General features: G+C 49.7%; 50 protein-coding genes and 2 pseudogenes (1 of these 52 running past the window's edge). 37 read left to right on the top strand and 15 right to left on the bottom strand.

The features are described 5' to 3' along the window. The first annotated feature begins 402 nt into the window (after nucleotides 1-402). The 3 genes from L3J94_06225 to L3J94_06235 all read left to right on the top strand — a co-directional run bounded on the left by L3J94_06225 (nucleotide 403) and on the right by L3J94_06235 (nucleotide 5,755). Nucleotides 403-981 (top strand): PEP-CTERM sorting domain-containing protein, encoded by a 579-nt coding sequence (locus tag L3J94_06225; GenBank protein MCF6218347.1) that lies wholly within the window; start codon nucleotides 403-405, stop codon nucleotides 979-981. Between the two features lie 163 nt (nucleotides 982-1,144). After that, entirely contained in the window at nucleotides 1,145-2,320 is a 1,176-nt protein-coding gene (locus L3J94_06230) for an EAL domain-containing response regulator (GenBank protein ID MCF6218348.1), read from the top strand. Nucleotides 2,321-2,359: 39 nt separating this feature from the next. Beyond that, the gene (locus L3J94_06235; protein ID MCF6218349.1) at nucleotides 2,360-5,755 is read left to right on the top strand and encodes a PAS domain S-box protein; all 3,396 of its coding nucleotides are present in this window, start codon (nucleotides 2,360-2,362) and stop codon (nucleotides 5,753-5,755) included. A gap of 15 nt (nucleotides 5,756-5,770) precedes the next feature. Here L3J94_06235 and L3J94_06240 read toward each other — a convergent pair whose 3' ends face one another. Together L3J94_06240 and L3J94_06245 are read right to left on the bottom strand one after the other, a co-directional pair. Next, entirely contained in the window at nucleotides 5,771-6,904 is a 1,134-nt protein-coding gene (locus L3J94_06240) for a HupE/UreJ family protein (protein ID MCF6218350.1), read from the bottom strand. Nucleotides 6,905-7,022: 118 nt separating this feature from the next. Continuing rightward, nucleotides 7,023-7,415, bottom strand: coding sequence for a hypothetical protein (locus L3J94_06245; GenBank protein ID MCF6218351.1), 393 nt, complete (start codon nucleotides 7,413-7,415; stop codon nucleotides 7,023-7,025). 176 nt (nucleotides 7,416-7,591) lie between these two features. On the opposite strand from L3J94_06245, the gene L3J94_06250 reads away from it, so the two are divergent. The 4 genes from L3J94_06250 to glgP all read left to right on the top strand — a co-directional run bounded on the left by L3J94_06250 (nucleotide 7,592) and on the right by glgP (nucleotide 12,960). Beyond that, the gene (locus L3J94_06250; protein ID MCF6218352.1) at nucleotides 7,592-8,335 is read left to right on the top strand and encodes a Crp/Fnr family transcriptional regulator; all 744 of its coding nucleotides are present in this window, start codon (nucleotides 7,592-7,594) and stop codon (nucleotides 8,333-8,335) included. A 158-nt stretch (nucleotides 8,336-8,493) separates the two neighbouring features. Next, nucleotides 8,494-9,006, top strand: a complete 513-nt coding sequence (locus L3J94_06255; protein ID MCF6218353.1) for a DUF1269 domain-containing protein — start codon at nucleotides 8,494-8,496, stop codon at nucleotides 9,004-9,006. 98 nt (nucleotides 9,007-9,104) lie between these two features. Continuing rightward, nucleotides 9,105-10,412: an APC family permease gene (locus L3J94_06260; GenBank protein ID MCF6218354.1), complete on the top strand. Its 1,308-nt coding sequence runs from the start codon at nucleotides 9,105-9,107 to the stop codon at nucleotides 10,410-10,412. A 10-nt stretch (nucleotides 10,413-10,422) separates the two neighbouring features. Beyond that, complete coding sequence (gene glgP, locus L3J94_06265) at nucleotides 10,423-12,960, top strand: alpha-glucan family phosphorylase (protein ID MCF6218355.1); 2,538 nt, start codon at nucleotides 10,423-10,425, stop codon at nucleotides 12,958-12,960. Here glgP and L3J94_06270 read toward each other — a convergent pair. The 4 genes and pseudogenes from L3J94_06270 to L3J94_06285 form a co-directional block, all read right to left on the bottom strand. Continuing rightward, a pseudogene (locus L3J94_06270) lies at nucleotides 12,944-13,720 on the bottom strand (methyl-accepting chemotaxis protein). The gene glgP and the pseudogene L3J94_06270 overlap by 17 nt on opposite strands. A gap of 54 nt (nucleotides 13,721-13,774) precedes the next feature. Continuing rightward, nucleotides 13,775-14,281 (bottom strand): annotated as a pseudogene (locus L3J94_06275) (PAS domain-containing protein). Between the two features lie 220 nt (nucleotides 14,282-14,501). Then, complete coding sequence (locus L3J94_06280; protein ID MCF6218356.1) at nucleotides 14,502-16,448, bottom strand: transglycosylase SLT domain-containing protein; 1,947 nt, start codon at nucleotides 16,446-16,448, stop codon at nucleotides 14,502-14,504. Nucleotides 16,449-16,481: 33 nt separating this feature from the next. Then, nucleotides 16,482-16,937: a sigma D regulator gene (locus tag L3J94_06285; GenBank protein MCF6218357.1), complete on the bottom strand. Its 456-nt coding sequence runs from the start codon at nucleotides 16,935-16,937 to the stop codon at nucleotides 16,482-16,484. Between the two features lie 171 nt (nucleotides 16,938-17,108). On the opposite strand from L3J94_06285, the gene L3J94_06290 reads away from it, so the two are divergent. The 4 genes from L3J94_06290 (at nucleotide 17,109) to L3J94_06305 (ending at nucleotide 21,593) form a co-directional block, all read left to right on the top strand. Continuing rightward, a complete protein-coding gene (locus L3J94_06290) occupies nucleotides 17,109-17,636 on the top strand; it encodes a chemotaxis protein CheX (protein ID MCF6218358.1) in 528 nt (175 codons plus the stop codon). Nucleotides 17,637-17,766: 130 nt separating this feature from the next. Next, the gene (locus L3J94_06295) at nucleotides 17,767-18,729 is read left to right on the top strand and encodes a hypothetical protein (protein MCF6218359.1); all 963 of its coding nucleotides are present in this window, start codon (nucleotides 17,767-17,769) and stop codon (nucleotides 18,727-18,729) included. Between the two features lie 403 nt (nucleotides 18,730-19,132). Next, on the top strand, nucleotides 19,133-20,101 hold the full coding sequence (locus L3J94_06300) for a cytochrome c3 family protein (protein ID MCF6218360.1): 969 nt from the start codon (nucleotides 19,133-19,135) through the stop codon (nucleotides 20,099-20,101). Nucleotides 20,102-20,309: 208 nt separating this feature from the next. Then, nucleotides 20,310-21,593, top strand: a complete 1,284-nt coding sequence (locus tag L3J94_06305; protein MCF6218361.1) for a YncE family protein — start codon at nucleotides 20,310-20,312, stop codon at nucleotides 21,591-21,593. A gap of 384 nt (nucleotides 21,594-21,977) precedes the next feature. Here the strand turns inward: L3J94_06305 and L3J94_06310 are convergent, their stop codons facing one another. From L3J94_06310 to lexA, 3 genes are all read right to left on the bottom strand, one after another. Further along, entirely contained in the window at nucleotides 21,978-22,391 is a 414-nt protein-coding gene (locus tag L3J94_06310; protein ID MCF6218362.1) for an RNA-binding S4 domain-containing protein, read from the bottom strand. 326 nt (nucleotides 22,392-22,717) lie between these two features. Further along, nucleotides 22,718-23,203 (bottom strand): hypothetical protein, encoded by a 486-nt coding sequence (locus tag L3J94_06315; GenBank protein MCF6218363.1) that lies wholly within the window; start codon nucleotides 23,201-23,203, stop codon nucleotides 22,718-22,720. 1 nt (nucleotide 23,204) lies between these two features. Further along, nucleotides 23,205-23,816, bottom strand: a complete 612-nt coding sequence (lexA, locus tag L3J94_06320) for a transcriptional repressor LexA (GenBank protein MCF6218364.1) — start codon at nucleotides 23,814-23,816, stop codon at nucleotides 23,205-23,207. Between the two features lie 161 nt (nucleotides 23,817-23,977). Here lexA and pseB point away from each other — a divergent pair, with 161 nt between their 5' ends. The 14 genes from pseB (at nucleotide 23,978) to L3J94_06390 (ending at nucleotide 39,703) form a co-directional block, all read left to right on the top strand. Further along, nucleotides 23,978-24,976, top strand: coding sequence for a UDP-N-acetylglucosamine 4,6-dehydratase (inverting) (pseB, locus tag L3J94_06325; protein ID MCF6218365.1), 999 nt, complete (start codon nucleotides 23,978-23,980; stop codon nucleotides 24,974-24,976). Further along, the gene (gene pseC / locus L3J94_06330; protein MCF6218366.1) at nucleotides 24,973-26,124 is read left to right on the top strand and encodes a UDP-4-amino-4,6-dideoxy-N-acetyl-beta-L-altrosamine transaminase; all 1,152 of its coding nucleotides are present in this window, start codon (nucleotides 24,973-24,975) and stop codon (nucleotides 26,122-26,124) included. Before pseB ends, pseC begins: the two co-directional genes overlap by 4 nt. After that, nucleotides 26,124-27,134 (top strand): glycoside hydrolase, encoded by a 1,011-nt coding sequence (locus L3J94_06335; protein MCF6218367.1) that lies wholly within the window; start codon nucleotides 26,124-26,126, stop codon nucleotides 27,132-27,134. Before pseC ends, L3J94_06335 begins: the two co-directional genes overlap by 1 nt. Continuing rightward, nucleotides 27,131-28,639 carry a B12-binding domain-containing radical SAM protein gene (locus L3J94_06340; GenBank protein ID MCF6218368.1) on the top strand — a complete coding sequence of 503 codons (1,509 nt, stop codon included), beginning with the start codon at nucleotides 27,131-27,133 and terminating at the stop codon, nucleotides 28,637-28,639. The genes L3J94_06335 and L3J94_06340 overlap by 4 nt, the downstream gene beginning before the upstream one ends. A gap of 15 nt (nucleotides 28,640-28,654) precedes the next feature. After that, nucleotides 28,655-29,653, top strand: a complete 999-nt coding sequence (locus L3J94_06345; protein MCF6218369.1) for a kinase — start codon at nucleotides 28,655-28,657, stop codon at nucleotides 29,651-29,653. A gap of 2 nt (nucleotides 29,654-29,655) precedes the next feature. Beyond that, the gene (locus tag L3J94_06350; GenBank protein ID MCF6218370.1) at nucleotides 29,656-30,606 is read left to right on the top strand and encodes a GDP-L-fucose synthase; all 951 of its coding nucleotides are present in this window, start codon (nucleotides 29,656-29,658) and stop codon (nucleotides 30,604-30,606) included. 33 nt (nucleotides 30,607-30,639) lie between these two features. Next, complete coding sequence (locus L3J94_06355; protein ID MCF6218371.1) at nucleotides 30,640-31,671, top strand: thiamine pyrophosphate-dependent dehydrogenase E1 component subunit alpha; 1,032 nt, start codon at nucleotides 30,640-30,642, stop codon at nucleotides 31,669-31,671. A gap of 14 nt (nucleotides 31,672-31,685) precedes the next feature. Further along, nucleotides 31,686-32,723: an alpha-ketoacid dehydrogenase subunit beta gene (locus L3J94_06360; GenBank protein ID MCF6218372.1), complete on the top strand. Its 1,038-nt coding sequence runs from the start codon at nucleotides 31,686-31,688 to the stop codon at nucleotides 32,721-32,723. 19 nt (nucleotides 32,724-32,742) lie between these two features. After that, entirely contained in the window at nucleotides 32,743-33,909 is a 1,167-nt protein-coding gene (locus L3J94_06365; GenBank protein MCF6218373.1) for a DegT/DnrJ/EryC1/StrS family aminotransferase, read from the top strand. Continuing rightward, nucleotides 33,899-34,624, top strand: coding sequence for an NTP transferase domain-containing protein (locus L3J94_06370; GenBank protein ID MCF6218374.1), 726 nt, complete (start codon nucleotides 33,899-33,901; stop codon nucleotides 34,622-34,624). Before L3J94_06365 ends, L3J94_06370 begins: the two co-directional genes overlap by 11 nt. A gap of 12 nt (nucleotides 34,625-34,636) precedes the next feature. Beyond that, entirely contained in the window at nucleotides 34,637-35,575 is a 939-nt protein-coding gene (locus tag L3J94_06375) for an NAD(P)-dependent oxidoreductase (protein MCF6218375.1), read from the top strand. 166 nt (nucleotides 35,576-35,741) lie between these two features. Continuing rightward, nucleotides 35,742-37,121 (top strand): sulfotransferase domain-containing protein, encoded by a 1,380-nt coding sequence (locus L3J94_06380; GenBank protein ID MCF6218376.1) that lies wholly within the window; start codon nucleotides 35,742-35,744, stop codon nucleotides 37,119-37,121. Nucleotides 37,122-37,150: 29 nt separating this feature from the next. Then, on the top strand, nucleotides 37,151-38,431 hold the full coding sequence (locus tag L3J94_06385; protein MCF6218377.1) for a hypothetical protein: 1,281 nt from the start codon (nucleotides 37,151-37,153) through the stop codon (nucleotides 38,429-38,431). A 3-nt stretch (nucleotides 38,432-38,434) separates the two neighbouring features. Further along, complete coding sequence (locus tag L3J94_06390; protein ID MCF6218378.1) at nucleotides 38,435-39,703, top strand: hypothetical protein; 1,269 nt, start codon at nucleotides 38,435-38,437, stop codon at nucleotides 39,701-39,703. A gap of 11 nt (nucleotides 39,704-39,714) precedes the next feature. On the opposite strand, the gene L3J94_06395 is transcribed toward L3J94_06390, so the two are convergent. Together L3J94_06395 and L3J94_06400 are read right to left on the bottom strand one after the other, a co-directional pair. Further along, nucleotides 39,715-40,665, bottom strand: a complete 951-nt coding sequence (locus L3J94_06395; GenBank protein ID MCF6218379.1) for a VanZ family protein — start codon at nucleotides 40,663-40,665, stop codon at nucleotides 39,715-39,717. Nucleotides 40,666-40,846: 181 nt separating this feature from the next. Continuing rightward, nucleotides 40,847-42,319 carry a catalase gene (locus L3J94_06400; GenBank protein ID MCF6218380.1) on the bottom strand — a complete coding sequence of 491 codons (1,473 nt, stop codon included), beginning with the start codon at nucleotides 42,317-42,319 and terminating at the stop codon, nucleotides 40,847-40,849. A 198-nt stretch (nucleotides 42,320-42,517) separates the two neighbouring features. Between L3J94_06400 and L3J94_06405 the strand changes: the two genes are divergently transcribed. From L3J94_06405 to L3J94_06430, 6 genes are all read left to right on the top strand, one after another. Further along, nucleotides 42,518-43,447 carry a hypothetical protein gene (locus L3J94_06405; protein MCF6218381.1) on the top strand — a complete coding sequence of 310 codons (930 nt, stop codon included), beginning with the start codon at nucleotides 42,518-42,520 and terminating at the stop codon, nucleotides 43,445-43,447. After that, a complete protein-coding gene (locus tag L3J94_06410) occupies nucleotides 43,447-44,301 on the top strand; it encodes an N-acetylneuraminate synthase family protein (protein MCF6218382.1) in 855 nt (284 codons plus the stop codon). Before L3J94_06405 ends, L3J94_06410 begins: the two co-directional genes overlap by 1 nt. Nucleotides 44,302-44,304: 3 nt before the next feature. After that, nucleotides 44,305-45,069, top strand: a complete 765-nt coding sequence (locus L3J94_06415) for an SDR family oxidoreductase (protein MCF6218383.1) — start codon at nucleotides 44,305-44,307, stop codon at nucleotides 45,067-45,069. Between the two features lie 123 nt (nucleotides 45,070-45,192). Further along, nucleotides 45,193-47,493, top strand: coding sequence for a DUF1631 domain-containing protein (locus tag L3J94_06420; GenBank protein MCF6218384.1), 2,301 nt, complete (start codon nucleotides 45,193-45,195; stop codon nucleotides 47,491-47,493). 16 nt (nucleotides 47,494-47,509) lie between these two features. Further along, entirely contained in the window at nucleotides 47,510-47,905 is a 396-nt protein-coding gene (locus tag L3J94_06425; GenBank protein MCF6218385.1) for a response regulator, read from the top strand. Continuing rightward, nucleotides 47,889-48,239, top strand: coding sequence for an Hpt domain-containing protein (locus L3J94_06430; protein MCF6218386.1), 351 nt, complete (start codon nucleotides 47,889-47,891; stop codon nucleotides 48,237-48,239). The genes L3J94_06425 and L3J94_06430 overlap by 17 nt, the downstream gene beginning before the upstream one ends. 91 nt (nucleotides 48,240-48,330) lie before the next feature. On the opposite strand, the gene dksA is transcribed toward L3J94_06430, so the two are convergent. Continuing rightward, nucleotides 48,331-48,789 (bottom strand): RNA polymerase-binding protein DksA, encoded by a 459-nt coding sequence (dksA, locus tag L3J94_06435; GenBank protein ID MCF6218387.1) that lies wholly within the window; start codon nucleotides 48,787-48,789, stop codon nucleotides 48,331-48,333. A 198-nt stretch (nucleotides 48,790-48,987) separates the two neighbouring features. Between dksA and L3J94_06440 the strand changes: the two genes are divergently transcribed. Both L3J94_06440 and L3J94_06445 read left to right on the top strand, forming a co-directional pair. Further along, on the top strand, nucleotides 48,988-49,758 hold the full coding sequence (locus L3J94_06440) for an HAD family hydrolase (protein MCF6218388.1): 771 nt from the start codon (nucleotides 48,988-48,990) through the stop codon (nucleotides 49,756-49,758). A 219-nt stretch (nucleotides 49,759-49,977) separates the two neighbouring features. After that, nucleotides 49,978-51,537 carry a methyl-accepting chemotaxis protein gene (locus L3J94_06445; GenBank protein ID MCF6218389.1) on the top strand — a complete coding sequence of 520 codons (1,560 nt, stop codon included), beginning with the start codon at nucleotides 49,978-49,980 and terminating at the stop codon, nucleotides 51,535-51,537. Nucleotides 51,538-51,544: 7 nt separating this feature from the next. Here L3J94_06445 and L3J94_06450 read toward each other — a convergent pair whose 3' ends face one another. Genes L3J94_06450 through L3J94_06460 form a run of 3 tightly spaced genes read right to left on the bottom strand, consistent with a single transcriptional unit; the run spans nucleotide 51,545 to nucleotide 53,984 of the window. Continuing rightward, nucleotides 51,545-52,894 carry a UPF0149 family protein gene (locus L3J94_06450; protein MCF6218390.1) on the bottom strand — a complete coding sequence of 450 codons (1,350 nt, stop codon included), beginning with the start codon at nucleotides 52,892-52,894 and terminating at the stop codon, nucleotides 51,545-51,547. 2 nt (nucleotides 52,895-52,896) lie between these two features. Then, nucleotides 52,897-53,556 (bottom strand): DsbA family protein, encoded by a 660-nt coding sequence (locus L3J94_06455; GenBank protein ID MCF6218391.1) that lies wholly within the window; start codon nucleotides 53,554-53,556, stop codon nucleotides 52,897-52,899. Then, the gene (locus L3J94_06460) at nucleotides 53,553-53,984 is read right to left on the bottom strand and encodes a disulfide bond formation protein B (GenBank protein ID MCF6218392.1); all 432 of its coding nucleotides are present in this window, start codon (nucleotides 53,982-53,984) and stop codon (nucleotides 53,553-53,555) included. Before L3J94_06460 ends, L3J94_06455 begins: the two co-directional genes overlap by 4 nt. A 481-nt stretch (nucleotides 53,985-54,465) precedes the next feature. Here L3J94_06460 and L3J94_06465 point away from each other — a divergent pair, with 481 nt between their 5' ends. From L3J94_06465 to L3J94_06480, 4 genes are all read left to right on the top strand, one after another. After that, nucleotides 54,466-54,672: a cold-shock protein gene (locus L3J94_06465; GenBank protein ID MCF6218393.1), complete on the top strand. Its 207-nt coding sequence runs from the start codon at nucleotides 54,466-54,468 to the stop codon at nucleotides 54,670-54,672. Nucleotides 54,673-54,801: 129 nt separating this feature from the next. Continuing rightward, nucleotides 54,802-56,184: an ATP-dependent RNA helicase DbpA gene (gene dbpA, locus L3J94_06470; GenBank protein ID MCF6218394.1), complete on the top strand. Its 1,383-nt coding sequence runs from the start codon at nucleotides 54,802-54,804 to the stop codon at nucleotides 56,182-56,184. Between the two features lie 101 nt (nucleotides 56,185-56,285). Beyond that, on the top strand, nucleotides 56,286-57,191 hold the full coding sequence (locus L3J94_06475; GenBank protein MCF6218395.1) for a LysR family transcriptional regulator: 906 nt from the start codon (nucleotides 56,286-56,288) through the stop codon (nucleotides 57,189-57,191). Nucleotides 57,192-57,200: 9 nt separating this feature from the next. Beyond that, the coding region annotated (locus L3J94_06480) for an AI-2E family transporter (GenBank protein MCF6218396.1) crosses the window boundary (this coding region is incomplete at its 3' end): on the top strand, nucleotides 57,201-57,671 show 471 of its 1,031 nt. The annotated region continues 560 nt past the right edge of the window.

Genomic DNA, 57,671 nt, shown 5'->3' on the forward strand with positions numbered 1-57,671 from the left:
TCTCAGGGGCTAGTGGCACTACGTGATGGATGGATCAAGCTTCACTATGCTAAGTGAAACGCCCTGTGCGGAGCCGCATGCAGGGTGTTGTGGGGGCTGAGGGTTAGAGACCCTTGGCTACCCGATTTATGTTGCTCTTTATTAAGCCTTGTTTTCTCCTGGTTGCGAGTGGTTATTTTGGCGGGCTCTTTGTTAGTGATATTGTTTTTTACTTCTGTTTTTTAGATTGGAGTCAGGGGGATAACGATGTCGGTTCTTTTTACATCTTTTTTGTATTATAAATATAATGGTTTTTTTCTTGTTATTAATCATGCTCTTATTTGTATGGCATGCTGTTTGCTTGTGGTAATGGTAGTGAAGTCATTGTGGCTTTTGAAACCTTTTTAGTAGTGGGATGTGAAGATGAAGCGATTTTTGTTGTTAATAGCGGTACTGGTTGTTGGAATGGTCGGCAGTGTCAATGCGGCACCGATCCAATACAACTTCCAAAACAGTGGCAGCGGCAGTTCTCCATCAATGGACTTTACGGTGGACGGTTTGACCGTGACCATTACCGCAACCTACAACGGCTTCAGTAACAGTGCTGATGTTAGCCGGGATGTCCATGGCCTTGGGGTACGAAATGGCCACCTTGACAGCTCCGATATTGATGGTCGCTGGCGTGATGATTACTTGACGCTTTCATTTGACCGGGCAGTTAGTCTGATCGGTTTCAATTTTGCACACGATACACTTAATGATGAGTTTGATCTCTATGTGGATGGTATCAGTGTGGCCCACAACCTTGAAACCACGGGTGGTTGGGAGACCTTCTCTTTAGGTACTTATGTGAGTGACTCTTTTACGATTCGCGCTAGTGAGTGGAATGATAACTTTGTGCTGAGCGGTATGCGCGTTCAAGCGGTTCCTGAGCCGGCGCTTGTTTTTCTGATGGGGTTCGGCCTGCTTGGAATGGGCGTTATGGCCCGCCGCCGTGTTTAAGCTGACTTGATTGTGTAACCTGCATCTCAATATATTATTAGAGCTGTATTCTTGAGACCCTGCCTTGTGCGGGGTTTTTTGTTTTTAGCGTATTGGCTCTGGGGACTGGGCGTTACTGAATATTTTTCTAGTTAGATTCTCTACATTGGGTTAGTGTTGGGTTGTGAAACCTAAACTCTACATTCTTGATGATGATTCGCAGTATGCCAATCTACTGCTTGAGCTTGCTAAACGTTCCGGCTGGTCAGCGGTGTCTGAGCAGAGTGCCAGCCGTTTTTTGGATTACGATTTGAGCGCAGGTGGTATTTTGGTATTGGATCTTAATATGCCAGAAATGGATGGTATTGAGGTCATTAGGGCTCTGGCGAAAGAGAAAAAACGACTAGTGCTGATCTTGATCAGTGGTTTTGATGCACGAGTGTTGCACTCTGCCCGGCAATTGGCAGAAGCTCACGATATAAAAGTACTCGCCAGTTTGACTAAGCCTGTGGTTAGAAAGGAGTTTATTAAAGCACTGGAAAGTGTTGCGGGAGGGGAGCGAGCAGAAATCAGCCCCGTTTCTCATAATGAGCCCGTCACTGCACAAGAGCTGACAGAGGCTATTTTGCAGCGTCAACTGGTTCTACATTTTCAGCCACAGGTCACGATTGAGACAGAGGCTCTGTTGGGTGTTGAGGCGCTGGTTCGATGGCAGCACCCTGATCGAGGGCTTATTTTTCCTGGAGATTTCATTCCGCTGGCTGAAAAAGAGGGGTTAATTGACCGCTTGACCGAGGTGGTGATTATATTGGCAGTAGAGCAGAGTCGGCGCTGGCAGTCTGAGGGGCTTGATGTGGTTATTTCGGTCAATGTTTCAGCTGAAAATATTAAGAGTTTGAGCTTGCCAGAACAGCTGAAAGAGCTGACCGATAAACATGCCATTGAACCCGGTAAAATCGAGCTGGAAATTACAGAGAGTGCATTTATGGGTGAATTGACCTCATCTTTGGATGTTCTTAACCGGCTGAGAATGAAAGGCTTCTCTCTATCTATCGATGATTTTGGCACCGGCTATTCGTCACTAACACAACTCTACCAAGCCCCCTTCACCGAGTTGAAAATAGATCAGCGATTCATTATGCGAATGATCGAAGATAAAGAGGCGATGGTGATTGTAAAAATATGCATCATGCTGGGGCATATGCTCGGCATGAGGCTGGTTGCTGAAGGTGTTGAGACGAGAGAGATATGGGATGAGTTGAAAAAACTGGGCTGTGATGTGGCCCAAGGCTATTTTATTGCCAAGCCGATGCCTGCCGAAGCGTTGATTACGTGGAGTCGTTGTCGAAGTAAAATCTGAGTGAATAGAGTCCAACGTCACTGATACGGAATAAACTTAATGAGTGCTTCACGCCGTTTAATTGATGCCAATACATTGATCCTGCCGCTGTTGTTGAGCCTGTTTCTGATTATCATAAGCCAATATAACTTTCTTCTATTTCATACTCTGATTGAATTTTTTGCCATTACCGTCGCTGTTTTGATGATGGTGGTTGCATGGCAGGTCTACTCATTTACCCGTAACCACTTTCTGATGTACTTAGGGTGTGGTTACCTCTCTGTTGCAGCGTTGGATATGATTCATACGCTGGCCTATCAAGGGCTGCCGATATTTTCGCTGTCTGGGGCAAATTTATCTACCCAGCTGTGGATTGGTACACGCTATTTAGAGTCTCTGTTGTTGTTAACGGCTCCCTGGTTTCTAACCCACTCTCTTAATCGAGGTGCGGCTCTTTCGCTATTTCTTGTCATCTCTGTTGCTCTCGTCGTATCGGTTTTTTCGGGTAATTTCCCAGCTGCATTTATTGAAGGCGAGGGCTTGACACCGTTTAAAATTTTGAGTGAATACGCGATTATTTTAATACTCGCGATAGCCATTTTTTATCTTTTCTCGCAGCGAAAAATGATCGACCCTCGGGTGTTTGTTTTGATGGTTGCATCCATGCTGCTAACAATGGCAGCTGAGCTGGCTTTCACCTTTTATATCACTGTTTATGGAATATCCAATATAGTGGGGCATATTTTTAAGCTGTTTTCATTTTGGCTGATCTTTATTGCGGTGGTTCGCACCACACTACGCGAGCCTTTTAGTGCGATGTCTAAGGCTGAAACTTACTATGATGCCATTCCTGATGCTGCTGTTATTGTCGATAGAGAGGGCACGATACGGCACCTCAACAAGTCAGCCTGTTTGCTGGCAGATAGATCAGTGGCTGATCTGATCGGCCAGCGATCCCATGCGGTTTTTCACAACAAAAATATAGACCAGTCGGCTTGTCCTATCTGCCAGGCGATTGCCAATGGGGCCGAACTATCTGCTTGTGAGCTGGAGGTGAGTGATCAACTCTGGGTTGAAGTTTCAACCTCTTCGGTTCAGGGTGAGAGCGCTTTTATAGAGATTATTCGTGATATTACCGAGAAAAAATCAGCCATTACCGCGCTGGAAAAGAGCGAAGCACGTTTAACAATTACACTCGATAGTATTGGTGATGCGGTGATCACCACCGATGAGTTGGGTGATGTCACACGCATGAATCCGGTCGCAGAAAAATTGACTGGCTGGTGTTTTGACGAAGCACAAGGGAGGCCACTAAAAGAGATATTTCCAATTGTGGATGCCGCTACGCGAGAACCCATAGAAAATCCGATTGATAAGGTGATCTCCCATGGCGAGACAGTCTATCTCAGTAACAACACCACCCTTATCGCCAAGTGTGGCTATGAGTACCAAATTGCCGATTCAGCCGCACCCATTCGAGGCGGAGATGAAAAAATTCTCGGCATGGTGTTGGTATTTAATGATGTGACAGAGCAGTATCAATTGCGAAAATCAGTGGCTGAAAGTGAAGCCCAAGTTCGCCTGTTACTTAACTCTACCGCAGAAGCCATTTATGGCGTTAACCATAAGGGTGAGTGTACTTTTGTTAACCGATCCTGTCTCGATATGCTGGGTTATCAACAAGATACCGAGCTTCTTGGCCGTAACATACATGACTGTATCCACCACCACTATCCAGATGGTTCGGAATATCCTGCGGATGAGTGCCATATCTATCGCGCTTGCCGCGAACAAAAAAAGGTACATATTGATGATGAGGTCCTGTGGCGCAAAGACGGTAGCCAATTTTATGTAGAGTATTGGTCGCACCCGATATTCTCTGGGGATAAATGTGTTGGTGCAGTGGTTACCTTTCTGGATATCACCTCAAGAAAATGCATTGAGAGGCAGCTGGATGAGAGTGAGAGCAACCTGATAAGAGGGCAAGAGATCGCGAAAATAGGTAACTGGAAGCTGGATCTGAAGACAAATGCAGTGGAGGTCTCTCGAGAGTTACGCAAGATATTTGAGTTAGAGCGTGGTGAAATTGTATTGGATCACTTGGTTAATGCACTTCACCCCGATGATCTTGAACACTTCCTTACCCATATTTCCAATGCCATTGGTTATGGTTTGGACTGGAGTATCGAGTGCCGTCTGCTGCTGCGCCATGGGCCGGTGAAATGGGTGCACCTGATGGGGGAGTCGGTTTTAAATGAGAGCGGTGATGTTTCGGCCATTGTGGGTATTGCGCAAGATATTACGGCTCGCAAACAACTTGATGAAACAATTCGCAGAACGCAGAAAATGGATGCGCTTGGCAAGCTGACCGGTGGGGTCGCTCATGACTACAACAATATGCTGGGTATTATTTTAGGCTATGCCGAGCTGCTAGAGGAGATGCTGGATGAGCAGCCCGATCTTGCTCAATATGTGCGTGAGATCCATCGGGCAGGCAAACGTGGCGAGAAACTCACCAAGAAGTTACTGGCCTTTTCACGGCAAAGCGCCTCAAACTCCAAGCGAGTTGATATCAATTCACTGCTAAAGGAGCAGGCACACTTACTGCAAAAAACCTTGACCTCGCGGATTCTATTAACGTTTGATCTGGCCGACGAGCTGTGGACGATCAAGGTGGATGAAAGTGACTTTGAAGATGCCATTTTGAATATCGCCATTAATGCGATGCACGCAATGCCTAAGGGGGGGCAGTTGACCTTTAAAACAGCGAACAAGTCACTGGCTGAGTGTGAGGCGCGAGTGCTTGAGCTGGGGCAGGGAGACTATGTGGTGCTCGATATTATCGATACCGGACGCGGTATGGATGAAGAGACTAAAGAGAAGATATTTGAACCGTTTTATTCAACCAAGGGAGATAAAGGCACTGGGCTGGGTTTAAGCCAGGTATACGGCTTTGTCGAACGCAGTGATGGCGCGATCAGTGTCTACTCAGAACTGGAGAAAGGGAGCTGTTTCACGCTCTATTTTCCTCGTGACAGTGCTGAGGGTTTTTCAGGGCAAGAGGCCAGCGTTACAGAAAAAGAGAGCCTTGAAGGGAGGGGAGTGATTCTGGTGGTGGATGATGAGCCGAGTCTGCTCAAACTGGAGTCAGAGATATTAGGCCGCGAGGGGTACCGGGTGATCACTGCGGCAGGCGCCCAGCAGGCACTGGATGTACTGGAACGTGAGCACATCGATCTGTTACTTTCAGATGTGATTATGCCCAGCATGGATGGCTATCAGTTGGCCGAAATTGTGCGGAAAAAATATCCCGCCATTAAAATTCAGCTGGTAAGTGGTTTTAGTGATGACCGTCATATGCAAGGGGGAGACCTTGCGCTCTATGAAAATATTATCTCCAAACCAATGCAAGCGAAAGAGCTGCTGGAGAGGGTGAAGCGGTTGCTTTCACCCTGATCCAGACTGTCTACATCATAAGCCGCTATCCATCATATCCATCTCTGCTTCAAATTGATCCAGTGATTTGTCTAAACCAAGGCGTTGATACTCACCTTTGGTCTTTAGGGTCAGGGTGACCGGGGAGCTACTGTGGTTTTTCCAATACCAGCCGTGAGTGCCTGTGAACGGTGTGGTTAATGAACGGCTTGATTGGCTTTCGGTACCCTTTGTATAACTTTTGAAAAACCCGCTGTTATCATTTTCAGGCTCTCCGTGAAAATCGAAAAAGAGTGCTGTGCCATCGGTTTCCCATTGGTATTCAAGTGTTGCGCCCTTCTTTAGCTGGAGCTTGTACTCTTTGTCACTTCTGGCGGGAAGAGTGAGGGTGATGGTGTCTCTCCATTCTGGCTGGGTTGTTGTTAGTGCTGTTATTTCACTGTTGTGGGCCGGCTGCTCGACAATAAACTCCTCCGGGTGGCTGGTGTGGGCGTAGCCGTGCATCTGCATCAAAAAAAGATAGCCTCCGGCTAGAATCAAAAGTGCGTTTGTAATTCGGCTAAAGGTTGCAAAGGCGCGGCTTTTTCGAAAAACGGAAATAACCAGTAGCATCAGTGTGAGTGCTGCAATTTGCCCTATTTCGATGCCGAGGTTGAAGGAGATAATATTCATTAACAGCTGGTCTTCGCTCAGTGGCAGCTGTTGCAGGCGAGTTGATAAACCTAATCCATGAATTAGACCAAAGCCGGTAATCATCATCAGCATATTGGGTGGGTTGATGTTGAGCTGTTTTTTGAATCCGCCCAGATTAACAAAGGCGATGTAACAGACACTCAGGGCGATGATGGCATCGATCAGGAAGTAGTTGATCTGAATGGCGTTGAAGGTGGCGAAAATCAGGGTAACGCTGTGGCCAAGTGTGAATGCTGTGATGTATTTAACAATATCCTTAAAGCGGGTTAGAAAAAAAATAATGCCGAAAACAAACAGTAAATGGTCATAGCCTGACAGCATGTGGGTGGCACCAATCCAGATGTAGTGCAAGTTGCCCCCCTCAATGATGAGCTGTTTTTCCGCATCGGACATGCCGTGACTATAGCCGAGCTGGGGCAAGAGAATAAGCAAAAGTATGCTGGTTATAAAAAAAGTAATTTTTGTTTTTAATAACATGATCTGTTTCCTGGTTACACAAAGTATTTGTGCACTCGCTAGCCTGATCGTCTCATAGCCAAAGTGGCATATAAAATCGAGGTAGTGTGCTTTAGTGAACGCTTTTAAAGGGGTTAGGCTAGGCGACTGTTGGGGGTGCGCGTAAAGGTGGGGAGAGGGTGTAACGGCTATAAAGGGCACGTTTTGCCTCGTGGTAGTGTGGATGGATCTGTTGCGAGGAGGGAGAGAGTATCAAGCTGAAAAAGAGCACAAAGAGAGCGATTGCCGGGGTCGTGTGATGGGTTTTTTTCAGTGACTCATCAGGGTTGATCTCAATGTTGGATAGGAGACTACTATGATGGTCGCTGTGGGAGGTGTCGTGAATAAGATGTGCTTTGCTCAAGTGGAGGTGATCGGCTAGCTCATCCATGGTATGGCTGTGATGGGTATCATGGCCATGCCCCAGGCTGTGAATATGCAGCTGGCTGCTCTGTACGCACAGCAGTGCCAGTGAGAGCAGCAGTACCCACACTATTAATATCCATCTGTCTGTTTGACGAAAAGCACTCATATTCGTCGTAGTCTATATCGTCATCCCGGATATTTCATCCGTTTTTCACAATGTCACCTAATTCCCAGTACTCGCTTTGCGACGTTTTTTGAACTATTGTTTCTGCCTGACTCAAAAGGGTCATTGGAGGAGAAAACATGACGCCCGAATCACCTTTTTACGCCGATAGCCTGAAGTGCCTTCAGGAGTCAACACTGTTTGGCGAACTTGATCGAGATACGTTGGTGGATATCTTGAGTCGTTGTCGTCGTGAGACCTGGAAGCAGCGGCGTTTATTGCCGCTGGAGGAGACGTGGCAGCGTTTTCATATACTCCTCTCGGGCAGGGTGCGGCTTAGCCGCAGTAATCCACATAGCGGTCGCATGATTACCCTGTTTTTGCATGGTCCCGGAGAAGGTTTTTGTCTTTTCAGCTTGTTGGATGGACAGCCCCACGACCTGATGCTCGAAACCCTGGATGATGTTGCGCTGTTGAGCATGCCCATGGAGGAGACTCGGGAGTGGATCACCGCCCACTCTGCATTTAACCGTACACTCCTACCCTATATCGGACAGCAGATGAGTGCTCTGGCAAACCTGGCAGAGGACCTGGCTTTGCATGATACCGAGACCCGTTTGGCGCGGTTGATATTGCGCCATTTGGATAATGCAGAGCTTGAGCACGCCGAGCCGCGCCTGATAAACGACCTCTCTAACGAATCGCTGGCCGAGATGATTGGCAGTGTGCGTGTGGTTGTGAACCGGCAGTTGCAACACTGGAAGCAGGAGGGGATCATCGATGCCCACCGCGGCTATCTGGCAGTGGAAAAGCTCAATGCACTGGCACAGCGAGCAGAGCAGCAGTTGGCACTGCCTACGGCTAAAGCACCCACCTTGCAGTAGAGCCAAGCGCCTACCTTTTGGCGATATCTTAAGGGTGCCTTTGAACCCTCTTTCTCTCACTTCCTTCGCCCTGTGTAACCCTGGTAGCAGAATTCACGCGCTTGGTGGTGCATGATCATCACAGTTATGTGTGGGGTCAGAGCAGGGAGGTTGAGAGGGTGGATCAAAATAGCTGCGTGGCGTTATACCTATCCCAGCCGCAGGCGGAGGCGGCGGTGCGGATGTTGCAACAGGCTGCATTCGATATTAAGAAGGTCTCTCTTATTGGCAAAGGAGATGATCACGAGGAGTATCCTATTGGTTTCTACAGTACCGGTAAACGGGTCAAGTTGTGGGCGAAAAAGGGTGCTTTCTGGGGAGGTGTCTGGGGGTTGTTATTTGGCGCGGGTCTGTTTTGGATACCCGGTGTAGGACCCGTGCTGATGGCGGGGCCTTTGGTTGCCGTACTGGTGGCGACACTGGAGAGTGCTGTAGTGGTGGGTGGCCTCAGTGCCTTGGGGGCCGCGCTCTATAGCATTGGTATTCCGAAGGAGAGTATTATCCGTTACGAAACAGCACTTAATATAGAGCAGTACCTGGTGGTTGTTCACGGTAACCTGCAAGAGGTGGAGCGGGCTTATGATGTATTGTCGGCCAGTGAGTCGACCGATGTAGCGATTCACCTCAGTTAAGGGTCTTTTTCTGGTTTGCACGGCTCTCGGTAGGAATTCATACCGTACAAAATAATAGCGCCGTATGCATCCCCATGCGGGAGAGGAGTGTTAACTTAATGGCAGTAACCCAGAAGATAGCCGCCAAGCTTGACCTTAAACAGATGATCGCTATGGGTGTAGGTGGAATGGTGGGTGGGGGTATCTTTGCGGTGTTGGGCCTTGCCATTGCCCAGGCGGGGCACGCGGCACCCATCGCCTTTGCACTGGGTGGCGTGATCGCGCTACTGACCGGCTACTCCTATGCCCGGTTGGGGTTGATGTATCGATCCGATGGCGGCAGCTTTACCTATCTGGAAAAGGCATTTAAAGCACGTTACGTGGCGGGTATCGGTGGCTGGCTGCTGCTGGCGGGCTACATTGGCACGCTGGCGCTTTATGCGTTTACCTTTGGTGTTTACGGTGCGGCGATGCTGGGTAGTGATGGCGACTCCGCTGTGCACCATCTGCTGCAATCGTTTGTGCTGTTGCTGTTTCTCAGTATCAATCTTTATGGTGTGCGTGAGGCGGGTAACGCTGAGCTGGTGATTGTTACGGCCAAGGTGTTAATTCTGCTTCTGTTTGCGGTGATTGGTCTGTTTTATGTTGAGGGAGACCGGCTGTTGCCGGTGTTTAACCAAGGTGAACTTGGCGTGCTGATGGCAGCCGCACTGGTATTTGTTGCCTATGAAGGCTTTGAGTTGATTCCCAATGCGGTCAATGAGATGGAGGATCCAGAGCGCAACCTGACCCGGGCAATTATGTGGTCCATTAGCATCGCCATGTTCATTTATATCACGGTATCACTGGTTGCGGTGGGGAATCTGCTACCCGAAGAGGTGGCGCGTTATGAAGAGTATGCACTGGCGGTGGCGGCCAAGCCATTTTTGGGTGATGCGGGTTTTTTGCTGATTGGGCTGGCGGCGCTCTTCTCTACCGCTTCGGCCATTAACGCCACACTGTTTGGCTCAGCACGTCTGGGCAGTGTGATGGCTAAAGAGAAGGCGTTGCCCGCAGTATTTGGCTTTCGTCGCCAGCAAAACAACATCCCTTGGGTCAGCTTGCTGGTGATTACCGGGGTAACATTGATCTTTGTTAATACCAGCGACTTGACCCTGATCTCCTCTTTTGCCAGCGCAACCTTTTTGTTGATTTTTGCGGCCATAAATCTCTCGGCCTTACGCTTGAGAAAACAGATCGGTATCCGTCTCTCCGTAACACTCTGTGGCTTTCTGCTCTCCATCGCTTCGCTGTTGGCACTGTTGCTCTATTTGTGGCAGAACGATGCGACTATCCTGATTAAGCTGGCTCTGATCTATCTCGTGGTGATTATGGCGGAGTTGCTATTTAGTCAGCGGAATTTTTTCTTGCAAAAAAAGATCTCCTGAGAGGGTTAACATGCAAACAAACCACTATCTTCCCCGCGCACTGCCTGAACCATTACAAGGTTTGGCGACCTTGGCGCTAGATCTTCGCTGGAGCTGGAACCACGGAGCCGATGCTTTGTGGCATCAGGTTGCTCCTGAGTTATGGGCAGCGACGGCCAACCCCTGGTTGATTCTTGATACCGTTTCAGAGCAACGCATGAGTGCCCTAGCGAGTGATGTCGGGTTTCTTGATAAATTACAGCACCAACTCGATATGAGGCGGGCGCATATTGAAGAGAAATCGTGGTTTTCCGAGGTGATTGATGGTGATCTTTCGGGGCATATTGCCTATTTCAGCATGGAGTTTGGAATCTGTGAATCCTTACCGATCTACTCGGGTGGGTTGGGGGTATTGGCGGGGGATTACATCAAAACAGCGTGTGACCTGAATGTCCCGTTGGTAGGTGTTGGGTTGCTCTACCAACAGGGCTATTTTCGTCAGGCAATTACCCCGCAGGGTGAGCAGATCGAATTTTATCCTTACAATGTTCCAACCATGCTGCCAGTTGTGCCGTTGCGCGATGATCGGGGCGAGTGGGTGCGGGTAACTCTGGAGTTGCCTGGTCGCTCTTTGCGCTTGCGTACCTGGCGTGGCCAGGTGGGGCGGCGGACGTTGTTGCTGCTCGATAGCAACGACCCGCTTAATGATCCAGGTGATCGAGCCATCACCAGCGAGCTTTATGGTGGTGGTGAGGAGATGCGGCTGCAACAGGAGATGGTGCTCGGCATCGGTGGCTGGCGGCTGCTGGAGATGCTGGGGATTGATTGTCCGGTTTGCCACCTTAACGAAGGACATGCCGGGTTTGCTATTTTGGAGCGCGCTCGTCACTTTATGCAGCAGCACAGCCAACCTTTTCATGTGGCGCTGCGAGCCACCCGGGCGGGAAATCTCTTCACCACTCATACACCGGTAACCGCTGGTTTTGATCGCTTCGATCCCGAACTGTTCGCTCGCTATTTTCGGGAGATTGCACGAGATTACGGAGTGGCTCTGGATGAGTTGCTGGCGTTGGGGCGTTTGAATGCTGGGGATATGAGTGAGCCTTTCAATATGGCCTACTTAGCGATGCGTGGAGCGGGTGCTGTTAACGGTGTCAGTCAACTGCATGGTGAGGTCAGCCGACAGATTTTTCAGCCGCTATTTCCCCGCTGGCCTAAAGATGAAGTGCCGGTGGGTTATGTGACCAATGGTATCCATGTGCCCAGCTGGGATTCCGCCACCGCAGATACTTTATGGACCGAGGCGTGCGGCAAGTCCCGTTGGCGTGGCACCTTGGACTCTGTTGGTGAGCAGTTGCAGCAGTTATCCGATGAAAAGTTATGGCACTTTCGTAGCGAAGGGCGTCAGCGGTTGATCGCATTCCTGCGCCAGCGGTTGGAGCGTCAGCGCCGTGGGCGTGGCGGGGATCAAGAGCAGATTAGAGCGTGTCGCGACACACTTGATCCTTATGCACTGACCCTGGGTTTTGCCCGGCGCTTTGCCGAATATAAGCGCCCCAATCTGTTACTGTATGATACTCAACGGCTGATGCGCCTATTGACTAACCACGAGTACCCGGTGCAGCTGGTTATTGCAGGAAAGGCCCACCCAAAAGATGCGGTGGGCAAGCAGCTGTTGCGTCAATGGCAGGCTTTTATCGAGACCAATGGCATACATGAGCGGGTAGTCTTTGTTGAGGATTACGATTTGGGGGTGGCAGCACAACTGGTGCAAGGGGTGGATCTTTGGATCAACACCCCGCGCCGCCCCTGGGAGGCCAGCGGCACTAGTGGTATGAAGGTCTTGGTAAATGGTGGGCTTAACCTCTCTGAGTTGGATGGTTGGTGGGCTGAAGCGTATGCAGCCGAGCTGGGTTGGGCGTTGGGGGATGGGGAGGAGCACGAGGATGTGGTTGCGTGGGATGCTCAAGAGGCACAGCAGCTATACCAGTTACTGGAAGATGAGGTGGTACCCTGTTTTTACCGCCGTAATGAGCGGGGACTGCCTGTGGAGTGGGTAAGGCGAATGCGGAAAAGCATGGGTAGCCTAACCTCGCAATTCTCCTCCAACCGCATGATGAGGGAGTACACCGAAGATTATTACTTGCCACTGGCAAAAGCCTACCGGCAGCGCAGCGCAGATCTTGAACTCGCCGTGGAACTGGAGAGGTGGCATCAGCAGCTTAAGCAGTACTGGCACGGGCTGCACTTTGGTAATGTTGAGTCGAGGCTGGAAGAGCGTTGCTATCACTTCGAGGTGCAAGCTTATTTTGGTGAGTTGCCAGTGGAGAGGGTGAGTGTTCAGCTCTATGCCGATGCGGCAACGGGCGGTAAGCCTTTATGCCAGCTTATGACGCGAAGTGTAGCGCTGGCGGGTGTCCACAACGCTTATCTGTTTACCGGGGTGGTGGCGGCGAATCGTCCGGTATCCGACTACACCCCGCGTATTGTTGCGGCACACCCGCAGGCCAATATTCCTCTGGAGAGTGACTTGATACTCTGGTATCAGCCTCCTAGTCGTTCACTTTGAAAAATGTGATTAATTGAGTCAACGAACGGGACTCCTCATTCATCGATTCACTGGCCGCTGAAACCTCCTCTACCAAGGCCGCATTTTGCTGGGTGGCGTGATCCATCTGTGCAATCGCCTTGTTAATCTGCTCGATGCCGGCGGCTTGTTCCCGGGAGGCAGCTGAAATATCGCCTATAATGTCACTGACCTTTTGCACTGCGTTAACGATACCGGTGAGTGTTTCGCCAGAATTATCAACTAAACGTGACCCCTCTTCGACCTTCTCTACGCTGTCATGGATCAGCCCTTTTATCTCTTTCGCAGCGGCTGCACTGCGCTGCGCAAGGTTACGCACTTCGCTGGCGACTACCGCAAAGCCACGCCCCTGCTCACCGGCGCGAGCGGCTTCAACCGCCGCATTTAAGGCCAGTAGGTTGGTCTGGAAGGCGATTTCATCGATGACACTGATGATGTCGATAATCTTTCTGCTGGAGTCGTTTATTTCGCTCATAGCGGTGATCGCATCATCAACAATCGCACCGCCTTTTTCCGCTTCAGAGCGGGCATTGGCTCCCAGCTGATTCGCTTCACTGGCGTTATCCGCATTCTGTTTTACGGTGCTGGTGATCTCTTCCATGGCAGAAGCGGTCTCTTCCAATGATGCGGCTTGCTGTTCTGTGCGTTGGCTTAGATCCTCGTTGCCTTTGGAGATTTCTGCTGAGGAGAGGCTGGTGGCGTTGGAGCTGTCCTGAATCTGCTTGACCATTCGCGAGAGATTGCCCAAGCAAGTATTAACCGCACCACTTAAATCTGCAAATTCACCCTCGAATTCACCGTTAACGTTATCCCTCAAATCCCCTTCAGCCAACTTATGAATAACCCGCGAAGTTTCACGTAGCGGTACCGCAATCGCCTCCATCATCGAGTTAATATCATTTACCAGATGTTTCACGAAGCCGCTGTAACTATCGGTATTGATGCGCTGTCCCAAATCACCGTGTTTAGCGGCTTCGATAAGCTTGGCGACCTGGTTGAGTGCATCTTTTTGTGAGGTGATATCAGTGGCATATTTCACTACCTTAAAGGGCTTTCCGTCGAGACCCATGATGGGGTTGTACGAGGCCTGAATCCACACTTCTTTGCCGCCCTTGCCAATACGCCGGTACTCGCCAGAGTCATACTCGCCGCGATTGAGCTTCTCCCAAAATAGTGTGTATTCGGTACTCGCTGCGTAGCCAGCTTCAGCAAACATGCTGTGGTGTTTGCCTTTTATCTCATTTAGCGAATAGCCCACGGTGCTTAAAAAGTTTTGGTTGGCATTTATGATGGTGCCATCCATGTTGAATTCGATAACCGCCTGAGACTTAGAAATCGCTTCCACTTGCCCTTTGTAATCAATGTGCAGCGCCTCCAGTTCTTGCTGTTCCTGGCTCACATCTTTTTCGTTACCCGTCTTATTACTCATGGCTCATCACTCTCTGTTCCTAATCTGTTTTGTTGGCACTAGTGTCGTGTCGGACAAAAAAAAATAAGCTTGAGAGGTGAGTGTTTTTTGTGGTTCAGGGTTTTGGTTGGATGGCGGGCATTCTTTCGCTTAGGCGAATGGGAGGGCGATTGAGGCGTTGATCATAGATGGCGGTGTAGGCCATGATGTTTTGTACATAGTTTCGGGTTTCGTTAAAGCGGATGGTTTCAACCCAGCGGTCTGCCTCAACCGCCTCCCCTTCCGGTAACCACTTACGCACATTACCATAGCCTGCATTGTAGGCTGCGGTGGCAGCAACCGGATTGTCTTGTAGCCGATTGAGGTTGCGCCTTAAATAGGCAGTGCCAAATTTAATATTAAGATTGCTCTGTAACAGGTTGGCCGTATTACGCAGCGGGCTGTTGAGGAGTCGCCCGATTTCACGCCCGGTGCGCGGCATGATCTGCATCAAGCCTAATGCACCACGACTGGAACGGGCATCAGACATAAAGGCGCTCTCTTGCCTGATGACCGACATCACCCATGCCGGGTCAATCTCATGGCGCACGGCCTCGTTTATAACCTGCTGTCGATGAGGGAGCGGGAAGCGTAATTCAAGATCATCCCGGTAGGGTGTTTGTGCAACGGTGTGTATGGCACGGTCGTGCCAGCCCCATTCACCTGCTAATTTAGCCGCTTGGGCCAGTTGCTGGGTATTCATCTGCTGTGTGGCATAACGCCATTCACGGCGTGCGTCGACCACACGGTTCAGTAAAAACAGCTCTCTGGCGCGTATAAAAGCAGGAATAGCGTGCAGTGCGGCAATCTGTATCTCATTCGCAACTATTTTTTGATCACCAAGCTGATAGGGGCTGCCAATTTTATCCGCTGCAAGGAAGGCATAGTAGTGCCGCTGTTGTGCCAGTTCGGCATAGCGGGCGAGTGTGAGTTCTTTTCGTTCGGTTGCCAACGCCTCTGCGGCACGTATCGACCAGTACTCCCAGCGCGGCTGCGACTGTTTTTGTAGGCTAAGACGCGGCAGCCAGGTTTGTACGGCCTGCCAGTCACCAACGGCCAACGCGGCGCGAATACGCCGCTCTTGAAGGTCGCTATTTCCGCGGGCACCCATTATCTGTACCAACTCAGGGCGGTCGATAGCCTCTTTTTGTAGCAGGCTGGCCAGCGCCAGATTGCGCTCGATGCGGGCGACCTCTTGGTGGCTGAACTCATATTTTGGCGATAAATTTTTCCAGCTCTGCCAGGCAAGAGCGGCATCGTATCGGGCTAGGCGCTTAATACCAAAGCGGACGATTGTGCGGGCCAGTGTGGCGGGTTGCCGGGCCAGTTGGAGGGTGTTGATTTTTTCAGGCTGGCTGCGCAGTTGATACCACTGTTTTGCGAGTTGCTGCTGTTCACCTTCGGTTAAACGAATCAGATAGCGTGCCAGCCGATATTTGCCGCTCTCCATTGCCAGCTGAAAACGCTGCCAGGCCAGTTCAGGTTTAAAGTGGCGTGACGCCAGCCAGGTGCGAAATAGCGAGTCACACGCCTTGGGTTGTGATCTTCCCACCATCCAGAGCGGTGCAACACGGGAGAGTGCCAGCGCCTCCTCGCCAGTGTGATACAGCGCACGTAAGCGGTAACACGCCAGTGTAGCATTACCATCGCCGGGGTAGTGCTCAAGAAAGTGTTGCCAGCGTCGGCTCTCGGCAAGCTGGATCAGCCATTGGTTACTGAGTCGTTTGGCCAGTGGCGTATCACTAAAGCGCTGATTAAATAAATCAACCTGCTGCGGCGACAGGTAGCCTAGGCGGTTTTTATAGTCTGCGTAGATGAGGTAGGGGAGTAGAGGGTAGTTTTCAAGCCGCTTTAAGTGATCCTGAAACTGCGAGCGCTGGTTATTATGCAGAAAAGTCTCGGCCTCTAAAAAGGCCAAGCGTTGCTGGTTGTAGTTACTCTGCTGATCAGTCGCAAGGCTGGCGCTAGCATAAGTGGAGACAAACAGTAGGAGAGCTAAGGCTATCGGCGTTGTTGACCACATGGCTAGATAAATGCGCTGGTTGCTGGTGGCTTGTTATTTTCGGTCAGAGCGCAGCGCTGCAATCAGGCTATCTTCATTTTCAATGCGATCAGCCAGAACCTCGCCGATATAAGAGAGGTCTTTCTCCAGCATACCGAGCGACTCCTCACAGTGAGCCTGGTTATCATACTTATCGTTAAACGCAATGATAATGCCGGTAGTTTCAGATATTTTCGGGTAGATCTCATTAGCAACACTTAACACCCCGGAGCGCCGTTCTTTTCCCTCAGAAATAAAGCGATAGAGGCTAAAATGAGCATCGGCGGTATAATCTACCAGTGCCTGACAGAAATCCTGAATGGCGGTAATGGTCTCAGCATCTTTCTCAAAAGGGCGTGCCGCACCCAGCATGCTATATTGCGCTAACATTTCGGTGCGTAGCGTCATTAATTCATCGATAAGATGGAAGGACTGCCCACGGCGCTCTGTGTTATCAGTTTGAATTGTCATAGTCTATTTAGTTACCTTCTACGGTGCTCAGCAGGAAAATATCGTGCCATTCTACGGACTAAACTGCAATGTGTGAAGTGTTTCACAATGTGAGTGTAAAAAATAGCGCCGAATGCGGTATGTTTTATGCCGGCAACAACGCCTTAAGCGGTGGTTATATGTTACTATTGCGTGGCAAGCAAAATCTTTGATCTGCGAGAGTCGATTATGAATCAAGAGTATTTACAGGCAGTTAAGCAGGCGCTTCCCGATATATTGGCCTCCATGGGCGGTATCAAGGCAACGGCCGGAGACTCCCGCGAAAAACAGGGTAACAAGATACTGATTAACGACGCGATTACCGCGGTCATCTCCCTCAATAGCGAGGAGATACATTTTTCAGTAGCGTTGATCTTTCCGAAGGCGGTAATTATCTCCATTACACAGCGCATGTTGCAGGGGATGGAAATTGATGCAGAAAATCCGATCATTGCAGACCTGGCAGGCGAAATAGCCAATATGGTGGTGGGTGCCGCTAAAAACAGCTTGGATGAAGGGGGCAGTGAGCTGTCACTCTCTCTCCCGGTGGTGGTGGTTGGCCACGATTATCACATTGAGCACAAAACCGGCAGCACGGTGTGGATCGTCCCTTTTGAAAGTGATTTGGGCGAAATGTATATCGAAGCGAGCTACAGTGCCAGCCCAATGGCAGCCGTATAGCGCAAGCTCTAATTCAGCATAAAAAATGTTGATGATTTTTGGCTAAGCTTTTGTTATCCTAGTTTAAAATTCACTGGGCCGATGACAAGCTAGCCCAATCACGAAATGCTTTAGTCTTGAGGGAATAATAATGAAAAGAGTAAGCTGGTTGGCTTTAGCTGTTATTGCGCAGGGGGCGGTTTCTGTCGGTTATGCAGATGGGTGGGATCCTGATACGAGAGCGAATAATTTAGTTGCTGAGGGTATTAAGGGAACACGTCATAATATGACAATGAGTTATATGGAAGATGACTTCCCTCAGTATGTGGCAACGATGGATATCTATCGTAATAATTACGGAGAGGTCTGCGTCTATTGCCACACGCCGCACGGGGCTAACACTTCAACAGGTGTGGGTATGCCGCTGTGGAATAGGACAGTTGATGTTAATTTGGAGTTTGTACCATATAATATACCGACTACACTGGGGCTCGGTGGTGAGCAGACAGTCACGGCTCCTGGTCCTGCATCATTAACCTGTCTCTCCTGTCATGATGGCGCGACTGCCATCGATTCTATTATCAATATGCCGGGCTCTGGTAACTATATGGCAACTCAAGAGGCAACAGTAAATGCTGGGTTTCTGGCGGGGTGGTCTGCGACCACTTTCATGAATCAGAGTTTGGCTGAATGTGCGAGTCAGTGCCATAACGATGGTCAGCTACCACCGGATTTCCAAAACTTTGTTATTGGCGCGGGTACCAGTGAGCTAGATGGATCGCATGTTCCCCAGACGGGGAATGTAGTTGATTTGCGAGATGATCACCCGGTTGGCGTATTGTACCCCACTGCACTTACCAGCCAGGCGTGGGTTGATTTCAGGGAAGTGGACGTTGAAATTCCAGGCCGTTACGCCTTCTTCGATAATGGTAATCGCCGGGCAGATAAAAATGAAATTCGTGTTTATGACTCAGGGGAAGGTTTTGAGGTGGAGTGCGCCTCCTGCCACGACCCGCATGGCGTACCCGATGCGACTAATATCAACTTTATTCCAAGTTTCCTGCGCGTAGCGAATAATGATAGTAATCTCTGTTTGACTTGTCACATTAAATAGGCTGCTGTTTTATTGTTGTTTCAGCAAAAGACCTGACATTACATTGTCAGGTTTTTTTTTGAATAAAATTGTAGGGTTGTGTAGGGTTGAATATCCGTAAGTATTGCCGATTTCTTACTGTATGAACTACTTAAAAGTGAATTTGGCTATATAATCGGTAGATAGAAAGTATGTGCTGCATGAAGTGAACGAACAGATATTGAGTGAGATTTGCTAGATTAACGAAACTGAATGACGAGCTATTTGCAAGTTTCAACTCCAATGTCTTACCGATATGCCGATACTGTTACATGTATTGCTCGGCCTGATAGTTTTTTAGTAAATATCTGTTGCCGTAGCCTATCTGGCGTGGCTAGTTTAGTATCTATTCTATTTGAGGTGAGTTGGTCTTGAGGGATAAACAATGAAAATCGTGGCTTGGTTGGTTTTGATAGTTGTTGCGCCGGGTGTTATTTCTATTGGCCATGCAGATGGTTGGGATCCTGATACGAGAGCGAATAATTTAGTTGCTGAGGGTATTAAGGGAACACGTCATAATATGACAATGAGTTATATGGAAGATGACTTCCCTCAGTTTGTGGTAACGATGGATATCTATCGCAATAATTACGGGGAGGTCTGCGTCTATTGCCACACGCCGCATGGCGCTAATACCTCGTCAGGTGGTCTGCGTATGCCGCTGTGGAATAGAACGGTTAACCCAAGTTTGACGTATCAACCGTATGATATGCCAACTACACTAGGGTTTGCTGGTGAGCAAAATGTCACACACCCTGGCCCCGCTTCGCTGACCTGCCTCTCCTGTCATGATGGCGTGACTGCAGTCGACTCTATTATTAATATGCCGGGTTCGGGGCCAGATAGGTATATGGAGTCTCAAGAGACATCAGTCAATACTGGTTTTTTGGGCGGATGGTCTACAAGCACTTACGTGCATTACAGCTTGGGCGCTTGTGCGTATCAGTGCCATAATGAGGGTATGCCAGCGGATTTCAGTAACTTTGTTACTGGTGCGGGTCCCAGTGGAGTGGGCGAGCCATATCTAATGCAAACGGTGAGTTCGGTTGATTTAAGGGATGACCACCCTATTGGCGTGCTGTACCCAACGGCACTTACCAATCAGGCCTGGGTTGGTTTTAGGGTCATAAACGCTGAAGTACCCGGGCGCTACGCCTTTTTCGATGATGGTAATGGCAGGGCAGATAAAGATGAAATCCGTCTTTATGACTCGGGAGAGGGTTTTGAAGTGGAGTGTGCCTCCTGCCATGACCCGCACGGCGTTCCTGATGCGGCTAATGTTGAATTTATCCCCAGTTTCTTGCGAGTAAGTAATGAGGCTAGTGCGCTCTGTCTGACGTGCCATATTAAGTAGGTTTTGCTGGTTGTTATTTTGATTTAAGCCCTGATTTATCAGGGCTTTTTTTTTGGGGTTGAATGGCATCTACCCTAGGGGGTAAGATCAATGCATCACTCTCTGATAGCCTTATTCAATGGCGCGGAGTGGCATTACCTCTGAGTCATGAGGATGCTGCGAGTGAGTGGGTATTGTTTTCTGATAGGCGTGCTAAAAGGAGATAAAAATGAAAAAAATAATGGAAGTGGGTAGCGGTAAATGTTTTCGAAATTTAAGGGGTATTGTCATAGCGGGGGCTTTGGCGTTAGTTATATCCCCCTCTTTTGCCGCACCGTTTATTTACGTGGGCGACGCTTTTGGAGATATGTACCATGTTATTGATACGGCGACGAATGCTGAAACAGCAAGAATATCGACGGGTGACTATAAGAGAGCTGTTGTACACCCTTCGGGGGAGCGCCTCTATGTACCAATAAGCCCCGGCGGAATGCGGGCGGGTTTACTTGAGGTGTATGACACTAATGATAACTCTCTGCTGGAGACGATTACTGTCGGCGCGTCGCCTAGCACAGTGGCCATACATTCCAGTGGGGACTTTGTTTATGTTGGGGCTAGGTCCGAGCAGCCTGGTGACGCCACCAGCCCTGGGATCATCTCAGTTGTAGATACAAGCACCAACACCATATCTGCAACAATAGATCTTGCTCAAACTACGAGAATTACCGATCCAATTTTGGTAGCACACCCAACGGAGGATATTTTATATGTGGGTATACGCAGCCGCCAAGCGAATAAAGTAATCGCATATAATACAAATACGCTCCAGCCTATTGGAACAATTAATGTGGGTGCCATACCCATGCGTGGTATCTTCGGTGGTTTTGTCGTACATCCCTCAGCCCCCTATCTTTACGCTCTTATTGGGTGGTCTGTTCAAGTTTATGATACGACAACCAATGCCCTTGTTGATTCTATTTCACTCAATAATCATGGGTTACTCATCGTAATTCATCCGAATGGAAACACCCTTTATGTGGGAACAATGTACGGTGGCTCGGTATCTGTTGTTGACATCAATACGAATACAGTGGCGAGTGTTATTTCGGGGCCTGATTTTTCAGATAGCATGCCTATTTTGGCTGATATGGCCATACACCCTAGTGGTGATTCTCTATATGGGGTTGGGTATTCGGTGTCTGGTATTGAAGGTTTTGCCTCGGTTATCGATACTGCCAGCAATCAGGTAACGGAGGTCTTTAGCATTGCGACCAATGAAGGCAGCCCCAGGGGCTTGCCCTTGTCTATAACGATTGGTCCTCTGCTAGGAGACCCTGTCGGTGGCTCGCTAATGGGGCTATCCACGGTGTCGGTGACCTGTGTTAATGCTACTTCCGGGCAGTCTGTGTTGATTGGTTTGGGGAGTGATAAAACATGGGATTGTGAGTCGAGTGGCTTGCAGGTGAATAGTGGAGATTCTATCGAAATGGTGGTGTCTGGTAGTGCCGATTAACGGCTGATGCAATGAGAGTATAGTGAGGCATTGCCTTGCTATACTTTTAAGTTGAAGAGTGGTGGTGTGTTTACTTGTTCAGTTTTTATAATCAAAACCTCCAAAAAGTATAATATCCGCATTGATTACCAGAAAATTAAAAAAAACTTCCTGGTCGCACTTGTGCACACAATTCTTGCTACATCCAAAGCTTTCCACCACACTTTTTTCGAAAAAACGGTCACTACCGAATGGGTAGCGTCTACTGCTGGGTGATGTGGCATCTCTATGGGTAGTAATTAAAATAATTTTTCGTGACATGCTTAAAGCTTAATACGCATCAGGTGCTAGTGTAGCCTATTGGCTTAATATGTGTGGCTAAAGAGTTTGGGTGGAAAGCAGGCGTCACTGCCCGCTGTTTTTAGTGGTAAATTGAATAATCTGGCGGCGCTTTCGCTTGGATGGCCGCCCTTTCCCCTCATGGCTGATTGTCGAGGCTCGCTCTATTTTTAACTGTTCAGCTAATTGCTGGCGTTTTACCGAACTCTCTTCTGTTTCGTTGTAGAGCAGGGTGGCGACTTTAGCCGGCCCTCGCTTATCCGATAGCTCAATCACATCTACGATTATTTTATAGGGGCCTTTGCTGATAGTGACCTGTTCGCCGCTTTTTAATGAACGGGAGGGCTTGCAGCGTTGGTTGCTAATGGCGATTTTTCCACCGTTAATCGCCTCTGTGGCCAGTGCGCGGGTTTTATAGAAACGCGCTGCCCACAACCACTTATCGATGCGTACTTTTTCTGCTATTTTATTTTCAGTCATTTTTTCGATCACCTAAGTCCGATAGCCTCCTGATATGTATTAACTCGCAACTCATTATTCCAGAAGTCTTTTTTTATGTAATAATGATTGTCTAATATCATCGGACTTTATGTATTTACTCGCCAACAATCCATATTATGGATAATTAAGCTGGTGGCGAGTTAATACATAAAGTCTAGATGCAGGCGCAAGCGGTGGCCCGTTGTTTCTGTTTTCGCCATCTAAAGATGGCTCCTACTCTGCGTTTTATAGTCTATAAATACACGATACCCATGTAGGTGCAAGCTTTAGCTTGCGGTGAATCGCTGGTAGTCCATCTCTTTGGTTTAAAAAAAGCTGAGCTGCCCTTGCTGTTCAGATCGGTTGTCGGTTTCCATTTTGTCACTCTCTTTGAGCAGGATACCGATAGTTTTTCCTCTGTGGGCAGCTATTTTAAGCTGTTGCAGCTCTTGTGCGTTATGTTGTTTTGATCTTGCGATGACGGCGCTACAGCGGCCGGTTGAGAGGGCTTTGCCTAATATTTTGAGATGATTCTCTTGCTCTCTGAGGTGCACATGAAGTAGGCGGTGGGTTGAGGCCGATAGCTCTTGAAGTTTGATGTTGTCGGAGCGAAGTGAGGCACCTACCCAGGCTATCCAGCGGTCATGTGGGGTAATGACGGTTAATCTCGATAGTATTAAATCCAGTTGTTCGCTGCTGTTGTGGGGGGTGATTATTTCAATAATTCCTCCCTGTAGCACAATGTCACTCGGGATTAATGGGTTGTTTGAGTCAAGTGTAGAGGGTTGTGTATGGAGTGTTTGAATATTCATTTTAGAGTGCTCCGCTGCGAATGATGCCAACACCTAGCCCTTCAATTTCAAAGTTTTGATGACGTAAGTCGACTTCAATCGGGGCGAAGTCGGGGTTTTCGGCAATCAACGTGACCAGGTGTTCATTTTGATGAAAACGCTTTACCGTCACTTCATCTTCTATGCGGGCGACCACAATGTCGCCGTTTTTAGCCTGCTTGGTGGCGTGTACTGCGAGCAGGTCATCATCGAGTATGCCGATATCCTTCATGCTCATGCCGCGCACTTTCAGCAGATAGCTGGCGGGGGGGTGAAAGAGCTCTGCTTCGACGCTGATATACTCTTCTATATGCTGTTCGGCGAGTAATGGGCTGCCTGCGGCAACGCGCCCCACTACCGGTAGCCCTTTTGGTTTGCTGGAACGGCCAATGATTTTTATGCCTCTGGAGGTGCCCGCCGTCATTTTGATGGCCCCTTTTTTGGCCAGCGCCCGCAGGTGTTGTTCGGCGGCATTGGCCGATTTAAAGCCCAGTGCCTTGGCAATTTCGCTGCGAGTTGGTGGCATTCCGGTGTTGTTGATGTGCTGGCGAATCAGTTTAAGGACATCTTTTTGTCGCGGGGTTAGATTTTCCATGGCTCTCACGTATATGTATGAATGAACATGCATGTAAGTATATACATGTTTGGTTGCTGTGCAACTGTATTTCTTCTCCCTCTGCTGAGTTAACGCGGTTTGAATCGGTGGGTGCTTGATGATATGTTGCTTGGCATAAGAAAAACTGACCAGGGGACAGTGTGCTTGATAATAAATCGTTACTAATAACCGGGGGTACTGGCTCGTTTGGCAAGATGTTTATCCGCATGTTGCTGGATAAGTACCAGCCGCGGCGTGTGGTCGTCTACTCCCGTGATGAGCTTAAGCAGTCGGAGATGCAACGGGAGTTTGATCAGCCCTGTATGCGTTACTTTATTGGTGATGTGCGTGATCGGGACCGTCTGGAGCAGGCGATGCGCGGCATCGAGCTGGTTATACATGCTGCGGCGCTCAAACAGGTGCCTGCGGCTGAATATAACCCGATGGAGTGTGTGAAAACCAATATCTATGGCGCTGAGAATGTAATTAAGGCGGCGCTGCATACGGGTGTTGAGAAGGTGATCGCGCTCTCAACGGATAAAGCAGTCAACCCGGCCAATCTCTATGGGGCGACCAAGCTCGCCTCAGATAAGCTTTTTGTGGCGGCGAATAATATGGTGGGCTCTCTGCCGACCCGCTTTAGCGTGGTGCGCTATGGTAATGTTGTTTGCTCTCGAGGCTCGGTGGTTCCCCATTTTCAGCGCTTGTTGCAGGAGGGGTGTGATGCGCTGCCGATTACTGATGAGCGCATGACCCGCTTTTGGATCACCCTTCCTGAGGCGGCAGATTTTGTGATGATGAGCTTTAAACGCATGCTGGGTGGCGAAATTTTTGTGCCTAAAATCCCTTCGGTTCGTATATTGGATCTGGCCCAATCGATTGCCCCCGATTTTCCAACCAAAGTGATTGGCATTCGTCCGGGTGAAAAATTGCATGAGGTGATGTGCCCGGTGGATGATTCGCACCTGACACTGGAGTTTAAGGATCACTTTTTAATTAAACCGGCGATACGCTTTTATAACCGCTCGATGGATTATGCCCATAATGAGATGGGTGAGGTTGGGGTGCCGGTGGTTGAGGGGTTTGAGTATAACTCTGCATTGAATGGGCGCTTTTTAACCGTTGCTGAGTTGATTGAGCTGAATAAGCCGCTGTCATGATTCCCTACGCTAAACAATCGATAGATGAGCGTGATATTGAGGCGGTGTGTGAGGTGCTGCGCAGCGACTATTTGACCACTGGGCCGATGGTTTCTCTGTTTGAAAATGCGATTGCGCGCAGGGTGGCAATGCCCCATGCGGTGGCACTCAGTAGTGGAACGGCGGCGCTGCATGCGGCACTGGTTGCTATCGGTATCGGGCCGGGTGATGAGGTTATCGTTCCCCCTATCACCTTTGTAGCCACGGCTAATGCGGTGCTCTATTGCGGTGCGACACCCGTTTTTGCAGATGTGTCACCCGATACCCTGCTGCTCGACCCACAAAAAGTTCAGCAGAAAATAACGGCGGCTACCCGGGCTGTTATTGCTGTCGATTACGCGGGGCAACCCGCAGATTACCCGGCTTTGAGGGTCATTGCCGATCGGCATGATCTGGTTCTACTGGCAGATGCCTGCCACAGCCTGGGTGCTGAATTAAACGAAACTCCCGTGGGGGCACTGGCCGATCTCTCCATTTTTAGCTTTCACCCGGTAAAACCGATCACTGCCGGTGAAGGGGGGATGGTGATGACCCATAACCCGCTTTATGCTGAGCGAATGGTGCGCTTTCGTAACCACGGCATCGATAAAGACCATAATCAGCGAGCAGCGCTGGAGAGCTGGGAGTATGAGATGGTCGAGCTGGGCTACAACTACCGCTTGACGGATATTCAATCGGCACTGGGGCTAAGCCAGTTAAAGCGTTTGGATGAGTTTACTCGGAGAAGAGCGGAGATTGCGCGTCGTTATTTTGATGGTTTCTCGGAGTGTAGCGGTTTCTCTCCACTGGCGGTTCGTGGTGGGGTGAAACACGCTTATCACCTGTTTGTTATCAAGCTGCATGATGTTTTTGATCAGCAACACCGGCTGGCGCTCTACAAAAGATTGAGATCGGTGGGGATTGGGGTGAATGTTCATTATCGCCCCGTTTACTGTAACCGCTATTACCGCGCATATATTGAGTCAGAAAGCGTGCTCTGCCCGGTCGCTGAACAGAGCTACCAACGCATACTCTCTCTGCCGATCTACCCTTCTATGGTGGATGCCGATATTCAATTTGTTATTGAGCAGCTATCGATGGCGGCGGATGAGATATTAACGGTGGATTAATGCTCAAGGTACTCAAGCGGTTTCCCCTTATTCCGAAAAAACCTGGGTTTTATTACTCCTTTCCTACATTGGCAGTCGTGGCGGGTGAGCTGTTTATGGCGGTACGGGTTGCCACGGTTGATGAGGATGAACCCCACGGTCGCGCCGGGGTGGTTTCACTCTATAAGACCACGGCAGAAAGTTTAGAGCAGTGGCCGTCGGTAAGGCTTGATTCTGTTACGGGTGAGCGTTGGGAGATCGATGCGATTCTCTCGGCTGTGGATGATGAGCTCTACCTTCAATCCCGCCACTACCGGCAAGATTTTTATAATAAGGTTTTTTTCAGCCGGCTATCTCAAGGTGAAACGCCACCAAGTTTGCGTGAAGTCGATAGGCGTGCCCTGTCGTCGCTGCAACCCTGTTTGTCGGCATCGTATGGGCACCTTGTCCGCGCAGCTGATGGCGCACTTCTGTTGCCCGCTTATGGTGGCTTGAGTAAGAGCGGCATCACCTCACCGCTGCTTTTTCACTCTTATAATGGGGGTGTAGATTGGCAGCTGCGTGCGGTGTTGGCCGATTCTGATCTCCTCGAAAAGTATTTAAATGAATATTCTATGCTCAATTTGGGTGGCAAACGGTGGCTGGCATTGATGCGAGATAACCACAAACCGTCAATTTTGTGGCAGCTCTACTCAGAAGATGATGGCTTTAGCTGGAGCGAATTAACCGATAGTGGCTTGCGGGGGCACGCACCGATGCTCTGCGCGGTGGCGGGTGGCGTGGTTGCAATCTATCGTGAGTTGTCGCCATCGACACACGGCATCGGTTTTGCTTATAGAGTTGAGGGCAGTGATCAGTGGGTCAATGCAGCAATCAGTCGTGACTACTCTGGGGCTCTTTATAATGGTGGTTATGGTGATGTGGTTGCGCTGGCGGGTAATCGTCTGTTTGCGGCCTATTATGTGGCCGATGGAGACCAATCCCCCTGGATTGAAGGGGCTGTTTTGTCGTGGGGTGGAGAAGGCGTATGAAAATCTGTAATCAAGCTGAGTCTGAACCTCGCCAGGTGGTGGATGTCCTCTTTATTAATTCAGGGTCAAGAGCCTCACTCTATCAAGGGCTGGGGGCAAACCTCTCGGCGGTAGAGCCACCCATCTTAGCGGCCCACTTTGCAGGCTATGTGCGTGGCAAAGGGTTAACCACCGATATTATTGATGCACCGGTCTTTAATCTGGGTATTGATGAGGTGGTGGCGCTGGTTGAACGGCAGTATCAGGCAACGCTGATTGTGATTCCGGTGTATGGTTTCCAACCCTCTGCATCGACGCAAAATATGACGATTGTGGGTGAGTTGTGCCGTGCTCTCAAAGCGCGCACGATGACAACGCCGATACTGCTGACCGGCACTCACCCCGCAGCACTGCCCCGCTTGACGATGGAGCAAGAGGCGGTGGAGTTTGTCTGTGACCAGGAGGGGCCGCAAACGATCTACGCTCTCCATGCTCAACTCGCTGGAGACGTGGCCGATTACAGCGCTGTTCCTAACTTATGGTACCGGGAAGGTGATGAAATTCTCTGTACCGAATCGGGCCCTTTAATGGTGGATCTGGATAGCGAGATGCCAATGCCCGCCTGGGATCTGTTGCCGATGTCGGCGTACCGTGCCCACAACTGGCACTGTTTTGATCATATTGATAAACGGCAACCCTACGCCTCTCTTTATACCTCATTAGGCTGTCCCTATAAATGCTCTTTCTGTTGCATCAACGCCCCTTTTGGCAAGCCCGCCTACCGTATGTGGTCACCGGAAACGGTGGTCAGGCAAATTGATGTTTTAGTGAACGAGTATGGGATTAAAAATATAAAAATCTCGGATGAGATGTTTGTACTCAATGCCCGGCATGTTCTCGAAATTTGTGATCGGCTGATTGAGCGGGGCTACGACCTCAATATTTGGGCCTATGCTCGGGTAGATACTGTTAAAGATGAGTATCTGGATAAACTCTTCAGAGCGGGTTTTCGCTGGCTAGCGCTGGGGATAGAGTCGGCCAGTAAGCAGGTGCGCGATGGTGTGGAGAAGGGGCGTTTTGGTGATGTGGATATTATCGACACCGTGCGCCGGATTCAGCAAGCGGGTATTCATGTTATCGGCAACTACATCTTTGGCCTGCCGAACGATACCGAACAGAGTATGCAACAAACCTTGGTGCTGGCGCTGGAGGCGCGATGTGAATTTGCCAATTTTTACAGTGCTATGGCCTATCCTGGCTCGCCACTTTACAGGCAGGCAAAAGCACACGGCCCGGCACTGCCGGAAAGCTGGGTTGGCTACTCACAGCACAGTTATGACTGCCTGCCGCTGGCAACCCAAACACTGAGTGCTGCGCAAGTGCTGCGTTTTAGAGATGAAGCCTTTCAGCGTTACTATTCGGATGAGGGCTACCTCGCCCAGCTAGGAGAAAAATTTGGCCCAGAGGTGTGTTCGCATATTAAAGAGATGGCGGCGGTGCCGCTTAAACGAAAAATTTACAGATAGCGATTTGGCTGAATAATGATTATAAGCAAAACACCTTTCAGGATCTCATTTTTTGGTGGCGGCACCGATTATCCCGACTGGTATCACCAGTATGGTGGGAGTGTTCTGGCAGCGGGGATTGATAAATATTGCTATATCAGTTGTCGCTATTTGCCGCCCTTTTTTGATCATAAATATCGAATTGTCTATTCGAATATCGAGAATGTAAAAGAGATCTCTGAAATTCAACACCCGGCGGTGCGTGCCGTGCTCGGCTATCAACAGTGTTACAAGGGGCTGGAGATACACCATGATGGTGATCTACCTGCACGCTCCGGGCTGGGTTCCAGCTCCAGTTTTACCGTGGGGCTGCTGCATGCTGTTTCGGCGTTGAAAGGGCAACACATTTCGCAGGAAGAGCTGGCGCGTCAGGCGATCCATGTGGAGCAGCAGCTTATCGGTGAGCATGTGGGTTCGCAGGACCAAATCACCGCTGCGCTGGGCGGTTTTAATCGTATTCGTTTTTTTCAGGATGGCCACTTTAGTGCAGAGCCGGTGATACTGAGTAGCCAGCGCCGGGATGAGCTGCAAGATCACCTCATGCTCTTCTTTACCGGCTTGCAACGTAACGCTCCCGATATTGCCAAATCCAAAATTGATAATCTGCACAAACGCGTGGACGAGCTTAAGGCGATGGGTGCGATGGTGGATGAGGCGCTGGCTATCCTGACAAATGACCCGGGTGATATCGGTGAATTTGGCAAGCTGCTGGATCAGAGTTGGCAGCTCAAACGCCAGCTCTCCCACAAAGTGAGTAACCCGATGATCGATGAACTCTATCACACGGCAAAACAGGCCGGGGCGCTGGGGGGCAAATTGTTGGGTGCCGGTGGTGGTGGCTTCTTGTTGCTGTTTGTACGGCCTGAGTTACAAAGCAGGGTGCGTGAGGCGTTGCAGCAGCTGATTTATGTGCCGGTTCGCTTTGATAGTAGTGGCTCTAAAATCGTCCTCTATCAACCCAATGGGTTGGGTTAGAAGTGTCTCTCGATGGCAAGCGGGTCTATATTCCGGGCCACACCGGCATGGTGGGTTCTGCGCTGGTTGAGCAGTTGGCAAAAAACCGCAATGTGACACTGCTCACAGTGCCACGCGCAGCCCTTGATTTGCGTAATCAGCAGCATGTGGATGATTTTTTCGCCCGCGAAAAGCCGCAGGTGGTGATTATGGCGGCGGGTGTGGTGGGCGGCATTATCGAAAACAGGGATTACCCCGGAGACTTTATCAGTGATAACTTAACCTTGCAGCTCAACCTGATGGTGGCCGCTCGCCGTCATGGTGTGGCGCATTTTATTTTTCTCGCCTCCTCCTGTATGTATCCACAGCAAACGCACCAGCCAATGGCGGAGTCTCAACTGCTGACGGGGCCTCTGGAGTCGACCAGCCAGGCGTATGCAGTGGCAAAGCTAGCGGGCTTGCAGATGTGTTTGGCATTTAACCGGCAAGATGGTTGCAACCGTTTTATCCCGCTGATTCCAAATACCATTTATGGCCCCAAGGATAACTTTGACCCCGCCTCAGGGCATGTTTTACCGGCTTTAATCAGCCGTTTCATACAGGCGAAACAGGACAAAAAAGAGACCATTACCCTCTGGGGCAGTGGGCGGCCGGTGCGTGAATTTATTCATGTGGATGATGTGGTGGCGGCGATTGTGTTGATATTAAAACAGCCCCCGGAGATATTGCAGCCGCCCTATAATATTGGCTATGGCGAAGGGGTGAGCATCGCCGCTCTGGCCACAAAAATTGCCGCAGTGGTTGGTTTTTCAGGCACTTTGGTGTGGGATAGCTCAAAGCCGGATGGCGCACCGGAAAAGGTGCTGGATGGCACCCGCCTACAGCAGTTGGGTTGGCAGCGCCAAATCTCCCTGGAAGAGGGGATTGTGAAGAGTGTTGCGTGGTTTCGTGAACAGCAGTTAATCGCAGGCTAAAGCCTGCCCCGATGTGTGATTAAAAGGAGATTAATGGTGATTAATTTTCCCTACCAGGGGAGTGATTTTGACAGTTGTGATGAGTTTGTTGAGCGTCATGATGCTGACTTTTTGACTCGGCTTCTTTACAGCATGTTACGCATTCGACGCATCGAAGAGGCGATTGAGGGAAAATATCATGAAGATCAGATGAAGACACCGATTCACCTAGTGATTGGTCAGGAAGCGGCTTCGGTTGGCGCGTGCAGTGCATTGAGGGAGAGTGACATCCTCTATTGCGGGCACCGCACACACGGCGCTTATCTGGCCAAGGGGGGCGACCTTAAAGGGATGTTGTCGGAGTTCTTTTGTCGGTTGAATGGTTGTGCCGGCTCCCGTGGTGGTTCTATGCATCTTCTGGATAAATCGGTAGGCATGGCCGGCTCATCGGCGATTGTGGCCGGTGCGGTGCCGATTGCTACCGGTGCGGCGTTGAGTGCGCAGCTGCGGGGAGATGATTATGTCAGCTGTGTTTTTCTGGGTGATGCGGCCACCGAAGAGGGTGCCGTTTGGGAGAGTCTCAACTTTGCGGCACTGAAAAAATTGCCGATTATCTATTTTTGCGAAAATAACTTCTTCTCGGTCTGTACGCCACTTGAGGAGAGGCAGCCAGCCGGTGTGGCTATTTATAAAAAAGCCGCCGCATTTGGTCTGCACAGTGTTCAAGTAGATGGCTCAAATGTGTTAAAGGTGAATGAGGCTGTTGCCGATGCGGTAGCCCGGGCACGACGCGGTGAAGGTCCCAGTTTTATTGAAGCCGAGGTTTACCGCTGGCGTGGACACGGCGGTGCTGGTGACGATAGCCATACCGGATACCGGGATCCGGCGGAAGTGGCTTATTGGCAGAAACATTGCCCGGTGGAGGGGTATGCTGATTTCCTGCAACAGCAAGGGGTGCTGAATGCACTGCAGCGAGCCGCCATGGAGCAGCAAATCAGCGACGAAATTAGCGAGGCATTTTTACATGCTGAGAAGAGCCCGAACCCCCGCAAAGAGGATCTCTACACCCATGCCTATTGTGATTGAAATCGAGGTAAATTATGCCCTGGGCTGAAGCATTTATTAAGTCACAACCGTCTCATACTACCGCGCCGGGCGCGGCGCGTGAGCTGAGTTATACCGAGGCGCTGAATGAAGCGCTCACCCTGGCCATGGCACTGGACCCTCATGTATTTCTATTGGGGCAGGGGGTGGATGACCCCTCCTCCATGTTTGGCGTCACTAAAGGGCTGGCCGAACAGTTTGGCTCTCCCAGAGTCTTTGATACTCCGCTTTCGGAAGAGGGGTTGACTGGCATTTGCACCGGAGCGGCTATGCACGGCTTACGGCCAGTCTACTGCCATAACCGCCCCGATTTTCTGCTATTGGCGTTTAACCAGATTGTTAACCACGCCTCGAAAATACACTATATGGATAACGGCCTGAGCCGGGTGCCGATGGTGATCTGGTCTGCTATCGGGCGCGGTTGGGGCTCCGGGGCGCAACACTCTCAAGCGATTCAGGGGCTGCTGATGAGTGTGCCGGGCTTGAAGATCGTGATGCCCAGTACGCCCTATGATGCGAAAGGGTTGATGCTGGCCGCCATTGCCGATAATAACCCGGTATTAATCTTTGAACATCGCTGGCTGATGAAGCAGCAGGGAGCGGTACCCGAAGGGATCTATAAGGTGCCGATTGGCAAAGGGGTTTACCGTGAGCGTGGCACAGACCTCTCAATTATCGGCACATCCCATGCACTGGCACTGGCACAACAGGCGCTGGCATCACTTAAAGAGCAGGGGATTAGTGCCGATGCGGTGGATCTTCGTACCCTTAAACCGCTTGATCATGAGATTATTTTGGAGTCGGTTAAAAAAACCGGTCGCGCCTTGATAGTCGATACTGGCTGGGCCATGGGAGGCGCTTGTGCCGAGATCGGCTGCGTGATTGCCGAAAACTGCCCACAAATTTTGAAAGCGCCCATTAAGCGAATCGGTCTTCCAGACCTGCCGACCCCGGCGGGCCACACCCTGGAGCAACTCTACTATCCATCAGAAGAGACAATGGTTGCGGCCATTCTCGAGCTAGTAGACAAATAACGGTATTGGAATGAGTGCGATGTTTTATGAGTTAGCGAGTAGTTCGTGGGGTGATGAAGAGTTGCAGGCGATCCAGCGGGTGATCGCCCGGGATCGCTTCACCATGGGTGATCAGGTGAAACGGTTTGAGCAGGATTTCGCCGCCAAAATGGGTACAAAACATGCTGTGATGGTCAGCTCCGGCTCCGCCGCTAATCTGGTGGGCGTTGCGGCGCTGTGTCATAAAAAAGAGCGCCCGTTACAGCGTGGAGATGAGGTGATCGTGCCAGCCATCTCTTGGGCGACCACCTACTATCCATTGCAGCAATATGGCCTTAAATTACGCTTTGTGGACGTAGAACGCGATACCCTTAATATGGATGTCAGCCAGCTAGAAGCGGCCTTGACACCTCAAACTCGTATGGTGGTCGGGGTGAGCATTCTGGGTAATCCGGCGGCACTGGATGTGATGAGAGCATTTTGTGACCAGCATAACCTCTACTTTTTTGAAGATAATTGCGAATCCATGGGGGCAACGCTGAATGGCCAAACTTGCGGCACGTTGGGTGATATTAATACCTATAGCACCTTCTTTTCTCACCATATTGCCACCATGGAAGGGGGGATGATTCTCACTGATGATCACGAGCTGTACCATCTGGCACTTTCGCTGCGTGCCCACGGCTGGGTGCGCGACCTTCCCCAAGATACGCCACTGTGTGACCGAAGTGATGATGAATTTGAGGAGGCGTATCGATTTATTCTGCCCGGGTTTAATGCCCGCCCGCTGGAGATGAGCGGCGCGATTGGTGTCGAACAGTTGAAGAAGCTGGATGGAATGCTACGGCTGCGGCGAAAAAATGCTGAGCAGTTTCAAATGCTGTTCGGTGATGATGAGCGCTTTATTTTACAGCGCGAAAATGGCGAGAGCTCCTGGTTCGCATTTACCCTGCAAATTCACCCCGAGAGCGGCTTAACCCGCGCTGGAATATTTAAAAAACTGCGTGCCGCTGATATCGGTTTTCGCATGATTACCGGCGGCAACTTCCTGCGCCATGATGTGATTAAATACTTTGACTACGATGTGGTGGGCGGCAGCACTCCCCATGCGGATCACGCCCATGATCACGGCTTCTTTGTTGGTAATCACCCCCACGATATTCAACCCCAGCTGGCGCGGCTCAGGCAGGTACTGAGTGAGTGCTGAACGGCACGTGCTCAGTGAGGCGATTATTTTGGCCGGTGGGCTGGGCAGTCGCTTAAGATCGGTCGTCTCAGATCGACCCAAACCGATGGCACTGGTCGCGGGGCGGCCTTTTCTGGAGTATCAAATTGAATACCTTATGGGGCAGGGTATTCAACGGGTAGTGCTCTCGGTGGGGTATCAAAAAGAGCAGATTATCCAGCACCTTGGCAACCGCTATGGTGATGTTGAAATTGACTATGGAATAGAAGAGTCCCCGATGGGCACCGGTGGTGGCCTGCTGCTGGCACTGCAACAGTGTGAGCAGAATGAGACGGTGCTGGTGGTGAACGGTGATACCTGGTTTCCGCTCGATCTTGCACCGATGATGCGCCTGCACCAAACGAAGCAGGCCGATGTCACCCTTGCACTTCGCCAAGGAGAGGGGGCAGGGCGTTACGGTGGCATAGATCTTGATGGGTCTCAGCGCATCGTCAACTTTTCATCACGGGGTGAATCGGGTGACTACATCAATGGCGGAGCCTATCTGATTGCAGCTGGCTGCCAGAGAGCGTGGCGGGTGCGGGGTGAACAAAAATGTTCACTGGAGATGGATCTTCTTGAGCGAGGGGTCGGCGAGGGTTTGCGCTGCTTTGGCTTTCCCAGTGAGGCCACATTTATTGATATTGGAGTGCCCGCCGATTATGCGCGGGCCGCCAACGTGATTAACCCGAAATAGAGGTGAGAGGCGATGGGGTTTAATATATTAGTGACTGGCGGTGCCGGTTATCTGGGGTCAATTCTGCTGCCGGAGCTGTTAGCGCAGGGGCATAAAGTCACCGTATTGGATAACTTTATGTTTCGCCAGAATAGCCTGGCACAGCTCTGCATCAATCCCGGTTTCACCGTGGTTAAGGGTGATGTGCGTAGCGCTGGCATCGTGAATCCACTGCTTGCGCAGGCGGATATCATCATCCCGTTGGCGGCACTGGTGGGTGCGCCGCTATGCAATAAAGATCCGGTGGGGGCAACCACAACCAACCGCGATGCTATTTTTGCGATGATGGCGCGCCTCTCACTCGAACAGCGAGTATTGATGCCCACCACCAATAGCGCCTACGGCAGTGGTGATGAGAACAACCACTGTGACGAAAACTCGCCTCTGAATCCCATCTCCCACTATGCACGGGAGAAGGTTGAGGTGGAGCAACGGCTGTTGGCACACGACAACGCCATCAGCTTTCGCCTCGCCACCGTTTTTGGCATGGCCCCCCGCATGCGTACCGATCTGCTAGTGAATGACTTTGTCTACCGCGCCGTATACGACCGAGCAGTGGTGCTGTTTGAGAGCCACTTCAAACGTAACTACATCCATGTGCGTGATGTGAGCCGGGTGTTTCTGCACGGTATCGATCATTTTGATGCCATGAAGGGTGAGATCTTTAATGTGGGACTCTCCAATGCCAATATCTCCAAGTGGGAGCTGTGTGAGGCGATTAAAAAACAGATCCCCGAATTTGTCTTTGTCGAGGCGGGTGAAGGAAAAGATCCGGATCAGCGCAACTACATCGTCTCCAATCAGAAGATTGAAAAAACAGATTTTGAGCCAACCTACTCTTTGGGTGATGGTATTACCGAGCTGATGAAAGGGTATATCATGATTAGAAACAGTTGTTATGGGAATCTATAGTCACTCGCACCAAATAGACCTTTAATAGTCGAGGCAGCTCTCGTAGAAGAGATCTCCATTGGAACCTTCTGAATAACGGGTTGAAAATCAATTGACCGGTTAAACTCGAATTTTTTATTTATGGCGGGGCAAAATGTGTGTGCCAACCGCTCCAGGTGGATAGATTATGGTTGATAAAGGTGTTAGTGCATCGCCTGAGGCAAAGAGCATGGTTGTGGGTGCTCCACGCACCGGTTTTGCACTTCTGTTGAGTATATTGGGTGAGTTGGGTAGACCCCCGTATCAGGTTGATGAGGGTGTACAGCGTTCAGTCAATATTTTATTGCCACTGCTGGGTGAGTATCTACAGCTCAAAATTATCTCTTTTCTAGAAAAGAGGTACGTGGCGGGTGACATCATCTATAACCAGACATTTCGTCAGTTGCTGGGTGGCCCTCGCTGGTTGGATGGTGAGCAAGCCTGTGTCAGAAAGTATATCGGCGTTAAAGGTGTTGGTGACTTCACACTGTTAATCTATCTGCCCAAGAAAACGCTCCATTATCACGATAGAATTCACTCTCACTATAGCCCTTCTCGCTGGGTGAATGACCCCGAGTTTTCGGATTGCATACCTTTCGCCTCAATGCGCAACCCACTGGGTGCACTCTATTCGGCTGCATTCTCAATTAATGCCATCACTGGGGAGTACATCGATCGATTCATCGGTGATGAGGGTGACTTAAGGGATAAATTTGCTCGGTTTCGTCTCACTGATATGGCGATGGTAGATGGCTTGATGTCACATGCTTGCTCATATTTGGAGGAGTTCTGTCTTGTTCGGGATGCTTTCAATCTGTTCCGTTGGGAAGATATCATTCAAAATCCGGCATTAAATATTGTTGATATTGCCCGCTGTCATGGGATCTTTCTCTCTGTTGATCAGGCTCAGAGGTTGTGGGATAAAATAGCCTATAAGAATCTGACTGGAAAACATCAGTATAATTTTAGGAAAAGTAAACGGAGGGGGGTGGTTGATGATTGGCGATATTTCCTCACAAATGAACACCTAGAACAGTTCAAGGGGCATGGTGTCGACCTGTATATGGCTGAATTTGGTTATGCGCCTATTGCCCTGTTTGATGAGCGGAACTACAGCCCATTTCAGCGTAAAATAAGTGAAGCGTTGGCAAAAGGTGAGGTGTTGACGGAGGGGTTAGAGGATCGGAATCTACAAATTTTTAACTGGAATAAATCCAATATCACAAAAACAGCTCATAATTTTGAGCGATTCCCCCGCAAGAATTTTAGTTGTATTGAACGTGCAAATTTTTCTGATAGCGATGTTTTGGAGGGGTTTTCAGAGCATATCGAAGAGGTGATGTTATTTGTAAATCACTTTATTGACGAGGTTTATGAGGCGGGTAAAGAGCAAGATGTTGATGGCTGGAGGGTACGGCTTATCAATGTTCGGAATGAATATAGAGAGCCCTTCAACGCGTTAAATAACAAGGTATTAGCTGATTTTTATTCACAACGGTTCGATCTTCTTTTTGATGCTATTTTTTAACCGATTCCATCGGGTGTAGGTGTTTTGCTATGAATAATCGATTGATTTTTGTTGAAGAGTACACAGTCGCATCGTTGCGGGGTGAAATTAGAGAACAGATGAAGCGCCTTGATAAGCCTGTGGTGCTTTTATTGCGGGGTAGTGGAGAGGTTTACTCACACCTGTTGGATGAAGTATCCGGTTGGGATGATATAACGATTTTGGTTGATGAGTGCGCATATTCTGATTTGGATCTCCTCTGCTTTGATACCACGACCTCGCTTGCGGAGGCGCTGCATACCTATATTGATAAAACGGGGAAGACTATTATTGCGCCCGTAACGGGTTCGTATTATAAAAAAAGGCCACTCTATCTGATTGGTATTCCAAAGTCGGGCACACACTTGTTGATGGCGCTTGCCAAGGTGTTTGGGTATGTAGCGCGAGGTGCTTCACCTGAAAAGCCGAAAGGGGGGGAGTGGCACTATGTGGAGCACAATAATGCTCATACGACTGCAAAAAACTTCTTTATTGAGAGCGTTTATAAGGGCGACTTTGGCTTAAGGGATCACCCCTTTATCTACTCTCCGGCACTATTCATCTATAGAAATCCTGCTGATGTCGTTATCTCCGAGGTGAGTTATTATCCTAAAAAAGGTAACAGCGCTTTTTATAACTATTTTACCGGGAAATCATTCGAAAAACGATTGTCGCTGTTGATCAATGACCCATACCTGCTGGGTACTATACGGGATCGTATTGTTCAATATATCCCTTGGTTATCATTTCCCAATGTAATTCCGGTCTCATTTGAAGAGTGTGTCGGCTCTCATCGAGGTGGTGACGACACGCTACTTTATCAATTGATCTGGTCACTTCAGTTGAAATTGCATATTCCCGGCTCACCGGTTGAGTTTGCCAGTCAACTGTTGCTCTCATCGAGTGAGACGCACTACAAGGGGTTATGTGGTCGTTATAAAGAACACTTTTCTGCAGATAACTATTGTGCGTTCAATGCGTTGCCTACTGATTTTACAGCACTTTTCGGGTATAAATGCAGCCTGAAAGCGGCCGTTTTCTCTTCGAATATTGACCGATACCGGCGACGAAGCCTAGTGGTGGACGAAGCACCAGAATGGCCGCCTATTATCAGGGATAATCAATTTCTTGATCACCGGATTATTGAGTGTCAGGGTGAGCTGTATGGCGTTCCGTTTGGAACGGCTCTGGCCGATTTGAAGAGATTATTACAGGAAGAGGACTCACCGATCGTCGCTGGACGGTATGTGGAGGAGGTCAAAGTGAAGTTAATTAAAAAATATATCGGTTAAAATATGCCAACACTCCATGTAATAGACCCACTGCTGGTTGATCAGGGTGGGCACTATTTGAGCCAGCATGTGGCGCTCTGGAACCTGTGCCAATCCAGGGGTTACCAGATGGTCAGTTATTGCTCTCTTGATTTTGACCCCTTGTTGATGCCGACCGGTGTCGAGGTGGTTGCCACTTTTGGCGGTGTTGAGCTGCCCACGCTCAACGGGCATTACTGTACTGTACTGGGTGCGAGCAATATGCAGAGTTATCAGGCGTTGCAGAGGCTTGAGCCGTCGTTATTCAAAGATGACGATATTGTGTTTCTCACCTCAATGACTGCCGAGTGTGTGGTCGCCTATGGGCAATGGCTGCGGGAGCTGATTGATAAAACAAAATGTCGGTTTGGCCTCTACGCACATATCAGCTCAGAGGTGGATGATACCCTTGCCCGCGATATTCGGCGTCATGGCCTGCCACTCAGTGATGACTCCTTTGCCGCACTGGATGAGACAGTAGTGCCCAATGAGGTGAAGCGCTCCATGTACCGCTATCTCTTTGAGAGCATTCCCGAAGGGGAGGTCGAGCGCTTTCGTATTTTCTATGAAGAGCCATTTCCAAACCGGAATTTTATCGACCTGGCGCAAAAGCCCGGTTTGCGCTTTATCTATCTGCATTCACTCTATCCGGGAGAGGATCTGGATAGTGACCATCCCACCCCATCCGGGATAACCAATATCGCCTGTTTAGGCTCGGGGGGTTTGGGAGGGAACGGTGTGAATAAAGGTCAGCACCTACTGGCAGGTATTGTCGACGGTGTTTTGCAGCAACACGACAACATCACCTTCACGGTGCAACTAGGTAATCGCTTTGCAGCAGGCAATATGACGGATATTCAGCGCCAGCAGCATGAACTTCTGGAGCCGCGTGGCAAGGTATCTATTTATAATGGATTGTTAAGTTGTCGTGAGTATTGTTCGTTAGTCGCGCAATCCGACCTGATGTTACTGCCATACAGTCCTCGTTATCGCCACATTATGTCAGGAATTTTTGATGATGCGCTCTATCTGGGGAAAATCTGCATTATTCCCCGACAGAGTAAAATGGCACTGTGGATGGATCGGCATAATCTGGATTTCCCGATGTTTGAAAAATGGGATCAAACATCGATATTAATGGCGATTGATGATGCACTGGCACGCTTGCCGTTTTATCAGCAGCAGGCACAGGCGGCACAGAAAATTCGCAGAGAGAGCTGGGCCAGAAATAACCCTATCGATGTTTTTTCATAACACTATTGTAACTACTCAGCGTATTCATCTTTTAAGCTCAACAAAACAAGGTTATCTAGGCGGATGGTTTTTAGAGGGGCGCTGTCCATGAAAAAGAAGGTTACATTAGCAATGCGCGCCATCTCCATGGCACGTTTGGCGGGCGCTTGCTTGACCTGTTGCAGGTTGATCTGAAACTGATTCCAGCCTGGCTTGAGTGGCATTTGTGTGTTGTATCGGTCGTTATAGTGTTGGCCATTTTCATGGTGTAAATTGTCGTTGATGCGAAAATAGAGCGGCCATGTTTGATCGCCACTATTGTAAATTTCAAACTGCAAAAAGGCGTAACCGCGCCAGTCACTTACCCTCGGGGTGAGAGTGAATCCTGGGTGTTTATCTGTTGAGCTGATATGAACGCGTAGCTGTTTTGATTCATGTTGGACAATCTTTAGTGGTCGTTTGCTGTCCCATCTCGATTGTTCAAAGGGGGTCTCAAAGTCGGCAATAATGGGGTGTTTGTGATGCGCAATGAGTGTGTCGGCAGTGATCGACAGCAATGGGGTTAAAGAGCAGATCAGTAACAGCGTGAGCAGCGATATCAGGCCTAACTTCATACGGCTGTTCAAGCGTAATCTGAGTTGGAAAATAGAGAGTGCCAGTAAAGAACCCAATAAGTTATTGAGTAGATCATCGACGGAAGCCTGCCGGCCTATTATTAGCTGAACGGCCTCAATAACCACACTGAGAAGCAGCGTAATCAGCAGCGCCACGGCTATGCGAGAGGTTAATGATGAGAAATGTCGTTGCAGGTAGGGTAATAGAGAGGCGGTCAGCAGGAAAAAATATCCGATATGACCCAGGTTCCAGATCGCCACCTGGTAATCATTAAACTGACCGCTGATATTGGGAGTGAAAAGCAGTATAGTTGCGATGAGTAATAAAGCTTTTGCCCAATGATGTCGCATAACTTCATAAGTGGTCATGACTGTCCTGTTCGGGTTGAACCAATAACCCTAACCCTTAGGCCTATCTGGCGGCTCCTTGTTTCCATGCTCACGCGAGGGGGCGCACGCGGCACTACTCTTTTGTACGGTATGGGTTTCCACGGAGGACCGTGGAAACCAGGAGGTAAGATTGTGCATAATTCGATAAATTATACGGGTTTTAACTTATAGCCGCCATCGCGGTTTTGACACGCTCAGCATAATCGGTATCTGCCGCTTTGATTTGCGCTAACATCTGCTCCTGTGAGTGACTACTGGCATGAATCAGTGCGCCCGCAATATTTCCCGCCAGCTGGTTTTTTTGCTCATCGGACATCAAGCGGTAGAGTGTGCCGGCTTGGGTGAAGTTATCATCTTGCTGGGTATCATGGGGTTTTACCCACGCTTCACTCTCAAGGGGAAGTGGTGGCTCTGCAACTTCAGGCTGTGGTGCGGGGGCGCCCTCAGTTATCTGGTCATTTGGGTAGAAGTTGACGCCACTGCCTTGATTATTGTCATTGCCAAAGGCGGGCGGCATACCCGCCATTGCGCCATCACGCTGATAGTGGTGAAAAGGGCAGCGAGGTGAATTGACCGGCAGTTGGTTGGCATTGGCACCGATGCGGTAGCGGTGAGCATCCGGGTAGGCCATCAGGCGTGCCTGTAGCATTTTGTCAGGTGATGCACCAAGACCGGGTACTAGATTGCCAGGGCTGAAGGCGGCCTGCTCGGTTTCGGCGAAATAGTTTTTAACATTGCGGTTTAACTCCATTTGACCGATCTCAATGAGTGGGAAATCGCTGTGTGGCCAGACTTTGGTGAGGTCAAAAGGGTTCATTTGACCGTCGCGAGCCTGTGCTTCGCTCATGACCTGCACCTTCACTGTCCAGCTGGGAAAATCACCGCGATTGATTGCATCCACTAGATCTTGTTGTGCACCGAAAGATGGCATGTTTGCCGCCTCTTCGTTGGTAAGATTTTTGATTCCCTGATTGGTTTTGAAGTGCCACTTTACCCAGATACGCTCCCCCTTGTCATTCCACATGCTCAGGGTGTGGGAGCTGAACCCGTGCATGTGCCGGTAGGAGTAGGGGATACCGCGGTCTGACATCAGAATGGTCATTTGATGCAGCGATTGCGGGGTGTTGGCCCAGAACTCGAACATTGCCGCCGGGTCAGGCAGGTTGGTGGCCGGGTTTTTTTTCTGTGAGTGAACGAAATCGGGGAACTTGATCGGGTCACGGAGAAAGAAGACCGGGGTGTTGTTGCCGACCATGTCCCAATTGCCCTCTTCGGTGTAAAACTTGATGGCAAATCCGCGGGGGTCACGGGCGTAGTCGCTGGAGTCCTGCCCCCCTCCAACCGTAGAAAAGCGCACGAAAATATCGGTTTTATTGCCTTCATTGTGTAGGAATTTTGCGATGGTGTTTTGTGACATATCCTTGCTTAGGGTGAATGTTCCATAAGCACCGGTACCGCGTGCGTGTACTACCCGCTCCGGGATACGCTCTCGATTAAAATGCGCCAGTTTTTCAAACATACGGAAATTGTCGAAAGTGAGGGGGCCATGCTCACCCGCGCTAATGCTTGTTTGGTCATTCGCAATAGGTGCACCGTTGACACTGGTTAATGGGCACTTTGGTGTTTTTTCCATATAGGACTCCGGCTGGGGATTAGGGTGAATAAAAACTATAGACTTTGGGTGAAGATTTCTCTACGGCAGATTTTTAATTAACATTAGTCGGTAGATGAGTTCATGGTAAGCTGGCGCTGCTTTTATCTGTTTTGTACTGGCTTAAATTTGGTCTGTTTTCCCAGCAGACCGTGACAATAGGTGGCGGCTACTTCTACTATGAAATTCAAATTAATATACGAAAATCACGGTCATTTCGGTATTCATGTGGGGGACTATTTTCTCTATTTGAAATACGCTCTGGAGTCGTTGGGGCACCGTGCTGATATTGAGTATGCCTTCTGCCCGGGAGAGATGAATATTGTGCTTGAGTGCTTTAACGATGCTTTCGCAGAAAAAGTAGAGTCAAACTGGACCCCAGGCACGGCAATGATTGTGGTTGCCACGGAGTTTTTGACGGGCCACACCTTTAATGATATTTACCAAGATGCCGCTGAAAACCAGCGGGCATCTGACCATAATCAGCGCCGGGATTTCTGGCAGATGCGCTACACAAATTTTATCCGTTTGATGCCCCGCTTTTCTGCCATCTGGCACGTTTCGGATGAGCAGCAGCTGGTCTATCAACAAGCGTTCCCAGATAAAGTAGTCGACTACTTGCCCCATGGCTATTGTGAGTCGTTTGCTACCGTTGAACACCGCAGTAACGCGGAGAAGGATATTGATATACTGTTTACCGGTGCGATGACCACTTACCGCCGCCAGGTGCTGGATGCGCTAGAACAAGGTGGTTTGAAGGTGCTATCAACCGTGCAGTTTACCGCCCCCTTTCATCGTGAAGATTTGATCGCCCGCAGTAAGTTAACCCTGAATATTAAACAGCACCCCGACTGGCAGCACGAGTCGGTTACACGCCTCTACTACCACATCTGTAACGACTCGCTGTTAATGACAGACCAATGTCGTTATACAACAGATCTGCACCACCATGTTATCGAGCGGGATGGGGAGTGGCTGGATACGGTACAGCGGGTGTTATCCCAGGGTGGCTTCACCGAACGGGCGGTAGCAACTCGGGAGCGCTATGCCTTAGCGCGACCAGTGGCTGCAGTGATGGATCCGCTGTTGCAGCGGGTTGAGCTGTTGTGATGCCGTTCTTTATCGCCGAAGTCTCCAGTAACCACCATGGCGACCTGCAGCGCTGTTTTCAGTTTATCGATAAAGCCGCTGAAATGGGTTGTGATGCGGTCAAGTTTCAACTGTTTAAAATCGACCAACTTTTTTCCCCTGAAGTGCTGCGAGCAAGTGAGCAGCATCGTCAGCGACGAGAGTGGGAGCTACCACTATCATTTCTGCCTGCTCTGGCGGAGCGGTGCCAGCAGCAGAGTATTCAGTTTGCCTGTACTCCTTTTTATCTACAAGCCGTTGAACAGCTGCAACCCTATGTCGATTTTTATAAAATAGCTTCCTATGAACTGCTGTGGGATGAGTTACTGGTGGCGTGTGCTGAAACAGCCAAACCGGTGGTTCTCTCCACAGGCATGGCAACGCTGGATGAGGTGAAACATGCGGTGGATCTGTTCAAGTGTAATACTCAACAGTTGAGTTTGTTGCACTGTGTTTCGGGCTACCCGACACCGATTGATCAGTGCAATTTGGCGGCGATTCAGACCCTGCGTGATTGCTGTGGTTGCCCGGTGGGTTGGTCTGATCACACGGTTTCGCCCATGGTGCTACAACGCGCTGTGCACCGTTGGGGGGCGGAAATAGTGGAGTTTCATCTCGACCTTGATACGCAAGGCGAAGAGTATGCCGCGGGGCACTGCTGGTTGCCAGAGAAGATTGCGCCACTCATCCGTGATATTCGCAGTGCCTTTACGGCGGATGGCTCGGCACGCAAGGAGCCAGCGCTGGTTGAGCAGGTTGATCGAGACTGGCGAGCAGATCCGCAGGATGGTCTGCGTCCGCTGCGCCATATTCGCAAAACATTTGGCAGGGGGTAGCCGGTGCTGGAGTCTGAAAAAAATAGAGAGCGACTGGTGATCGTAACGGGCGGAACCCGTGGCATTGGCTTAGCGATTGCGCGTCAACTGGCTGAGCAGGGTTATGCACTGGCGCTGTGGTTTCATCAGCGCAAACCGGCTGAGTCCTTGTTGGCAGAGTTGCTCTCTTGCGGTGCGACTGCCCTCTATTGTACTCAGGTCGATGTGAGTGATCGTGCCTCAGTGGTTAAGGCATTGGCGGCGCTTGAAGCGCTACCCCATGCTGTTTATGGGCTAGTGAATAATGCCGGTATCTTGCAACAAAAACCCTTTGAAAGTCTGACCGATCAAGAGTGGGATCGTCTGCTCGATATTAACCTGAAAGGCAGCTTTATCTGTGCGCAGCTGGTGTTGCCTCTTATGCGTGAAAAGGGTGCGGGTAGTATTGTTAATATCTCCTCCTCGGGTGGGCAGCTGGGGGGAACCCTGGCAGTCCATTATGCGGTGAGCAAAGCGGGTGTTATCGCACTGAGTAAATCATTGGCCCGTTTGGGCGCAGATGATCAGATTCGGGTTAATTGTGTGGCACCCGGTTTAATAGAAACCGAGATGACCCAGGCGGAAATATCATCCCCGGCAGGTATTGATAAAGTGAATCAGCTGATCCCGCTGCACCGGGTAGGCCAGCCCGATGAGATTGCCGATGCGGTGAGCTTTCTGCTCTCTGATCGCAGTCGCTATATTACCGGCCAGACCCTTAATGTGAATGGTGGGCTCTATATGGGCTAGCCGCTTTGATTACTCTATTTCACTTAATTGTGTGTGGTAATCGACACTTTCTACCCAATGCCCCTCATTGCTTACGCGTAGGGTCCGATAACCTTAAAAGTATCTATATTGGGGCATAGAGCTATGAAGGCATCAAAAAAGTCGCTGCACTTGGCAGTTGGAAAAAGTGAAGATTTACGGACACGCTCAGAGCTGCTGGTTCAGTGTCGTACTACGGCTCAGAAGCAGTTGCTAGAGCTGATGCGTAAACTGTATGACCAGCTGGATGATGCCCTGTTTGAATTTTCTCAAAAAGCAGAGACCAATACCCTTCAATCCCTCTATTTTGATGCGATGCGCGAGATCCGACTTCGTCGCGAGGCCTTTGTGATCGCCTACACCGAAAACTTTGTCGGCAATTACCAGTCCCGTTGTGACTGTATAAGTAATGAACATGTCGTATCGATTAAGGCAAACAAAGGCGAGGAATCTGAGCTTTCGCTGGTTGAGTCGGATGACCTGGAAGAGCAGATTGCCATTTCATCTTTAGTGAATAAGGTACAACACCACTTTTCACAACCGCTCTCTGAGCTGGCTCACCGCTATGCGTACTTACTCAATACAACCGAGCTTCAACCCGAAGACCTGCCCCTCTCCCCACGCATGATTACCGACTCTTTCCAGTCCGCCTGTACGGTTTTTGAGGTGCCACTTCAGGTGAAATTGATTTTGTACAAATTGCTTGATCAGCACGTTATGGGTAGCTTGCAGGGGATGTATAACGAGGTTAACAACCTGCTCATTGATAAAGGGGTGTTTCCTGATGCTATTCCTAGCCTGAATGCGATAAAAAAAGCTACCAGTAGTTCATCTAGTCCGGCTGCCGATACCTCATTTGATCAACTGTGTGGTTTGTTGAATACTGGGCAGGCTGAGGTTGGAGGGGTTGCTCACCACGGCAGCGTGGGTGGGGGTGGGTCAGCTATGGGAACCACCCAATACCTATCCGAAGATGTGATTGCCGCCTTGAGTCAACTGCAACCAAAAGGTGGGCAGGGCTTACCTTTAGATGATTCATTGCTGGATGCGCTTAAGCGCCTGCCTGATATGTTGCCGGGGAGCGCCATTGGTACCCAGGAGAGAAATGCGATTGAACTGATTGAGATGATCTTTGACTTTATCTATGAAGATAAAGAGTTGTCAGATCATCTGAAATCGACGGTTGCCCGCTTGCAGATCCCAATGTTGAAGGTGGCCATTCTTGATAAAAACTTCTTCAGTGATAAGCAGCACCCCTCCCGAGAGCTGCTAAATGAGTTTACCCAGGCATCGATTGTTGATGACAGTGCCAAGGTGGAAGAGAAAATTGAGGTGCTGGTTAATCGTATCGTAAATGAGTTTAGCGATGATTTGTCACTCTTTTCTGATGTTTTGGAGGATTTTCGTGAGTTTATGCGCAAGGAGCAGCAGGCCTACCTTGAGGCACAGCATAAGCAGCTGGAAGAGGCTGAACGCCAGGAGCAACGTGCCCGTGATATTAAGGCAGTGGACGATGCGATCGCTTCTTGCGTGCCAGAACACCCGATACCCGACTTGCTGCAAGCTTTTATGGATGAGGTGTGGCGTGAATTGATGATCAACACTTATTTGGATGAAGGGCCAGAGAGTCCCGGTTGGCATATACACCTACAGCTGACGGAGGATCTATTGTGGTCAATCACACCAAAAGTCTCAGCAGAGGAGCGTAGCTATCTGGCCAGTATGATCCCCCACCTGGTGAAAATGCTGGGTGAAAGCCTGGCTCAGACCGGTTGGGATAAAAAGAAAATTGGCGCTCTGTTTGATGAGCTGGGTGATTGTCATATCGGTGCTTTGCGTGGCGAGGGTGCGACGACTGAAACGGCGATTGCAGCGGCTGTTTCTCAACAGCACGAGCCAGTGGAGGAAATTACTGACCCACTGCATCAACATCTGCTGCGTGAACTGGAAGATGTTGAGTATGAGGAGATCATTCTTGACGAGAGTGGAATTCATAGCCAGATAAAAAATGCCGCTAATGAGAGTGATGACGAGTTTTTTGGCATGAATGGCGACCTGCCGGTACTCGACGATGAAGTTGTCGATGAGGAGAGTCGTGTTGAGAGTTCTGATTATTATGATGAGCAGGTTGCCAAAATGGAGGTCGGTGATTGGGTGGAGTTCAGTGATGATGGTGAAAATCTACTCAAGGCCCGCTTGATCTGGCGTGGCGAGGTGGATAGACAATTGATTTTTGCCAACTGGCGTCACGAAATTGTACGCCGCTGTGATGAAAAAGAGTTAGCGACGATGTTAAGAAATTGGGATGTACGCATCTTAAATACTGTGCCGATTATGGAGCGTGCGCTCAGCTCTGTAATGAGCGTGCTCTCAGACAAGAGCGCGGTAGAGGGTGATAGAGGCTAAATTTAGGAAGTAAGGTATGCGGGAGCTGAAAAGAATTTTCTATGTAGAGGATGAGCCGGACATCATGGCCGTTGCACGGCTGGTTTTGCAGGATGTGGGTGGTTTTGAGCTTGAAACAGCCGTTTGTGGGGCTGATGCACTCGAAACAATCGTAAGATTTCAGCCGGACTTGATCTTGCTGGATGTGATGATGCCGGGCATGGATGGCCCTACCACATTGCAGGCGCTGCGAAAGCTGGAGGGGTTGCAGGAGACACCGGTGCTTTTTATGACGGCAAAGGTACAGATAGAAGAGATTGAGCAGTATAAAGTGCTGGGCGCGATTGATGTTATCCCCAAGCCATTTGATCCTATGATGCTTTCAGAACAGATAGAGGCGATTTGGAGGCGGCACCATGGCAAACAACCCTGAGCTACAGGCAAAGCTTGATCTGCTATTGAACCGTTACTGCTCTCAACTCCCTAATCGACAAAAGGAGATTGATGCGCTGTGGCAATCAGTTTGCCAGCAACAGGCAATGGGCGATGAGGGGCGCGAGCTTCACCGCTTGGTTCATAGTTTGGCAGGCAGTGGTGCTTCATTTGGTTTTGCCGCGTTGAGTGAAACGGCGAAATCATTCGAATTACTATTAAAAGAGTGTTGTGATGGTGATTTAATTATGGACTCTGCAAGACAGCAGCTAATGGAGCGGGAGCGGCTGGGGCTATATGAGGCGCTTAATAAATTTGCAGAGGAGAGGGCTTAATTCTGGAGAAGAGGGGCTAACCGAACGCACACCATTCAATTGTAATAATGGTGCGCGTTGTGATTTGAGTCACCCTAAGTCTGACAGCCTCCTAGCGGCTAATATGCTTTTCCCGAATCTCATCAAGGGTTTTACAGTCAATGCAGAGATCTGCTGTAGGGCGTGCTTCGAGGCGGCGGATACCGATCTCTTCACCACAGTTATTGCAGAACCCATATTCATTATCATCCAGATGTCTAATGGAAGACTCTATTTTTTTGATAAGCCTGCGCTCGCGATCCCGGGTGCGTAGCTCCATGGTGAAATCTGACTCTTGGCTGGCGCGGTCATTCGGGTCGGGAATATTACCCGACTCATCTTGCATGTGATGGACGGTTTCGTCCACTTTTTCCATTAACTCCCGTTTCCACTCGATTAAAATACTCTGGAAATGTTTGAGTTGTCCTGGATTCATATACTCTTCGCCCTTAACGGGTTCGTAAGGTTTGAAGTTTGTATATGAGTCGGAAGGTTGTTCCGTCGTCGCTTTATTCGATTTTTCTTGAGCCATCTACTGGCCTCCTTACTACCTGCTTGAAAATATTAAGCCGCATCTATACCAGAAAAAGCAAAGGAGGTGCAATATAATTGTTATTTACTTTGATGCTTTGCTCAAACTTTGTTCACTTGCGAGGTGATGTGCTGGTTTTATGTGCAGGCGGCACCATCTCATGTAGTATCCCAGCTTTAGTTAAATCAGGTAGTGATTATGTCGACGCTAAAGGCTTTGATTTTTGATGTGGATGGCACCCTTGCCGATACTGAACGCAATGGTCATCGTGTTGCTTTTAATCTGGCATTTGACGATGCCGGTTTGGGGTGGCGCTGGTCGCCAGAGCTATATGGCAAGCTGCTGGCTGTTACGGGTGGTAAAGAGCGGATTCGCTTCTATCTTGAAAAATTCAATTTGGAGTTTATAAAGCCAGATGATTTTGATGGGTTTGTTGCGAGCCTGCACGCCGCCAAAACCCATTTTTATACCGAGCTGATGGCCCGGGGTGAAATTCCACTGCGCCCCGGAGTTGAGCGGCTAATCTCTGAAGCGCGCAAAGCGGGCTACCGTATTGCCATCTCGACGACCACGACACCAGAAAATGTCACCGCATTGGTGACCAATACGCTGGGGGCGGCGGCGCTGGATTGGTTTGAAGTGATTGGTGCCGGGGATGTCGTGCCATCGAAGAAACCAGCACCTGATATCTACGATTATGTGCTGAAAGAGATGAATCTGACACCATCCGAGGCGATCGCTTTTGAAGACTCACGTAACGGGGTGCTCTCCTCACTGGCTGCTAACTTGACCACGGTGATTACGGTGAATAGCTATACAGCGGAAGATGACTTCTCCGGTGCGGCCATTGTGCTCGATCAGATGGGTGAGCCTGATACGCCTTTTACATTGCTGGCGGGAGATGCTCATGATCAGGATTACCTGAATATTGCACTGGTAGAGGCGCTGCACCGATCTGCGCATGGCTGAGCATATTGCTCAGAATAGCCCTCTCTCGGCACCCACGCTCGCACCATACGCTCCCGCTCCGCAGCCCTTGGATTTCACAGCGCAAAGCAGCTCTCATCTCGATGCGAATCGTCAGAAATCAACCGGTCATCGTGTTTATTTTTGCCATTAGCTTTTAGAAAAAGCGGTGCTTGCCGTTACAGCTGGAAAGAACTTTGAGGCCAATGGGCAATATAGATTATGAAGAAAAATATGTCACTAACGGGGCGTGAGGTTTCATTTCCTGATACCGCCAACATTCTTTCAACAACAGATGAAAAAGGTCAGATCACTTATGTAAATAGTGATTTCATCGCCATCAGTGGTTTTGCAGAGAGTGAGTTGATTGGCAAAAGCCACAACATTGTACGCCACCCAGATATGCCTGCCGCCGCTTTTGCGGATATGTGGAGCACGCTGAAGCGGGGCAAACCCTGGATGGGGGTTGTCAAAAACCGTTGTAAGAGTGGCGACCACTATTGGGTGGATGCTTTTGTCACCCCTATTTTTGAAAATGGCCGGCTGGTTGAATATCAATCTGTGCGCGGTAAACCAAAACCGCAAAATGTAGAGCGCGCCAAGCAGGTCTATGCGCGTATTAATGAGGGGAAGTCCCCCTTTAGCAGCCATGTCCTCTCTACCCACCATAAGCTGATGATCACTCTTTTGGCTGCACTGTTACCGGCGCTGTCGGCGGCCGCCTATTTTGGCGTGCCGTTATTAACGGTTCTACTGCCAGTATTACTGCTCAGTATGTTGGTGGGTGTTGTCGGTTTTCAAATGGCAATTAATCCCCATAAAGAGGCGTTCCGGCGCGCTGCGGAGATTGTTGATAATCCGCTGATGCAATATATCTATACGGGTCGCACCGATGAAGCGGGGCAGGTTGAGCTTGCCCTGATCGTTGAAAATACACACCTTCGTGCAGTGGGCGGTCGCATGGCTGACTTTATCGATAAAATTGACAAACGCGCTGTCGATGCCGCAGCAAATATGTCGGGTGCTCAGGCACGCGCACTGGAGCAGCGCAGTGACCTGCTGCACCTTGCCCAGTTTATGGAAGAGATGGTGGAGACCATGGGTGAGGTTAATACCTCGGCGAGTACCGCATCTGATGCCTCACAGGAGTGTCAAAATAGTGCGTTGGCGGGTCGTGATGCGGTTACCCAAGTGGTCTCCTCCATTGGCGGGCTGGCTGATGAGGTTGACCAGGCTTCGAGTGTGATCGCGGCGCTGGGCGAAGCCAGCGATAACATTGGATCGGTACTCGAGGTTATTCGTGGGATTGCCGAACAGACAAATTTATTGGCGCTGAATGCGGCCATTGAGGCGGCAAGAGCGGGGGACTTGGGGCGTGGCTTTGCGGTGGTTGCCGATGAGGTGCGCACCCTGGCAACACGCACTCACAGCTCAACGCAGGAGATTCAGTCGATGATTGAGGTGTTGCAATCCCGTGCCTCTGAAGGTGTGACAGTGATGCAGAGGAGCAGGGTCTCTGCTGATAAGAGTGTTGACCAGGTTGAAGAGACGAAACGGGTACTGGAGCAGATCATCGATAGCATTACCCAGGTGACCGAGATGAATAACAGCGTCACCCAGATGGTGAGTCAGCAGCAGTGCGCTGTGGATGGTATCAACCAGAGTTTAGTGCGTGTTAATGAAGCGGCGGAAGAGAGTTCGCTGGAGTCCGAAGTTCCCGGCACGCTGTCCAGTGAAATTGGCAGTTGCAAACGGTTGATTAACGAGCTGCGGAAGTTGTAGGCCTCATTTATCCACAGCACTTTTTATATTTTTTACCGCTTCCACAGGGGCAGGGGTTGTTTCTACCCACCTTGGGGACGGTGCGTTGAATGGGCTTATTGGCACGCTGGCGCTGCTCTAGGAAGTGTAGATAGAGCGTTTTTACCGCAGGTTCGATAGTGAGCCCGCTCTGGTTTATCTGCTCTTCGCTTAGCTGGTCCAGTGCCTCACCCTCGTGCTGAGTGGTAAATAACTGAATGGGTTTCAGGGCTTGTTCTAAGGCGCTGTGATCTTCCGCTGCGGTTAACTCATCCCATAGTGTAATGCCACGCATGAAGCCCTCACACCAGCTGCTAACGATGGTGTACTCCTGCTCATCTTCCACCTCGACCAGAAACAGAGCGTGATACTCTTTTTTGTGCATACCCTCCATAACATGGTTGTAGAAGGTGAAGATGGCATCATTGAACTCTTCATATTCGCTGCGCTTTTTCCAGTGGGGTGTTTTCTCCTCTCCTCCCCAAAGTGCGGGTAACCACTGTGCCGCCATAATGTTGTTAGGGGCGCAGGCGAGGGCGGAGAAAAAGCCGTCCAGCTCAGAGGCGTTAAATATGGCCTCATCATTGCCGTCGCGGTCAAAGTAGTAGTTGACCAGATCAATGACATCACCACTTTCTGGTTTTTTAGCGGGCGCTGCTTTAAAACCATAGCTCTCTGCCTGAGAGGGGCGTGGTGTCTCACGGCTGCTTCGAAATCCCAGTTTGATTTCAACCTCTTCCAGGTCACCCGCGCAACTGCTGTCAACCCCGTCATTTTGATACAGGGCTCGAATACCCTCAATTAACTCTTTGGCTTTTAGCTCACACAATCGGCCAATTAATAGGCCATTCAGGGTGGGCAGTGTGAGATCCGGCTTCTCCAGATAGGCTTGGTAGTGGGCCAGTACCGCACGACGTTGTTCGGGGTAGTGTTCAACAACCTCACACAGTGCATCTACCGCCATAACGTGGGTGAATTCATCAAGCTCTGGTGTGTTCAAGAGGGCTGCCAGTGGCTCAATAGCCGACTCGCCGATCATGCCCAAGACAATGGGCAGCTCGTACAGTGCCCAGTCATCTTCCACGAGCTCATCGAAAAGCTTGATCAAGGGCAGGGCTGCGTGGCTGCAACGCAGCTGTGCCAACGTTCGCCAAGCGTGGAGTGGCGCCCAAATATTGGCGCTGTCTGCATCTGCCTGATGCAGCGCTTTATCGCCCGCTATTTTGAGCAGGGCGGTGACATCACTATTATTAAAACCGTATTGCAGGTAGTCAGGCCATTGATGGGCAGCGCAATTTAAGTCGCCCAGTGTGAAAAGAATCTCAGTTTTATTGGCCATTGTTATGATCCGGGGTAATAGGCGTTAACTTCACTGGCCACCAGGTTTTTAAGTTGCTCATAACCAAATCGGCTGAGGGGTTTGCCGTTAACAAAAAACGTCGGGGTTTTAGTGGCCCCCAGTCGTTGCCCATCGGCTATATCCTGATTGATTATTTTGTCAATTTCAGGGCTGTTTACATCTTTCCTGAGCTGCACAACATCAAAGCCAAAGCGCTCCAGATAGGTCCAGAATATTTCTGGTTTAGGTTGGTGGTGTGATGCCCAGTGGGACTGTGTTTCAAACATCAACTCTAATACCTCCCAGAATTGACCTTGTTTTTTAGCCGCCTCCAGAATTTTTACCATATGGTCAGAACCGGGGTGTAGTGGGGCGTAGCGGATCACTAAGTTTACTTTTCCACGGTAGGTTGCCAATAGCTCTTTTACCAGAGGATGGAACTGACGGCAGGTTTCACACGCGGGATCGAGAAACTCTACAATAGTCACTTTTGCCTCAGGATTGCCTTTTCTTGGCGAGTAATGCTTGCTTAGGGCATCTGCATTTTGCGTGACCCGCTGTGTTTGAGTGTCGGTTTGTTGGCTGTTGTAGAGGTAAGCCGCCATTAAAAAGGCGAGTACCATTAAGAAGATTGCGCCGATTATGGTGTAGTTCTGTTTCATGTGGAGACCTTGCTTTTGAGTAACAAAATAATAATGAGCGAAAAGGAGAGCAGCGAGAGCAGTGAAATCGGTAGAAAACCAAATAGCACCATACTGTCATCAGCGCAGGAGACTCCCTGGCTACAGGGCTGAAGGTTCTCAGGTATCAAGCCAAAAAAGAGTAAACAGTGGTAGAGGGTGAAGAGCAAGCCGATCACAGCGATGGGTAGGGCGTAGTTGACTACCCGTTTATCCAGCGGGTAGAGCCCTACCAGTAGGATGACCACCAGTGGGAACATGAATATTCGCTGGTACCAGCACAAAACACAGGGCACCAGCTCCATTATTTCACTGAAAAAAAGGCTGCCTAAGGTCGATAGGGTAGCTATCAGCCAGCTACTGAAGATAAGTAACCAGCGTCTATCATCTGTCTGTTGGTGGGATTTCATTTAAGCCCTACTTTCTCTAAATAACAATTACCCCGAACACTTAATAAGTGAGGCACAATCTTACTCGCCTATTGATGCTGACTGTAATTTTCCTTAAAAATCAATGTGCTGCGTTGTTTTTGTGCGAATTTATTAAATACCTGGGTGATACGAATATTGATTTTACTTGAGCGCTTTTGTGCAGGCTATTACTATTTTGTAGCTTTGCACGCGTTGTTGGGGTTGTCGGCTGTTTTTTGTGTTGTCAGATAGAGCCATTGGCAGTGGTATGGGATTTGTCGTTGACTATGCAGTTTGGACGTATATAATTTAGCACAGCTTGATTGTGCGTTTTTATGTATATCATTTCGATGTTCTATAATGGTCTTCGTCCTGCGTGTCATATACAAATAGCAACACTTCTAGCTAAATCGCCTTTAGCGCCTAAGTTTTTTGGATTTAGGCAGGGCACGACGACTTTTGAAATTTATAGGATATGATTATGTCTACTACTACTGGTACCGTTAAATGGTTCAACGAATCAAAAGGTTTTGGCTTTATTGAGCAAGAATCTGGTCCCGACGTATTTGCCCACTTCAGCGCTATTTCTGGTTCAGGGTTTAAAACTCTGGCAGAAGGTCAGAAAGTTGAATTTACTGTTACTCAGGGTCAAAAAGGTCCTCAGGCAGAAAATATCGTCGCGATCTAATACCGAATTGCGATTGCGTCTGCGACTTCAGTTGCAGAGTTGCTCACTCCTTGAGGGTGAGTGAAGGGTGAGGCCTTAATGGTCTTGCCCTTTTTTATTTGGACACGTTGCACAATTGAGGACGATACGTTGAGCGAAACCGCTTTCTCATCCCTGAAGCTCCACCCTGACTTGTTAAAAAACATCACCTCATTGGGTTACGATGCGATGACTCCGATTCAGGCGAAAAGCTTGCCCTACATATTGGCCGGGAGAGATGTTATCGCTCAGGGGCAAACCGGGTCGGGTAAGACGGCCGCGTTCACATTGGGGTTGCTGGAGAATCTGAATGTAAAGCATTTTCGCATTCAGACGCTGGTGCTGTGTCCCACTCGCGAGTTGGCTGATCAGGTGGCAAAAGAGATTCGCAGGATGGCCAGAACGATTCACAACATCAAAGTATTAACCCTCTGTGGTGGCATGCCTTTTGGCCCCCAAGTGGGATCGTTGGAGCATAACGCACATATTGTGGTGGGAACGCCGGGTCGTGTTGCGGATCACTTGCGTAGAGGAACACTAAGTCTGGATGAGGTGAACACCCTGGTGCTGGATGAAGCGGATCGTATGCTTGATATGGGGTTTCAAGAGACCCTAGATGAAATTATTGACCATATGCCTAAGCACTATCAAACGCTGCTGTTTAGTGCGACCTATCCCGAGCAGATCGCCTCAATGGCTAGTCGCATTACTCAGGACCCAGTGATGGTTAAAGTGGCGACAACACACGATAACAGCAGTATTCATCAATCTCTATATGAGGTGGATGAGCAGATGCCGCGAATTACGGCCGTTCGCCTGCTGTTGTTGGCGCACCGCCCGTTGTCTGCGGTGGTGTTTTGCAATACTCGGCTGGAGACCCAGGAGGTGGCTGATCAGCTTTCTCGCTTTGGCTTCAGTGCAGCAGCGTTACACGGCGAGCTGGAGCAGCGTGAGCGAGATCAAACTCTGGCGTTGTTTGCCAATAAGAGTATTTCGATATTGGTGGCTACTGATGTGGCGGCTAGAGGGTTGGACATCGATGCGTTAGATGTGGTTATTAACTACCAAATTGCACGGGAGTATGAGGTTCATATTCACCGTGTTGGCCGTACTGGGCGTGCAGGTAGCAAGGGGATGGCCTGTACACTGTATACAGAAAAGGAGCGTTATCGGGTAGGCCGCCTGGAGGCGCACCTAGGCCACTCAATAGAGCGGGCTGCTTTGCCGGTGGCTGACTTGCTTGAACAACCCGTCTATAAACCGAGCATGGCGACGTTACAGATAGAGGGTGGTAAGAAACAAAAAGTGCGTCCAGGCGATATTTTGGGTGCATTGACGGGTGAGAGTGGCATTAGTGGTCGCGAGGTGGGGAAAATTAACGTCTTTGACAACGCCTCTTATGTTGCGGTTATGCGTGAGGTTAAAAATGTAGCATTGAAAAAATTGTCCGCAGGGAAACTGAAAGGGCGCTCATTCCGTGTGCGGCTGCTTTAATCTAAGCGCAATAGAGTGCACTGTTCATGCGGCTTGCTTGTATTGTGATGCTGACTTGTTATTATTGTCATAAGTATAATTTTAGTGGATAAAGTGTATTTATGGCTGATCGCCGACTGAGAGTGTTTCACGCGGTGGCGCAGCTGTTAAGCTTTACTAAGGCGGCAGAGTCACTCTATATGACCCAGCCAGCCGTCACTTTTCAGGTGCGCCAGCTTGAGGAACAGTTTAATACTCGCCTGTTTGATAGAACCCATAATCGAATTGCACTGACAGAAGCGGGGCGCTCTGTTTATAGCTATTCATCACGTATTTTTGAGCTTTACGATGAGATGGATAATTCGGTCAGAGAGATCACAGGTGATGTGAGTGGTGTGCTGATTATTGGTGCTAGCATGACCATCGCCGAATATATGCTGCCCGCGCTCCTGGGTGAGTTTAAACGTGCTTACCCAGAGGTGGGCCTGCGTCTGAAAGTGGGCAATACAGATGCGATTGTTATGATGGTCGAAAGTAACATCATCGACTTAGGAGTGGTTGAGGCACCTGTCTCGAATAAAAGCCTCTCAGTTGAGTTGTGTCGAGAGGATCAGCTGGTGGCGATTGTTGCACCTGACCACCCGTTATCAGTATATGATGAAATTTCGGCTGAAAAAATATTAAAATACCCCTACATCTCCCGTGAAGAGGGATCCGGTACCCGCGATGTGTTTGTTGAATACTTGCAACAACATGGCTTTGATGAAAAACAGCTGAATGTCATTATGGAGCTGGGGAGTCCCGAGGCGATTAAAGGTGCTGTTGAGGCGGGTATTGGGGTGACGGTGATGTCCCGTACCACTCTTGATAAAGAGTTGGCCCTGGGCACACTGAAGGCGATTGCATTCAATCCACCGCTGGTGCGCCCCTTCTCCTTTGTACACCAACGGCAAAAATTTAGGCAGCGTGCGATGGATGAGCTTCTCAGCTTTGCCCGCAACTACTGTAAAACACACTGTAAAGAGTAAGTTTGCACCATGATTGAGATATTTAAAGAGTGGTATCAGCGCAACTTCTCTGATCCCCAGGCCGTTATACTGGCGCTACTGCTGCTGGTTGGTTTTGTAGTGGTGATCTTTCTTGGCGATATGCTGGCACCGCTGTTGGCCAGTGTGATTATCGCCTATCTTCTGGAAGGGACGGTCGCCAAATTACAGCAGTATGGGGTGGCACGTTTGTGGGCGGTGGTGAGTGTCTTTATACTTTTCGTGACACTGCTGGTTTACACTATTCTTGGCTTGATTCCCTTGCTCTCCCAACAGGTTAGCGAGCTGGTTGGTGAGGTTCCTAATATGGTGACCAAGGGACAGCAGAGCCTACTATCTTTGCATGAATCCTATCCAAGTTATTTCAGCGAAGAGCAGGTGCGTGAGTTGATGAGTGGGGTGCGTGCGGATCTTACTACCTTTGGGCAGAGCGTATTCTCCAAATCGATCGCCTCGATTCCG

The organism is Gammaproteobacteria bacterium (assembly GCA_021647245.1).
Classification (GTDB): Bacteria; Pseudomonadota; Gammaproteobacteria; order RBG-16-57-12; family RBG-16-57-12; genus JAFLJP01.

Coding starts and splice junctions, on each gene's coding strand:
- L3J94_06455 (MCF6218391.1), bottom strand. CDS start 53,556: ATGAAACAGAACTACACCATAATCGGCGCAATCTTCTTAATGGTACTC.
- L3J94_06410 (MCF6218382.1), top strand. CDS start 43,447: ATGCCGTTCTTTATCGCCGAAGTCTCCAGTAACCACCATGGCGACCTG.
- L3J94_06380 (MCF6218376.1), top strand. CDS start 35,742: ATGGTTGATAAAGGTGTTAGTGCATCGCCTGAGGCAAAGAGCATGGTT.
- L3J94_06280 (MCF6218356.1), bottom strand. CDS start 16,448: ATGTGGTCAACAACGCCGATAGCCTTAGCTCTCCTACTGTTTGTCTCC.
- L3J94_06335 (MCF6218367.1), top strand. CDS start 26,124: ATGCTCAAGGTACTCAAGCGGTTTCCCCTTATTCCGAAAAAACCTGGG.
- L3J94_06260 (MCF6218354.1), top strand. CDS start 9,105: ATGGCAGTAACCCAGAAGATAGCCGCCAAGCTTGACCTTAAACAGATG.
- L3J94_06345 (MCF6218369.1), top strand. CDS start 28,655: ATGATTATAAGCAAAACACCTTTCAGGATCTCATTTTTTGGTGGCGGC.
- L3J94_06295 (MCF6218359.1), top strand. CDS start 17,767: ATGAAAAGAGTAAGCTGGTTGGCTTTAGCTGTTATTGCGCAGGGGGCG.
- L3J94_06475 (MCF6218395.1), top strand. CDS start 56,286: ATGGCTGATCGCCGACTGAGAGTGTTTCACGCGGTGGCGCAGCTGTTA.
- L3J94_06440 (MCF6218388.1), top strand. CDS start 48,988: ATGTCGACGCTAAAGGCTTTGATTTTTGATGTGGATGGCACCCTTGCC.
- L3J94_06240 (MCF6218350.1), bottom strand. CDS start 6,904: ATGTTATTAAAAACAAAAATTACTTTTTTTATAACCAGCATACTTTTG.
- L3J94_06365 (MCF6218373.1), top strand. CDS start 32,743: ATGTTTTATGAGTTAGCGAGTAGTTCGTGGGGTGATGAAGAGTTGCAG.
- L3J94_06285 (MCF6218357.1), bottom strand. CDS start 16,937: ATGACAATTCAAACTGATAACACAGAGCGCCGTGGGCAGTCCTTCCAT.
- L3J94_06445 (MCF6218389.1), top strand. CDS start 49,978: ATGAAGAAAAATATGTCACTAACGGGGCGTGAGGTTTCATTTCCTGAT.
- L3J94_06385 (MCF6218377.1), top strand. CDS start 37,151: ATGAATAATCGATTGATTTTTGTTGAAGAGTACACAGTCGCATCGTTG.
- L3J94_06360 (MCF6218372.1), top strand. CDS start 31,686: ATGCCCTGGGCTGAAGCATTTATTAAGTCACAACCGTCTCATACTACC.
- L3J94_06390 (MCF6218378.1), top strand. CDS start 38,435: ATGCCAACACTCCATGTAATAGACCCACTGCTGGTTGATCAGGGTGGG.
- L3J94_06460 (MCF6218392.1), bottom strand. CDS start 53,984: ATGAAATCCCACCAACAGACAGATGATAGACGCTGGTTACTTATCTTC.
- L3J94_06405 (MCF6218381.1), top strand. CDS start 42,518: ATGAAATTCAAATTAATATACGAAAATCACGGTCATTTCGGTATTCAT.
- L3J94_06225 (MCF6218347.1), top strand. CDS start 403: ATGAAGCGATTTTTGTTGTTAATAGCGGTACTGGTTGTTGGAATGGTC.
- L3J94_06300 (MCF6218360.1), top strand. CDS start 19,133: ATGAAAATCGTGGCTTGGTTGGTTTTGATAGTTGTTGCGCCGGGTGTT.
- lexA (MCF6218364.1), bottom strand. CDS start 23,816: ATGGAAAATCTAACCCCGCGACAAAAAGATGTCCTTAAACTGATTCGC.
- pseC (MCF6218366.1), top strand. CDS start 24,973: ATGATTCCCTACGCTAAACAATCGATAGATGAGCGTGATATTGAGGCG.
- L3J94_06340 (MCF6218368.1), top strand. CDS start 27,131: ATGAAAATCTGTAATCAAGCTGAGTCTGAACCTCGCCAGGTGGTGGAT.
- L3J94_06375 (MCF6218375.1), top strand. CDS start 34,637: ATGGGGTTTAATATATTAGTGACTGGCGGTGCCGGTTATCTGGGGTCA.
- L3J94_06305 (MCF6218361.1), top strand. CDS start 20,310: ATGAAAAAAATAATGGAAGTGGGTAGCGGTAAATGTTTTCGAAATTTA.
- L3J94_06395 (MCF6218379.1), bottom strand. CDS start 40,665: ATGACCACTTATGAAGTTATGCGACATCATTGGGCAAAAGCTTTATTA.
- L3J94_06310 (MCF6218362.1), bottom strand. CDS start 22,391: ATGACTGAAAATAAAATAGCAGAAAAAGTACGCATCGATAAGTGGTTG.
- L3J94_06250 (MCF6218352.1), top strand. CDS start 7,592: ATGACGCCCGAATCACCTTTTTACGCCGATAGCCTGAAGTGCCTTCAG.
- L3J94_06465 (MCF6218393.1), top strand. CDS start 54,466: ATGTCTACTACTACTGGTACCGTTAAATGGTTCAACGAATCAAAAGGT.
- L3J94_06450 (MCF6218390.1), bottom strand. CDS start 52,894: ATGGCCAATAAAACTGAGATTCTTTTCACACTGGGCGACTTAAATTGC.
- L3J94_06400 (MCF6218380.1), bottom strand. CDS start 42,319: ATGGAAAAAACACCAAAGTGCCCATTAACCAGTGTCAACGGTGCACCT.
- L3J94_06315 (MCF6218363.1), bottom strand. CDS start 23,203: ATGAATATTCAAACACTCCATACACAACCCTCTACACTTGACTCAAAC.
- L3J94_06425 (MCF6218385.1), top strand. CDS start 47,510: ATGCGGGAGCTGAAAAGAATTTTCTATGTAGAGGATGAGCCGGACATC.
- glgP (MCF6218355.1), top strand. CDS start 10,423: ATGCAAACAAACCACTATCTTCCCCGCGCACTGCCTGAACCATTACAA.
- L3J94_06430 (MCF6218386.1), top strand. CDS start 47,889: ATGGCAAACAACCCTGAGCTACAGGCAAAGCTTGATCTGCTATTGAAC.
- L3J94_06355 (MCF6218371.1), top strand. CDS start 30,640: ATGGTGATTAATTTTCCCTACCAGGGGAGTGATTTTGACAGTTGTGAT.
- L3J94_06420 (MCF6218384.1), top strand. CDS start 45,193: ATGAAGGCATCAAAAAAGTCGCTGCACTTGGCAGTTGGAAAAAGTGAA.
- dksA (MCF6218387.1), bottom strand. CDS start 48,789: ATGGCTCAAGAAAAATCGAATAAAGCGACGACGGAACAACCTTCCGAC.
- L3J94_06235 (MCF6218349.1), top strand. CDS start 2,360: ATGAGTGCTTCACGCCGTTTAATTGATGCCAATACATTGATCCTGCCG.